49 protein-coding genes (2 of these 49 only partly in view) are annotated in these 56,283 nt (G+C 69.2%); 21 read left to right on the forward strand and 28 right to left on the reverse strand.

Features of this window, described 5'->3' with window-relative positions; genetic code table 11:
* From CAP38_RS05545 to CAP38_RS05575, 7 genes are all read right to left on the reverse strand, one after another.
* On the reverse strand, positions 1-800 hold the 5' portion of the coding sequence (locus CAP38_RS05545; RefSeq protein ID WP_086119917.1) for a TolC family outer membrane protein. Its footprint begins 556 nt before the window's first position; 800 of the gene's 1,356 nt are visible here — the first part of the coding sequence; its start codon is at positions 798-800; the stop codon falls past the left edge of the window.
* Between the two features lie 23 nt (positions 801-823).
* On the reverse strand, positions 824-1,174 hold the full coding sequence (locus CAP38_RS05550; RefSeq protein ID WP_086119918.1) for a rhodanese-like domain-containing protein: 351 nt from the start codon (positions 1,172-1,174) through the stop codon (positions 824-826).
* A gap of 11 nt (positions 1,175-1,185) precedes the next feature.
* Positions 1,186-1,887, reverse strand: a complete 702-nt coding sequence (locus tag CAP38_RS05555; RefSeq protein WP_086119919.1) for a protein-L-isoaspartate O-methyltransferase — start codon at positions 1,885-1,887, stop codon at positions 1,186-1,188.
* 42 nt (positions 1,888-1,929) lie between these two features.
* Positions 1,930-5,082, reverse strand: a complete 3,153-nt coding sequence (locus tag CAP38_RS05560) for an efflux RND transporter permease subunit (RefSeq protein ID WP_086119920.1) — start codon at positions 5,080-5,082, stop codon at positions 1,930-1,932.
* Positions 5,083-5,112: 30 nt separating this feature from the next.
* The gene (locus tag CAP38_RS05565; RefSeq protein WP_086119921.1) at positions 5,113-6,258 is read right to left on the reverse strand and encodes an efflux RND transporter periplasmic adaptor subunit; all 1,146 of its coding nucleotides are present in this window, start codon (positions 6,256-6,258) and stop codon (positions 5,113-5,115) included.
* Entirely contained in the window at positions 6,255-6,947 is a 693-nt protein-coding gene (locus CAP38_RS05570; RefSeq protein ID WP_086119922.1) for a TetR/AcrR family transcriptional regulator, read from the reverse strand. The genes CAP38_RS05565 and CAP38_RS05570 overlap by 4 nt, the downstream gene beginning before the upstream one ends.
* Before the next feature lie 110 nt (positions 6,948-7,057).
* Entirely contained in the window at positions 7,058-8,251 is a 1,194-nt protein-coding gene (locus CAP38_RS05575) for an acyl-CoA dehydrogenase (protein ID WP_086119923.1), read from the reverse strand.
* Between the two features lie 99 nt (positions 8,252-8,350).
* Between CAP38_RS05575 and CAP38_RS05580 the strand changes: the two genes are divergently transcribed.
* Positions 8,351-9,241: a LysR family transcriptional regulator gene (locus CAP38_RS05580; RefSeq protein ID WP_086119924.1), complete on the forward strand. Its 891-nt coding sequence runs from the start codon at positions 8,351-8,353 to the stop codon at positions 9,239-9,241.
* Positions 9,242-9,273: 32 nt separating this feature from the next.
* Positions 9,274-9,825 (forward strand): peptide-methionine (S)-S-oxide reductase MsrA, encoded by a 552-nt coding sequence (gene msrA / locus CAP38_RS05585; protein ID WP_086119925.1) that lies wholly within the window; start codon positions 9,274-9,276, stop codon positions 9,823-9,825.
* Here the strand turns inward: msrA and CAP38_RS05590 are convergent.
* Genes CAP38_RS05590 through aztA form a run of 4 tightly spaced genes read right to left on the reverse strand, consistent with a single transcriptional unit; the run spans position 9,806 to position 13,312 of the window.
* Positions 9,806-10,687: an EamA family transporter gene (locus CAP38_RS05590; RefSeq protein WP_086119926.1), complete on the reverse strand. Its 882-nt coding sequence runs from the start codon at positions 10,685-10,687 to the stop codon at positions 9,806-9,808. The two genes, msrA and CAP38_RS05590, sit on opposite strands and share 20 nt — an antisense overlap.
* Before the next feature lie 15 nt (positions 10,688-10,702).
* The gene (locus CAP38_RS05595) at positions 10,703-11,641 is read right to left on the reverse strand and encodes a metal ABC transporter solute-binding protein, Zn/Mn family (RefSeq protein WP_086119927.1); all 939 of its coding nucleotides are present in this window, start codon (positions 11,639-11,641) and stop codon (positions 10,703-10,705) included.
* Positions 11,642-11,663: 22 nt separating this feature from the next.
* Entirely contained in the window at positions 11,664-12,530 is an 867-nt protein-coding gene (locus CAP38_RS05600) for a metal ABC transporter permease (protein ID WP_086119928.1), read from the reverse strand.
* The gene (gene aztA, locus CAP38_RS05605) at positions 12,527-13,312 is read right to left on the reverse strand and encodes a zinc ABC transporter ATP-binding protein AztA (protein ID WP_256924300.1); all 786 of its coding nucleotides are present in this window, start codon (positions 13,310-13,312) and stop codon (positions 12,527-12,529) included. Before aztA ends, CAP38_RS05600 begins: the two co-directional genes overlap by 4 nt.
* Positions 13,313-13,414: 102 nt before the next feature.
* Here aztA and CAP38_RS05610 point away from each other — a divergent pair, with 102 nt between their 5' ends.
* Both CAP38_RS05610 and CAP38_RS05615 read left to right on the forward strand, forming a co-directional pair.
* The gene (locus CAP38_RS05610; protein WP_179188458.1) at positions 13,415-13,930 is read left to right on the forward strand and encodes a Fur family transcriptional regulator; all 516 of its coding nucleotides are present in this window, start codon (positions 13,415-13,417) and stop codon (positions 13,928-13,930) included.
* Between the two features lie 76 nt (positions 13,931-14,006).
* Positions 14,007-14,954 carry an AEC family transporter gene (locus CAP38_RS05615; protein ID WP_086119930.1) on the forward strand — a complete coding sequence of 316 codons (948 nt, stop codon included), beginning with the start codon at positions 14,007-14,009 and terminating at the stop codon, positions 14,952-14,954.
* Here the strand turns inward: CAP38_RS05615 and CAP38_RS05620 are convergent.
* Both CAP38_RS05620 and CAP38_RS05625 read right to left on the reverse strand, forming a co-directional pair.
* Positions 14,944-15,399 carry a TM2 domain-containing protein gene (locus CAP38_RS05620; RefSeq protein WP_086119931.1) on the reverse strand — a complete coding sequence of 152 codons (456 nt, stop codon included), beginning with the start codon at positions 15,397-15,399 and terminating at the stop codon, positions 14,944-14,946. The genes CAP38_RS05615 and CAP38_RS05620 overlap by 11 nt on opposite strands.
* Positions 15,399-15,929, reverse strand: a complete 531-nt coding sequence (locus CAP38_RS05625) for a GNAT family N-acetyltransferase (RefSeq protein ID WP_086119932.1) — start codon at positions 15,927-15,929, stop codon at positions 15,399-15,401. Before CAP38_RS05625 ends, CAP38_RS05620 begins: the two co-directional genes overlap by 1 nt.
* A 228-nt stretch (positions 15,930-16,157) precedes the next feature.
* Between CAP38_RS05625 and rpsP the strand changes: the two genes are divergently transcribed.
* The 6 genes from rpsP (at position 16,158) to CAP38_RS05655 (ending at position 19,996) form a co-directional block, all read left to right on the forward strand.
* Positions 16,158-16,415: a 30S ribosomal protein S16 gene (rpsP, locus tag CAP38_RS05630; protein ID WP_086119933.1), complete on the forward strand. Its 258-nt coding sequence runs from the start codon at positions 16,158-16,160 to the stop codon at positions 16,413-16,415.
* Between the two features lie 25 nt (positions 16,416-16,440).
* Positions 16,441-17,028 carry a ribosome maturation factor RimM gene (rimM, locus tag CAP38_RS05635; RefSeq protein WP_086119934.1) on the forward strand — a complete coding sequence of 196 codons (588 nt, stop codon included), beginning with the start codon at positions 16,441-16,443 and terminating at the stop codon, positions 17,026-17,028.
* Positions 17,029-17,044: 16 nt separating this feature from the next.
* Positions 17,045-17,821: a tRNA (guanosine(37)-N1)-methyltransferase TrmD gene (gene trmD, locus CAP38_RS05640; RefSeq protein ID WP_086119935.1), complete on the forward strand. Its 777-nt coding sequence runs from the start codon at positions 17,045-17,047 to the stop codon at positions 17,819-17,821.
* Positions 17,822-17,921: 100 nt separating this feature from the next.
* Complete coding sequence (gene rplS / locus CAP38_RS05645) at positions 17,922-18,278, forward strand: 50S ribosomal protein L19 (RefSeq protein ID WP_086121047.1); 357 nt, start codon at positions 17,922-17,924, stop codon at positions 18,276-18,278.
* 72 nt (positions 18,279-18,350) lie between these two features.
* Positions 18,351-19,031, forward strand: a complete 681-nt coding sequence (locus CAP38_RS05650) for a CoA pyrophosphatase (protein ID WP_086119936.1) — start codon at positions 18,351-18,353, stop codon at positions 19,029-19,031.
* 35 nt (positions 19,032-19,066) lie between these two features.
* Positions 19,067-19,996, forward strand: coding sequence for a CobD/CbiB family protein (locus CAP38_RS05655; protein WP_086119937.1), 930 nt, complete (start codon positions 19,067-19,069; stop codon positions 19,994-19,996).
* Positions 19,997-20,011: 15 nt separating this feature from the next.
* Here CAP38_RS05655 and rsgA read toward each other — a convergent pair whose 3' ends face one another.
* From rsgA to CAP38_RS05670, 3 genes are read right to left on the reverse strand one after another with little or no spacing between them, the layout of a single operon-like run.
* Positions 20,012-20,932, reverse strand: coding sequence for a ribosome small subunit-dependent GTPase A (rsgA, locus tag CAP38_RS05660; RefSeq protein WP_086119938.1), 921 nt, complete (start codon positions 20,930-20,932; stop codon positions 20,012-20,014).
* On the reverse strand, positions 20,932-21,249 hold the full coding sequence (locus CAP38_RS05665; RefSeq protein ID WP_086119939.1) for a 4a-hydroxytetrahydrobiopterin dehydratase: 318 nt from the start codon (positions 21,247-21,249) through the stop codon (positions 20,932-20,934). Before CAP38_RS05665 ends, rsgA begins: the two co-directional genes overlap by 1 nt.
* A 6-nt stretch (positions 21,250-21,255) precedes the next feature.
* Entirely contained in the window at positions 21,256-22,533 is a 1,278-nt protein-coding gene (locus CAP38_RS05670) for a M48 family metallopeptidase (protein WP_086119940.1), read from the reverse strand.
* Between the two features lie 65 nt (positions 22,534-22,598).
* On the opposite strand from CAP38_RS05670, the gene orn reads away from it, so the two are divergent.
* The 4 genes from orn (at position 22,599) to CAP38_RS05690 (ending at position 28,651) form a co-directional block, all read left to right on the forward strand.
* The gene (orn, locus tag CAP38_RS05675) at positions 22,599-23,198 is read left to right on the forward strand and encodes an oligoribonuclease (RefSeq protein WP_256924302.1); all 600 of its coding nucleotides are present in this window, start codon (positions 22,599-22,601) and stop codon (positions 23,196-23,198) included.
* A gap of 69 nt (positions 23,199-23,267) precedes the next feature.
* Positions 23,268-24,848 carry an inorganic phosphate transporter gene (locus tag CAP38_RS05680; RefSeq protein ID WP_086119942.1) on the forward strand — a complete coding sequence of 527 codons (1,581 nt, stop codon included), beginning with the start codon at positions 23,268-23,270 and terminating at the stop codon, positions 24,846-24,848.
* Between the two features lie 289 nt (positions 24,849-25,137).
* Complete coding sequence (locus CAP38_RS05685; RefSeq protein ID WP_086119943.1) at positions 25,138-27,006, forward strand: DEAD/DEAH box helicase; 1,869 nt, start codon at positions 25,138-25,140, stop codon at positions 27,004-27,006.
* 94 nt (positions 27,007-27,100) lie between these two features.
* Complete coding sequence (locus tag CAP38_RS05690) at positions 27,101-28,651, forward strand: FAD-binding domain-containing protein (RefSeq protein WP_086121048.1); 1,551 nt, start codon at positions 27,101-27,103, stop codon at positions 28,649-28,651.
* A 4-nt stretch (positions 28,652-28,655) separates the two neighbouring features.
* Here the strand turns inward: CAP38_RS05690 and mltB are convergent, their stop codons facing one another.
* The 4 genes from mltB to CAP38_RS05710 are packed head-to-tail and all read right to left on the reverse strand — an operon-like array spanning position 28,656 to position 33,689.
* Positions 28,656-29,756, reverse strand: coding sequence for a lytic murein transglycosylase B (gene mltB, locus CAP38_RS05695; RefSeq protein ID WP_086119944.1), 1,101 nt, complete (start codon positions 29,754-29,756; stop codon positions 28,656-28,658).
* Positions 29,753-31,783: a DUF3488 and transglutaminase-like domain-containing protein gene (locus tag CAP38_RS05700; RefSeq protein ID WP_086121049.1), complete on the reverse strand. Its 2,031-nt coding sequence runs from the start codon at positions 31,781-31,783 to the stop codon at positions 29,753-29,755. Before CAP38_RS05700 ends, mltB begins: the two co-directional genes overlap by 4 nt.
* A complete protein-coding gene (locus tag CAP38_RS05705) occupies positions 31,780-32,763 on the reverse strand; it encodes a DUF58 domain-containing protein (RefSeq protein ID WP_086119945.1) in 984 nt (327 codons plus the stop codon). Before CAP38_RS05705 ends, CAP38_RS05700 begins: the two co-directional genes overlap by 4 nt.
* A 5-nt stretch (positions 32,764-32,768) precedes the next feature.
* Positions 32,769-33,689 (reverse strand): MoxR family ATPase, encoded by a 921-nt coding sequence (locus CAP38_RS05710; RefSeq protein WP_086119946.1) that lies wholly within the window; start codon positions 33,687-33,689, stop codon positions 32,769-32,771.
* 46 nt (positions 33,690-33,735) lie between these two features.
* On the opposite strand from CAP38_RS05710, the gene CAP38_RS05715 reads away from it, so the two are divergent.
* The 3 genes from CAP38_RS05715 to CAP38_RS05725 are packed head-to-tail and all read left to right on the forward strand — an operon-like array spanning position 33,736 to position 36,837.
* Positions 33,736-34,689, forward strand: a complete 954-nt coding sequence (locus tag CAP38_RS05715) for a histone deacetylase family protein (RefSeq protein WP_086119947.1) — start codon at positions 33,736-33,738, stop codon at positions 34,687-34,689.
* A 16-nt stretch (positions 34,690-34,705) separates the two neighbouring features.
* Positions 34,706-35,491: an enoyl-CoA hydratase gene (locus CAP38_RS05720; protein ID WP_086119948.1), complete on the forward strand. Its 786-nt coding sequence runs from the start codon at positions 34,706-34,708 to the stop codon at positions 35,489-35,491.
* A gap of 17 nt (positions 35,492-35,508) precedes the next feature.
* Positions 35,509-36,837 carry a mechanosensitive ion channel family protein gene (locus tag CAP38_RS05725; protein WP_086119949.1) on the forward strand — a complete coding sequence of 443 codons (1,329 nt, stop codon included), beginning with the start codon at positions 35,509-35,511 and terminating at the stop codon, positions 36,835-36,837.
* Here CAP38_RS05725 and CAP38_RS05730 read toward each other — a convergent pair.
* The 3 genes from CAP38_RS05730 to CAP38_RS05740 form a co-directional block, all read right to left on the reverse strand.
* Complete coding sequence (locus tag CAP38_RS05730; protein WP_086119950.1) at positions 36,824-38,119, reverse strand: TRAP transporter large permease; 1,296 nt, start codon at positions 38,117-38,119, stop codon at positions 36,824-36,826. The two genes, CAP38_RS05725 and CAP38_RS05730, sit on opposite strands and share 14 nt — an antisense overlap.
* Positions 38,116-38,610: a TRAP transporter small permease gene (locus tag CAP38_RS05735; RefSeq protein ID WP_086119951.1), complete on the reverse strand. Its 495-nt coding sequence runs from the start codon at positions 38,608-38,610 to the stop codon at positions 38,116-38,118. Before CAP38_RS05735 ends, CAP38_RS05730 begins: the two co-directional genes overlap by 4 nt.
* 100 nt (positions 38,611-38,710) lie before the next feature.
* A complete protein-coding gene (locus CAP38_RS05740; protein ID WP_086119952.1) occupies positions 38,711-39,724 on the reverse strand; it encodes a TRAP transporter substrate-binding protein in 1,014 nt (337 codons plus the stop codon).
* A gap of 324 nt (positions 39,725-40,048) precedes the next feature.
* Here CAP38_RS05740 and CAP38_RS05745 point away from each other — a divergent pair, with 324 nt between their 5' ends.
* The 4 genes from CAP38_RS05745 to CAP38_RS05760 all read left to right on the forward strand — a co-directional run bounded on the left by CAP38_RS05745 (position 40,049) and on the right by CAP38_RS05760 (position 44,644).
* Entirely contained in the window at positions 40,049-40,798 is a 750-nt protein-coding gene (locus CAP38_RS05745) for an electron transfer flavoprotein subunit beta/FixA family protein (RefSeq protein WP_086119953.1), read from the forward strand.
* Positions 40,799-40,826: 28 nt separating this feature from the next.
* The gene (locus tag CAP38_RS05750; RefSeq protein ID WP_086119954.1) at positions 40,827-41,759 is read left to right on the forward strand and encodes an electron transfer flavoprotein subunit alpha/FixB family protein; all 933 of its coding nucleotides are present in this window, start codon (positions 40,827-40,829) and stop codon (positions 41,757-41,759) included.
* A 94-nt stretch (positions 41,760-41,853) separates the two neighbouring features.
* Positions 41,854-43,641, forward strand: coding sequence for an acyl-CoA dehydrogenase (locus CAP38_RS05755; RefSeq protein WP_086119955.1), 1,788 nt, complete (start codon positions 41,854-41,856; stop codon positions 43,639-43,641).
* Between the two features lie 22 nt (positions 43,642-43,663).
* Positions 43,664-44,644: a nitronate monooxygenase family protein gene (locus tag CAP38_RS05760; protein ID WP_086119956.1), complete on the forward strand. Its 981-nt coding sequence runs from the start codon at positions 43,664-43,666 to the stop codon at positions 44,642-44,644.
* A gap of 7 nt (positions 44,645-44,651) precedes the next feature.
* Here the strand turns inward: CAP38_RS05760 and CAP38_RS05765 are convergent, their stop codons facing one another.
* From CAP38_RS05765 to pgi, 5 genes are all read right to left on the reverse strand, one after another.
* The gene (locus CAP38_RS05765; protein ID WP_143435757.1) at positions 44,652-47,606 is read right to left on the reverse strand and encodes a hypothetical protein; all 2,955 of its coding nucleotides are present in this window, start codon (positions 47,604-47,606) and stop codon (positions 44,652-44,654) included.
* 123 nt (positions 47,607-47,729) lie between these two features.
* A complete protein-coding gene (locus CAP38_RS05775) occupies positions 47,730-50,528 on the reverse strand; it encodes a hypothetical protein (protein WP_179188467.1) in 2,799 nt (932 codons plus the stop codon).
* Positions 50,529-50,776: 248 nt separating this feature from the next.
* Positions 50,777-53,023, reverse strand: a complete 2,247-nt coding sequence (locus tag CAP38_RS05780; protein ID WP_086119960.1) for a hypothetical protein — start codon at positions 53,021-53,023, stop codon at positions 50,777-50,779.
* Between the two features lie 7 nt (positions 53,024-53,030).
* Positions 53,031-55,268, reverse strand: a complete 2,238-nt coding sequence (locus CAP38_RS05785; RefSeq protein ID WP_086119961.1) for a hypothetical protein — start codon at positions 55,266-55,268, stop codon at positions 53,031-53,033.
* Between the two features lie 267 nt (positions 55,269-55,535).
* Positions 55,536-56,283: the final stretch of a glucose-6-phosphate isomerase gene (pgi, locus tag CAP38_RS05790; protein ID WP_086119962.1), read on the reverse strand. It continues 851 nt past the right edge of the window; 748 of the gene's 1,599 nt are visible here — the last part of the coding sequence; its start codon lies off the right edge, out of view — the gene reads right to left on this strand; it ends in the stop codon at positions 55,536-55,538.

Below are 56,283 nucleotides of genomic sequence, written 5' to 3' on the forward strand. Positions count from 1 at the left end.
AGGTTGCGCCGGGCCTGCACGATGCTGGGGTGCTGTTCGCCGGCCATGTTCAGCCAGGCCTGCGGATCGGCCGGACTCAGTGGCGGCAGGTTCACCGGCAGCACCAGCGGGCGGGGCGCCGTGTTGCTGCGGCCCACCAGCTGGTCCAGGGCCAGTTTCTTGACGCGCAGGTCGTTCTCGGCCGCGATTTCCTGGGCCACCACCAGGTCGAAGCGGGCCTGGGCCTCGCGGGCGTCGGTGACGGTGGCGGTGCCCACCTCGAAGTTGCGCTGCGCGGCCGCCAGCTGCTCGGACACGGCGGTCTTCTGGGCCTGCACGAAGGTCAGCGTGTCCTGGGCCGCCAGCACGTCGAAGTAGGCCTGGGTGGTGCGCACCACCAGATCCTGCTCGGCCTGGGTCAGCCGGGCCTGGGCGATGTCGCGGGTGAGGGTGGCCTGCTCGTCGGTGAGCTTGGCCACCGGCCGGTACAGCGGCTGGCTGGCCGACAGGGTGGCTGTCCGGCTGCTGCTGGAGCCGTCCAGCAGGTTGTTGCTGCTGTCGCGGTTGTTCCAGCTGGCCCCGGCGCCCAGCCCCACCTGGGGCAGCAGGCCGGCCCGGGCCTGATCGGCCTGGGCCTGGCTGGCATCGAACTGGGCCCGCGCGGCCAGGTAGGTGGCGTCGAAGTCGCGCGCCGCCTGGTAAAGCTCCAGCAGGCTTTGTGCCTGCACCTGGGTGACGCCACCCAGGGCCAGCAGGCCGGCGGCGGCAATCTGCCGCAGCACGGAGCGCACGGGCAGGGACGGTACGGACAGCAGGTTCATGGTGTTCCTTGGCAGACGGTCGATCAATAGACGGGAACGGCCGGATCCAGTTCCTGGGACCAGCGATCGATGCCGCCGTGGATGTTGACCACCGACTCGAAGCCCTGGTTGTTCAGGAAATGCACCACCTGGGCGCTGCGCATGCCGTGGTGGCACAGGCAGGCCACCGGCCGCTGCGGGTCGAGCTCGGCCAGCCGGGCCGGGATCGTGCGCATCGGGATGTGCAGCAGCTCGAAGCCGTCGGGACGGACCGACGCGGTCTGCAGTTCCCAGGGTTCACGCACGTCCAGCACCAGCGGCAGGGGGCCGTCGGGCCGCTCCTGACGCACCTGTTCAAGCCATTGGGAAAGCTGGGCCGGGGTGATGGACTGCATGGCGGTCTGACTCAGAAACGGAAGCGCGAGGGCGCAGGGAAGTTCAGCAGGCGCGGGGCCACCGTGTCCCAGGGCTGGGCCGTCTGGAACGCGGCTTCGCCGGTGCGGGTGACGATGGTGGCCCGCATGACCGGTTCGTGACCGACGACGGCCGCCAGCCGCCCGCCCGGGGCCAGCAGCGACAGCAGGGCCGGCGGCACCTCGGCCACCGAGCCACCCAGCACGATGGCATCGAACGGTGCGCCCTGGCGGCACGCCGCGAAGTCCTGGGCGGCGGCATCGGCCTGCCGCACCTCGACCTGGGTCAGCCCCTGGCGGGCCAGGTTGGCGCGGGCCATGTCGGCCAGGGCGGGGTCGATCTCCAGGGTCACCACCTGGCGGGCCAGTCCGGCCATCAGGGCGGCCATGTAGCCGCTGCCGGTGCCGATCTCCAGCACGCGGTCGGTGGGCTTGAGCTGCAGGTCCTGCAGCAGGCGGGCCTGCACCTTGGGCGCCAGCATGCACGGGCCGTCCGTGCCCTGGGCCGTCAGGGGCAGTTCAAGGTCGGCGAAGGCCAGGGCCTTGTGGGCTTCGGGCACATAGTCTTCGCGGTGCACCCGGGCCAGCAGGTCGAGCACGCGGCCATCGAGCACCTCCCAGGGGCGGATCTGCTGCTCGATCATGTTGAAGCGGGCCTGTTCCGGGCTGAGGCCCAGTCCTGCGGGGGACGTCATCGAAGTACTCCTGTGGCGATGTTGAGCGGGGAACCCACGATTTTATCGGGGGGGTGTCCAGAGCCGGCGCAGCCAGCGGGCCAGGTCGTCGAGGTAGCAGTAGGCCACCGGCACCACCACCAGGGTCAGCACCGACGAGGTGATGACCCCGCCGATCACCGCCTGGCCCATGGGCGCGCGCTGTTCCGACCCTTCGGTCAGGGCAAAGGCCAGCGGCACCATGCCGAACACCATGGCCAGGGTGGTCATGAGGATGGGGCGCAGCCGCACGCGGGCAGCCAGCAGCAGGGCTTGTTCGCGTTCCATCGGGGGCTGGCCGTCCAGGCCTTCGCGGGCGCGGATGGCGAAGTCCACCAGCAGGATGGCGTTCTTGGTCACCAGGCCCATGAGCAGCACGATGCCGATGACCGAGAACATGCTCACGGTCGAGCCGAACATCAGCAGCGCCAGCACCACGCCGATCAGCGTCAGCGGCAGCGAGGTCATGAGCGCCAGCGGCTGCAGGAAGCTGTGGAACTGGCTGGCCAGGATCATGTAGATGAAGATGATGGCCAGCGCCAGCGCCGAGACTGCGTAGCCGAACGACTCCCGCATGTTCTTGGTGGAGCCGCCGAACTCGGTGCGGTAACCCGGCGGCAGCGCGATGCCGTCGAGCACTTTCTGGATCTCGGCCGTCACCTCGCCGGCCGAGCGGCCGTACACGTTGGCATTGATCGACACCTCGCGGTTGAGGTTGCGCCGGTTGATCTGGTTCGGGCCCGTGGCCTCCACCAGCTCGGCCACCTGGCCCAGCGGCACCACGCGGCTGCTGCCGTCGCTGGCGCTGGCCAGCACGAAGGGCAGCTGGCGCAGGTCGTCGGTGCGCTGGCGGTTCTCCGGGGCCAGACGGACGTTGACGTCGTAGCTCTCGCCGTTCTGGGCGCGCCAGTTGCCCACGGTGGTGCCGGCCACCCAGGTGCGCAGGCTGGCCGCCACCGACTGCGTGTTGAGCCCCAGGTCGGAGGCCACGTCGCGCTTGAGCACCACGTCCACCGTGGGCTTGTCGGGCTTGACGCTGGCGTCCAGATCGACCAGGCCGACGATGGGGCGGATGCGCTCCATCACGGTCTTCGTGAGCCGTTCGAGTTCGTCCAGATCGTCGCCCTGCAGCGAGAACTCGATCTGCTTGTTGCCGCCCACCGCATCCAGCAGGCCCACGTGGGTGACGGTGATGCCCGGCACGCTGCGCAGGCGTTCGCGCAGCACCGACGACATGGCGTCCACGCTGCGGCTGCGGTCCTTGCGGTCGACCAGCCGCACATAGATGCTGGCGTACATGGCGCCCAGCGAACTGCCGGTGTTGATGGTGGACAGCGTGTACTTCACCTCGGGGAACTCGCGCAGGATGGCTTCCACCTCGCGCGTCTTGGCCTCGGTGGCCTGCAGCGACGAGCCCACCGGCGTGTGGAAGCTGACCGAGGTTTCCGAGAAGTCGGCCTTGGGCACGAATTCGGTGCCCAGCAGCGGGATCACGAACAGGCTGGCCACCAGCGTGGCCACGGCCAGCGCCATGGTGGCCGCCTTGTGGCCCAGCGACCAGCGCAGCGCGGACTGGTAGGTGTCGGCCAGCTCGTCCTGGAAGCGGTCGAACCAGCCGGTGACGCGGCCCAGCGTGCGGTCATAGAGCGTGCGGCGGGCTGCAGGCGCGCCGCCGTGGTGTTCCACCGCCGGGTCGTGCCACACCGAGGACAGCATGGGGTCGAGCGTGAAGCTCACGAACATCGAGATCAGCACCGCCGCGACCATGGTGATGCCGAACTCGTGGAAGAACTTGCCGATGATGCCGCCCATGAAGCCGATGGGCAGGAACACCGCGACGATGGACAGCGTGGTGGCCAGCACCGCCAGCCCGATCTCCTGCGTGCCGTCCATGGCCGCGGCATAGGGTGTCTTGCCCATCTGCACATGGCGCACGATGTTCTCGCGCACCACGATGGCATCGTCGATCAGCAGACCCACCGACAGCGTGAGCGCCATCAGCGTGATCATGTTGATGGTGAACCCGAACAGGTTCATGAAGAAGAAGGTGCCGATCAGGGCGATGGGCAGCGTCAGCCCGGTGATGACGGTGGACCGCCAGGAGTTGAGGAACAGGAAGACGATGAGGACGGTGAGGATGGCGCCTTCGATCAGCGTCTGGCGCACGTTCTGCACCGACACCCGGATCGGCCGCGAGCCGTCGGCGATCGGCTCCAGGCGCACGCCCGGCGGCACCTCGGCCTTGAGAGCATCCAGGGCACCCTTGAGCCCGTCGACCACCGCAATCGTGTTCTCGTCCTGGGCCTTCTGCACCTGCAGCAGCAGGGTGCGCTGGCCGTTGTAGAGCGCCAGGCTCTCCACCTCCTGCACGCCGTCGGTCACGCGGGCCACCTGGCCCAGGCGCACCGGCTGGCCGTTGCGGCGGGCCACGATGATCTGTTCGAAATCGGCCGGGTTCTTCAGGCGCGAGAGCACCTGGGCCACCTGCTCCTGGCGGTCGGTCTTGAGCGTGCCCACCGGCAGGTCCTGGTTCTCGCTGCGCACGGCGGCGTTGACCTGTTCGGTGGTCACGCCCAGCGCTTCCATGGCGGACGGATTCAGGTCGATGTTGATGGCCCGGCGCGTGGCCCCCACCAGCGTCACCGAGCCCACGCCGCGCACGTTCTCCAGCCGCTTCTTGAGCACCTGCTCCGACCAGGTGGTGAGCTCCACCGCACTGGGCGAACGGCCGTTGACCGCCTCCGGGATCACCGCCACCGACCAGATGGAGCGGCTGGCCGGATCGAAGCGCAGCACGCGGGGCTCCTCCACCTCGTCGCGGAACACCGGGCGCAGGATGCCGATCTTCTCGCGCACGTCTTCGGCCGCCTTGCGACCGTCCACCGTGAGCTGGAATTCGATGATCACGACCGACAGGCCTTCGGTGCTGCGCGAGGTCAGGGTGTTGACACCGGCGATCGCATTGACCGATTCCTCGACCTTCTTGGTGACCTCGGACTCCACGATCTCGGGCGAGGCGCCCGGGTAGGCGGTGGTGACCACGACCACGGGGAAGTCGATGTTGGGGAACTGGTCGACCTGCAGCCGCTGGAAGGAGAAGGCGCCGAGCACCACGAAGGCCAGCATGACCATGGTGGCCAGTACCGGGTTGCGCAGCGAGACCTGGGTGAACCACATGGTGCTGTCGTGTTCCGTGCGTGTCGGGGGTCAGGGCTGCGGCAGGCGCACCGGGGTGCCGTCGCGGATCAGGCCGGCCGTGACCGACAGCACCGGCGTGCCGGGGGCCAGGTCGGGCGTGGCGCGCATCGGCTCGCGGTCCAGCAGGCCGGTGGCACCGTCGGCCAGCGGCAGGTGCACCACCGCGCCATCGCGGATGACCTGGATGTAGGGCTGGGGCTTGTCGTTGCGCACCGCGCTCTGCGGCACGGCGGCCACCTGCATCCGCCCGGTGACCACCTGACCCTGGGCAAACAGGCCCTGGCGCATGCCTTGCACCGCCGGTACCCGCAGGTACACCAGCACGCTGCGGCTGCCCGCCTGCACGCTGGGGTTGATGCGGGCCACCGTGGCCTTCACCGGCTCGACCAGCCCCTCGATGCGCAGCAGCGCGGTCTGACCGGCCTTCAGCGGAGCGGCCGCGCCCGGCGCCACGGTGGCCTCGACCTCGAAGGCGCTGAGGTCCACCACCTCCAGCACCCGCGCGTCCACGCCCACGCGTTCGCCGTCCTGCACCGGGCGGGCCGACACGAAGCCGGTCAGCGGCGAGCGCAGTCGGGTGTCCTGCAGCCCCTTGCGCGCAATGTCCAGCGCGGCCAGCGCCGCGCGGTGGTTGGCCTCGGCGGCGTCCAGGTTGGCGGTGGAGGTGTCCAGCGCGGTGGGCGAGATGAAGCCCTGCTTGACCAGCGCCTGGTTGTTGTCCTGGGTGCGGCGGGCAATGGCCACCTGGGCCTGCGCGGCCGTGGCCTGCTGTTCGGCCTGACGCACCCGGGCCTGGGCCTCGGTGCTGTCGATGCGGGCCACTTCCTGGCCGGCCTTCACGCGGTCGCCTTCACGCAGCGTCAGGCCCTGCACCTCGCCGGCCACGCGGGCCTTGATGGCGGCCGTCTCCACCGCCTTCAGGGTGCCCGACACCGGCACCGTGACCTCCAGATCGGCCTGCAGCACCGCGATCACGTCGCGCGGGCCGAGCTGGTAGGTGGGCACCGTCTGCAGGCTCTGCGCGGCCAGTGCCGCCGCCTTGGCCTGCGTGGCCCGGCGGTCCAGTGCGCGCACCACACCCCAGGCCACCGCCAGGATCAGCAACACCAGCAGGCCGAGCTGGATCTTGGCCGAACGGGACAGGGGGCGTTTCATGGGCGGGTCGATGGCGTGGGGCGGACCAGCATGCCGCGCAGCAGCAGGTCCACCTGGGTGTCGATGAAGCTCAGCGGGTCGATCGGGGCGGAGCTGGGGGTGCAGGCCGACATGGAGTGTTTCCACATCAGCAGGAAGATCATGGGTGCGATCAGTGAATAGACCGCGTAATCCAGGTGCAGGGCCCGGAATTCACCCCGGTCGATGCCACGCTGCAGGATGCGCCGGATCAGGTCATGCCCCGGGCGGATCACCTCCTGCTGGTAGAAGGCCGCGATCTCCGGGAACATGCCGGCCTCGCTCATCACCAGCTTGGTGATGCCCGAGGCCTGCGTCTGGCCGATGCGTTCCCACCAGCTGTTCATGCAGTAGCGCACCAGCTCGACGCTGTCGCCTTCGAAGCGTTCGAACTCCTCGTTCCATTCGGCAAAGCGGCCGGCGATCGTCTCGCGCACCACCGCCTTGAAGAGTTCTTCCTTGCTCGGGAAGTACAGGAACAGCGTGCCCTTGGACACACCCGCCCGAGCGGCCACCTCTTCCACCCGGGTGGCGGCAAAACCCTTCTCGACGAAGAGGGAGAGCGCTGCCTCCAGCAGTTCGCCCGGGCGTGCCTCCTTGCGCCGGGTTCGGCGCTGGCGGACGGGCGGTGTGTCGTCCGTGGTGGGGGAGGGGAGAGCGGGCGGTGCCATACGTCTAATGACCGGTGGGTCAGCAACTATAGCCCATCGGTCGACGACGGCGATGTCGCCACCCTGTCGCCCACGTAAAGCCCGGGTGAAGCCACCCGGGGGTTGAGGGATCAGCTGAATGCCTGAATCCCGGTGATGGCCCGGCCCAGGATCAGGGCATGGATGTCGTGGGTGCCTTCGTAGGTGTTGACCACCTCCAGGTTCACCAGGTGGCGGGCCACGCCGAACTCGTCGCTGATGCCGTTGCCGCCCATCATGTCCCGCGCGAGGCGGGCGATGTCCAGGGCCTTGCCGCAGCTGTTGCGCTTGAGGATGGAGGTCAGCTCCACCGGGGCCTGGCCCTCGTCCTTGAGCCGGCCCAGGCGCAGGCAGCCCTGCAGGCCCAGGCTGATCTCGGTGAGCATGTCGGCCAGCTTCTTCTGGATCAGCTGGTTGGCGGCCAGCGGGCGGCCGAACTGCTGGCGGTCCATCACGTACTGGCGGGCCCGGAAGTAGCAGTCCTCGGCTGCGCCCAGCGCGCCCCAGGCAATGCCGTAACGCGCGCTGTTGAGGCAGGTGAACGGGCCCTTGAGGCCGCGCACCTCGGGGAAGGCGTTTTCTTCCGGGCAGAACACGTTGTCCATCACGATCTCGCCGGTGATGGAGGCGCGCAGGCCCACCTTGGAATGGATGGCCGGGGCTGAGAGGCCCTTGAAGCCTTTTTCCAGGATGAAGCCGCGGATGGCGCCTTCGTCGTCCTTGGCCCAGACCACGAACACATCCGCGATCGGGCTGTTGCTGATCCACATCTTGCTGCCACTGAGGCTGTAGCCGCCGTCCACCTTGCGGGCCCGGGTGGTCATGCCGGCCGGGTCGGAGCCGTGGTTGGGCTCGGTCAGGCCGAAGCAGCCGATCCATTCACCCCGCGCCAGCTTGGGCAGGTACTTCTGCTTCTGGGCTTCGGTGCCGAATTCGAAGATGGGCACCATCACCAGCGAGCTCTGCACGCTCATCATGGAGCGGTAGCCGGAGTCCACCCGCTCCACCTCGCGGGCCACCAGGCCGTAGCAGACATAGTTCAGGCCGGCGCCGCCGTAGGCCTCGGGGATGGTCACGCCCAGCAGGCCCAGCTCGCCCATCTCGCGGAAGATGGCCGGGTCGGTGATCTCCTTGCGGAAGGCCTCGGTCACGCGCGGCGCCAGGCGCTCCTGGCAGTAGGCGTGGGCGGCCTCGCGCACCTGGCGCTCGTCGTCGGTGAGCTGCAGGTCGAGCTGGAACGGGTCTTCCCAGCTGAAGCTGGCCTTGGCCTTGGTGGGTGCGAGCATGTCGTGTCTCCGGGGGGTATGTGATGGGTGTGATTGTCCGGCCAGCATGCATGCCTGTCTAATATCGATGGTGTATTCATCCATACAGAAGGCATATCGATGGAATTCCGCCACCTGCGCTATTTCCTGGTGCTGGCCGAGGAGCTGCATTTCGGCCGGGCGGCCCAGCGCCTGTCCATTACCCAGCCGCCGCTGTCGCTCAACATCCAGCAGCTCGAGGCCTCGGTGGGCACGGCGCTGTTCCAGCGCAACAGCCGGGGCGTGCAGCTCACCGCAGCCGGGCAGGCCTTCGTGCCGGCGGCCCGGGCCCTGATCGACCAGGCCGGGCAGGCGGTGCAGGAGGCGCGCGATGTGGCCAACGGTCTGCTGGGGCATCTGCAGATCGGTTTTGCCGGCACGCTGCTGCACCTGGGGCTGCCGGCGCTGCTGCAGCGCTTCGAGGCCGACCACCCGCGCCTGCGGCTGGTGCTTCACGAGCTGAGTTCGGCCGAGCAGCTGGTGGACCTGGGCCATGAGCGGCTGGACGTGGGCTTCGTGCACACGCCGCGCGTGCCGCCGGGATTCTCGAGCGTGCTGGTGTCGCGCCAGCCTTTCGTGGCCTGCCTGCCGGCAGCGCATCCGCTGGCCCGCCGCAGGAAGATCCACCTGGCCGATCTGGCCCCCGAGCCGTTTGCCCTGGTCTCGCGCACCGTCTCGCCCGACTACCGCGAGCGTCTGCTGGGGCTGTGCACCGACCACGGCTTCGCGCCGGCCATCCGCTACGAGTTGCGCCACTGGCTGAGCGTGGCGGCGGTGGTGTCGCAGGGTCTGGCGGTGGCGCTGGTGCCCGCCGCCCTGCGCCAGAGCGGCCTGGCCGGTGCGGCCTTCGTGCCGCTGGACCGGCCCACGCCCCACTACGAAACCCGCTGCCTGTGGAAGACCGGGCGCGAGCCGGTGGCCCTGACGGCATTCCTGGACCACGTCAGGGCCATGGCCCAGCCGCTAGAGTGACGGGCTGATCCCCACCACACACGGAGCCTTCCATGAGCGACACCCCTTCTGCCGGCCGCGAGGTCATCGTCCTGGGCGGCGGCTGTTTCTGGTGCACCGAGGCGGTGTTCGTGCAGGTGCGCGGCATCAACGATGTGGAGTCCGGCTACAGCAACGGCCATGTGCAGCGGCCCAGCTACGAGCAGGTCTGCACCGGCAACACGGGGCACAACGAGGTGGTGCGGCTGGAGTTCGATCCGGCGGTCATCACCCTGCGCGACATCCTGGCCATCTTCTTCCTGATCCACGACCCCACCACGCTCAACCGCCAGGGCAACGATGTGGGCACCCAGTACCGCAGCGGCATCTACGCCACCAGTGAAGCCCAGCGCGCCGAGGCCCAGGCCTTCGTGGACGCGCTGACGCAGGAACAGGTCTATCCGCGTCCCATCGTCACCGAGGTGCTGCCGCTGGCCAACTACTGGCCGGCCGAGGACTACCACCAGGATTTCTTCGAGCGCAACCCCTACCAGGGTTACTGCATGGCGGTGGCCGCACCCAAGGTGGCCAAGTTCCGCCAGACCTTCAGCCGTTTCGTGAAGTGAAGGCCAGCAGGCGGGGCCACAGCACGCTCACCGCCAGGCCGGCCAGCACCAGCCCGCAGGCCAGCAGCTTCCACCCCGGCAGGCCCTCGCCGAGCGCCAGCGCCGAGGCGCCCATGCCGAAGATCGGCACCAGCAGGGCCATGGGCGTGACGGTGGCGGCCGGGTGCCGAGCCAGCAGCCAGTTCCAGGCGCCGTAGCCGAACAGGGTGTTGCCCAGGGCCTGCCACAGCACGCTGGCCCACACGCCGGGACCGGCCTGTTGCAGCGCATGGCCGATGGCCTGCGGCCCCTCCACCGCCAGCGAGATGGCCAGCAGCGGCGGCACCGCAAAGGCGCTGCTCCACACCATGAAGTGCAGCATGTTCACCGGCCCGAGCGACTTCACCACCAGGTTGGCGCAGGCCCAGAAGAAGGCCGCTCCCAGCACCAGGCCCACGCCGGCGGCCGTGACGCTGGCGTCCAGGTGCGAGCCGATGATGGACAAGCCGCCCACCGCCAGCAGCAGGCCGGCGATCTGCCAGGGCCGGATCCGCTCGCGCAGCAGCCACATCGACAGCCCGATGGTGAAGAACACCTGGGTCTGCACCACCAGCGACGACAGACCGGGCGCAATGCGGCCGTCGATGGCCAGGAACAGCAGGCCGAACTGACCCACGCCCAGCAGCACCCCGAACGCCGCCAGCTTGGACCACGGCGCGGTCGGGCGCGGCACGAACAGCAGCCAGGGCAGGGCCGAGAGCGCAAAACGCAGCGTGGCGAACAGGAAGGGCGGCAGGCCGTCCAGGCCCCAGCGGATCACCACGAAATTGGTGCCCCAGACCGCCACCACGGACAGGGCCAGCAGGAGATGGGTCAGCGGCATGCCGGCAGCATGGCCTCAGTCGCCGCGGGCGGCTGTCACCAGGGCGCGGGTGTTGTGGCGCATGAGATCGATGTAGGTGGCGGCCGGGCCGCCGGCGGGCGAGAGCGAATCCGAGAACAGCGCGCCGGAGGGCTTGACGCCGGTCTCGCGGGCGATCTGCTCCATCAGGCGCGGGTCGGCGATGCTTTCCACGAACAGGGCCTTGACCTTCTCCTGCCGGATCTGCCGCACCAGGCGGGCCACACCCTGGGCCGAGGCCTCGCTCTCGGTGCTCACGCCCTGGGCGGCCAGGAAACGCACACCATAGTCGCGGGCGTAGTAGCCAAAAGCGTCGTGCGAGGTGATGACCTTGCGCCGGTCGGCCGGCACACCGCTCCAGGCCTGACGGATCTCCTGATCGAGTGCCTTGAGCTGGCCGGCGTAGTTCCGGGCATTGGCCTGGTAGGTGTCGCAGCCCGCAGGATCGGCCTTGCACAGGCCGTCGGCCACCCGGCCGACCATCACCAGGGTCTGGGTGACGCTCTGCCAGGCATGCGGGTCGACGCCCCCGTGGTCGTGGGCGTGGCCGTGGTGGTGGCCTTTGGCCTCCTTGCGTCCGCCCTCGCGCAGGACTTCGATCCCCTGCGACACCACCACCTGGGGGCCGCGGTACGCGGTGGACTTGAGGAGCCGGCTCAGCCAGCCCTCGAAGCCCATGCCGATGGAGAACACGGCCTGTGCCTGCCCGACCAGGCGGGCATGGGTCGGCGTGGGCTGGAACACGTGCGCGTCCGCACCCGGTCCGACCAGCACGTCCACCGCCACCCGGTCGCCGCCGACCGCCCGCACCCAGTCGCCCAGGATGCTGAAACTCGCCACCACCCGCACCGGCGGGCTGGCGGGGGTCTGTGCCTGGGCCAGCAGCGGCAGGCAGAGCAGGGCGGCGAGCAGGGGGCGGCGGATCAGGGTCGTCATGGCAGGAGAACGCAGTGGGAGTTCAGGCACGGAGGTGCGAATGCCCGGGCCGGCTGTGGCGCAGCAGGCCTTCGGGCGCGGCGAGCATCGACAGGGCGTAGACCAGTCCCAGGCAGAGCACGATCACCGGGCTGGTGGGCCAGTCGGCATGGAAGGAGATCAGCAGGCCGGCCAGGCTGGCGCCCAGGGCCAGCACCACCGACAGGCCCATGAGCGGCAGGATGCGGGTCACCCACAGGCGCGCCGCGGCGGCGGGCAGCACCATCAGCCCCACCGCCAGCAGCGTGCCCAGGGCATGGAAGCCGGCCACCAGGTTCAGCACCACCAGCACCAGGAAGCCGTGGTGGGCGATGGCGCTCCAGGGGCTCATGCCGCGCAGGAAGCCGGGGTCCAGGCTTTCGATCACCAGCGGTCGGAACAGCAGGCGCAGGCCGATCAGCGAGGTCAGGGTGATGCCGCCCAGCAGCAGCAGCGCATCGTTGTCCAGCGCCAGCACGGTGCCGAACAGCACATGCAGCAGGTCCACGCTGTTGCCCTTGACCGAGACGATCAGCACCCCGCTGGCCAGCGACAGCAGGTAGAAGGCCGCCAGGCTGCTGTCTTCGCGCAGCACCGTGTGGCGCGCCACCAGGCCGGAGCCCACGGCCACCAGCAGGCCGGCGGCAATGCCGCCCAGCGTCATGGCGGTGAGCGACAGGCCGCTGACCAGGTAGCCCACGGCGGCACCGGGCAGGATGGCGTGGGCCATGGCATCGCCGGTCAGGCTCATGCGCCGCAGCAGCAGGAACACCCCCACCGGGGCGGCCCCCAGGGCCAGCGCCAGACAGCCCAGCAGCGCATGGCGCATGAAGGCGAACTCGGCAAAGGGCGACCACAGCAGATCGATCATGGGTGCGCTCCGTGGGGCGCGTGCCCTTCATGGCCTGTGTGCGGGTCGTGCACCTCGCACACCTCGGCCTTTTCTTCGAACGGTTCCTGCAGCCGCTGGGCTTCGTCCCAGTGGGCATCGGTCAGCACGTCGGCGGTGGCGCCGAAGCGCGCGCGGTGGCGGGCCAGCAGCAGCGTGAGGGGAAAGTGGCGGCGCACCTGCTCCAGGTCGTGCAGCACCGCGATCACGGTGCGGCCTTCGCCGTGCCAGCGGTGCAGCAGGGCCAGCAGCTCGTCGGTGGTGCGGGGGTCCACGGCGGTGAAGGGCTCGTCCAGCAGTACCACCCGCGCGTCCTGGGCCACCAGCCGGGCGAACAGGGCGCGCTGCCACTGGCCGCCGGAGAGCGTGCCGATCGGCCGCGATTCGAAACCCGTCAGGCCCACGGCCCCGATGGCGTGCTGCACCGCCTCGCGGTCGGCCGCCGACGGCTTGCGCCACGGCCCCAGACGGTGCCAGCGGCCCAGCATCACGAACTCGGCCACGCTCAGGGGAAAGCTGCGGTCGATGCTGCTGGCCTGCGGCAGCCAGGCCACCGCGTCGGCGGGCGGTGCGTGCAGGTGGCCGCCCAGTGGCGCCAGCCGGCCGGCCAGGGCCTTGAGCAGGGTGGATTTGCCGGCCCCGTTGGGCCCGACCACGGCCACCAGATCGCCTGCGTGCACCGACAGGTTGAGGTGGTGCACCGCCGGGTGGCGGTCGTGACCCAGGGTCAGGTCATGGAGGTCGATGAGGGCGGAGTGGGCCACGGCGGCTTTATGATCTTGCAACCGAGTTGCGATCCGGCGATCATATCGCAACCCGATTGCAATAATCACCCGGCGGGATCCGTCCCGCCCGCAGGAGCCCGAGTGACCCGTTCCGCGTCCCGCGACCCCCATGCCGCCACCGAGCCCTTGGCCGTGCCGCCCGACATCCAGGCCCGTCTGACGCAGGCCGGTTTGCGTCGCACCCTGGCCACGCGGGCCGTGATCGGCCTGTTCCTGGCGCGCCCGGAGCAGGGCCTGACCCATGCCCAGGTGCTCCAGGCCCTGCAGGCCCGCGGGCCTGCGGTCAACCGGGTCACGCTCTACCGGCTGCTGGACCGGCTGGCCGCCATCGGCGTGCTGGAACGCCACACCGATGGCGACCGCACCTGGCGCTTCACGCTGGCCGACGGCCCGGCCGACGCCGCCGTGCCGCGATTCGAATGCGACGCCTGCCACCAGCAGTTCCGCCTGCCCGACGCCGCCGAACCCACCCGCGCGGTGGTGGAGCAGCTGCAGCACACCCTGGCCCGGCTCGGCCACCAGGGCGGGCGCATCGATCTCGCCGTGCACGGCACCTGTGCAACCTGCGCCGGCGAACCGGGGCCGGACGCCCACTGAGCCCTGCCCGCCCCGGGGTGGCGCCCAGGCGACCCGGGCGGGCGGAGCCGGCGCGGGCCGGCGCTAGGATCGGCGGGTGAACTTCGCCGAGCACCCCGTCATCGCGTCCCTGACGCCCGTCTTCCTCCTCATCGCCGCCGGTTTCCTGGCCGGCCGTCGCGACTGGATCCGCGAGAGCGCGGTCAAGGACCTCTCCAACCTGGTCTTCCTGCTGCTCATTCCCTCGCTGCTGTTCCGCACCATGAGCAGCGTGCGCTTCGAGTCGCTCGACCTGCGCCCGATTGCGGCCTACTTTCCGGCCGCACTGCTGCTGCTGTTCGGGTCGATTGCCTGGCGCGGCTTCAACCGGGCCAGCGTGGTGCGGGCGCTGGCCGGCACCTTCTCCAACATGGTGATGATCGGCATCACCCTGATCGGTCTGGCCTACGGACAGGCCGGCCTGGTCACGCTGCTGACCCTGGTGTCGGTGCACGCCCTGATCCTGCTGACCCTGGGCTCGGTGGTGCTGGAGCTGGCGGTGGCGCGCGAGGCGCGGGCCGGCGGGCAGCGCGCCCCCCATGTGCTGGAGACCGCGTGGTCGGCCTTCAAGGGGGCGCTGATCCACCCCATTCCGCTGCCCATCCTGTGCGGGCTGCTCTACGCCCAGACCGGCTGGGGGCTGCCGGCGGTGGTCGACAAGCCCTTGCAGCTGCTGGGCAGCGCCTTCGGCCCGATCTCGCTGGTGCTGGTGGGCGTGACGCTGGCCCGCACGCCGCTGGGCGGGCACCTGCGCGATGCGCTGTGGATCGCCGCCTCCAAGAACCTGCTGCTGCCGGTGCTGGTGGCGGCATCGTGCTGGATGGCCGGCATCGACGGCCTGCAGTTCACCGTGATGGTGGTGGCTGCAGCACTCCCGGTGGGCGCCAACGTGTTCCTGTTCGCCCAGCGCTACGAGGTGGACCAGGAGCTCACCACCGCCAGCATGGGGCTGTCCACCATCCTGGCCATGGTCACGCTGAGTGCGGTCATGGCCCTCACTGGCTGATCTTGCGGGCTTCCTCGATCTGGTACTCGAAGTAGTGCTGGATGCCGAATGCGAGGCTTCCCATGAAGGACACCGTGCCCACCATGAGGGCGGCGATCAGGGCGCCGATGGTGACCCAGCTGGTGCCGCCGGCAGGCGCATCGGCGGCATGGTCCGGATTGAACTGGCGGTTCCATTTCTCGCGGTCCATCAGCGCGTAGATGATGCCGGCCAGGCAGGCGGTGGCCATCGACAGGCCCAGCAGCGGAATGAGCACCCACGAGAGCTTGTCGTCCTGCCCGTAGGCCAGCACCCGCTCCACCCCCCACCAGCCCAGCGCCGTTGGCACCGGGTGCAGCCAGCCCACCCAGTCGCCCAGACCCTTGAGGTAGAAGCGGTGCAGGCCCAGGGTGCCGCCAAGCACGGCCAGCACCACGGTGATCGTCTTGTTGCGGGGCGCGGCCATCAGTCTTCCTTCGGCGGGGTGGTGTCGCCGCTGCCCAGGCTGCGCTGCATCAGCACGATGTCCAGCCAGCGCCCGAACTTCCAGCCGCACGAGCGAATGGTGCCCGCATGCTCGAAACCCATGGCGGTGTGCAGACCCACCGACCCGGCGTTGTCCGAGTCGCCGATGACGGCCATCACACGCCGCACGCCAGCGCGCTCCAGCGCGGCCAGCAGTTCGGTCATGAGCAGCCGGCCCAGGCCCTGGCCGGCCGCATCGTGGGCCATGTAGATCGAGTCCTCCACCGAGAACCGGTAGGCTGGCCGGGGCTTGAACCAGTTGCCGTAGGCAAAGCCGCGCACGGTGCCGGCGTCGTCCTCGACCACCAGCCAGGGCAGGCCCTTGCCCAGCACGTCGGCGCGTCGGGCGGTCATGTCGGCTTCGGTGGGCGGGGTGGTCTCGAAGGTGCCGGTGCCATGCAGCACATGGTGGGCATAGATGGCGGTGATGGCCGGGATGTCGGCGTCGCGGCTGGGGCGGATCAGGGGCATGGGGCGGGGAGTGTGGTGCCGTTCCCTGGGCGGGAGGGCGGGCTATAATCGCGGGTTTTGTGGTGTTCCGCTGACCGGGTGGTCAGTCGTGTCTGGAGCGCTGCAATGATTGGATCGCTGTGTCGGGTGCCTGGGAAGGCATGCGGGCTGTGATCCGAAAGCGGTTCGAAAGATCCGCTGGCACGTTGCGATGTTCGCGGCGTTGCCGAACCACCCGAAGGATAAATCATGGTCGTGATCCGACTCTCCCGTGGCGGCGCCAAGGCCCGTCCGTTCTACAACATCGTGGTGGCCGACAAGCGCGCTCGTCGCGACGGCCGTTTCATCGAGCGCATCGGTTTCTACAACCCGCTGGCCCGTGGTGGTGAAGAGCCGCTGCGCATCGCCCAGGACCGCCTGACCCACTGGATCGGCGTCGGTGCCACCCCGTCCGACACCGTGGCCCGCCTGATCAAGCAGGCCGCCGCTGCCACCCCGGCAGCCTGATCGGCCGCCGCAGACCCGTCCCGTCATGACGACGGCATTTCAGGCGTCGGCCCTGCCGGCCGACGCAGTGGAACTCGGGCGGGTCGGCGAGGCCTGGGGCATCAAGGGCTGGGTCCGCATCCAGCCCCACAGCGCCGACACCGAAGCGCTGTTCGCCTCCAAAGACTGGTACCTCCAGCCGCCCGAGCCCCGGTTCGCGCGCGGCTTTTCGGCGTTCCAGGGCGCCGTCTCGGTGCGCGTGGCCGAGATCAAGACCCACGCCGACGGCATCGTCGCCCGGCTCGACGGCATGGACGACCGCAATGCCGCCGAGGCCCTCAAGGGCGTGCGCATCAGCCTGCCCCGCAGCGCCTTCCCGGCCACGCCCGAGGGCGAGTACTACTGGGTCGACCTGATCGGCCTGCAGGTGGTGAACCGCGAAGGCGTCGACCTGGGCGTGGTGCGCGATCTCATGCCCACCGGACCCACCTCGGTGCTGGTGCTCGAATACCCGCTGGTGCAGGACGGCGTCGAGACCGTGGGCGAACGCCTCATCCCCTTCGTGTCCGCCTACATCGACGAGGTGGACCGCGCGTCCCGCCGCATCAAGGCCGACTGGGGCACCGACTACTGAAGCCCGGGCCGGCCCCATGCGCTTCGACGTCATCACCCTGTTCCCCGAACTGTTCGAGCCGTTCCTGCAGCACGGCATCACCCGGCGGGCCTTCGAGTCGCGCCAGGTCGACGTGCGGCTGTGGAACCCGCGCGACCATGCCGACGGCAACTACCGCCGGGTGGACGACCGCCCCTTCGGCGGCGGGCCGGGCATGGTCATGATGGCCGAGCCGCTGTGGCGCTGCCTGCAGGCCATCCGGGCCGACCGCGCCGAGCCCGACAACGCCCGCAGCCCGGTCATCCTGTTTTCTCCCATCGGCGAGCGGCTGGACCATGCGGCGGTGGAACGCTGGGCCGAGAGCCCCGGCGCCATCCTGGTGTGTGGCCGCTACGAAGGCATCGACCAGCGCTTCATCGACACCTGCGTCGACCGTCAGATCAGTCTGGGCGATTTCGTGCTCTCGGGCGGCGAGCTGCCGGCCATGGCCCTGATCGATGCGGTGGCCCGCCTGCAGCCCGGCGTGCTCAATGACGAAGGCAGCCACCAGCAGGACAGCTTCAATGCGGCGCTCGACGGGCTGCTGGATTGCCCGCACCACACCCGTCCCGAGGTCTGGGACGGTCCGCAGGGGCCGTCGGGCGTGCCTGAGGTGCTGCTGGGGGGCAACCATGCCCACATCGCCCGCTACCGCCGCGAGCAGAGCCTGCAGCTCACCGCCCGCCTGCGCCCCGACCTGATCGATCTGGCCCGGCAGGCCGGGCGTCTCAGCCGGGCCGACGAATCCTTCCTGCGGTCGCAGGGCTTGCTATAATTCCGGGTTATTCGATCCTCTGACCGGCCGCTGTGGCCGAGCTCCGCGCCGGATCCGCAGCCTTTAGTGCAGCGCGGTCATGATCGTGAAAGTGGAAACCATGAACCTCATCCAAATCCTCGAGCAGGAAGAAATCGCCCGCCTGGGCAAGACCATTCCCGAGTTCGCCCCCGGCGACACCGTGATCGTCAGCGTCAACGTGATCGAAGGCACCCGCAAGCGCGTGCAGGCCTACGAAGGCGTGGTGGTGGCCCGTCGCAACCGCGGCCTGAACTCCAGCTTCATCGTGCGCAAGATCTCCAACGGCGAAGGCGTGGAGCGCACCTTCCCGCTGTACAGCCCGCTGATCGCCAAGATCGAAGTCAAGCGCCGTGGCGATGTGCGCCGCGCCAAGCTGTACTACCTGCGTGACCGCAGCGGCAAGTCGGCCCGCATCAAGGAGAAGCTGGGCGCCTGATCGGCCGCCCGGTCCCACGCCCGAGAAAGCCGCTCCCCGGAGCGGCTTTTTTGTGCCCGTCCGCCCGCCACCATGTCCCAGCGACTTCCACCCTTCGACCCCCGCACCGTGCCGGTGGTGGCCACCGGTCTGCACGATCCGCAGCCCCGGGCCTCGGTGCTCACCCCCGACGGTCTGCGTCGGCTGTTCCAACAACCGCCGGTCTGGACGCCCGAGCTGCGCCAGGAGCCGCGCTTCACCGACCGGGCCCCGGCCGAGGCCTCGGTGCTGCTGCCGCTGGTGGTGCGCGACCGGATCAGCCTGCTGCTGACCCAGCGCACCGCCCACCTGAGCACGCATTCCGGACAGATAGCGCTACCGGGTGGGCGCATCGACCCTGAAGACGCCGATGCGGTGGCCGCCGCGCTGCGCGAGGCCGACGAGGAGATCGGTCTGGCGGCCCACCACGTGGAGGTGCTGGGCACCCTGCCGGCCTATGTCACCGGCACGGCCTTCACCGTCACGCCGGTGGTGGCGCTGGTGCAGCCTGGCTTCGAGTTGCGGCCCAATCCCCATGAAGTGGCCGACGTGTTCGAGGTGCCGCTGGCCTTCCTGATGGACCCGCGCCACCACCGCCGCCATGCTTTCGAATTCGAGGGTCAGCGTCGCGAGTGGTATTCGATGCCCTTCGACGACGGCGGCCGGGAGCGCTTCATCTGGGGCGCCACCGCCGGCATGCTGCGCAACTTCTACCGCCTGCTCACCGCCGTCTGAGCCGGGGGCATGCGAGCCCCCACTATCATCGCGGGATGGGATTCCTTGCCATTCTTCTCGCCCTGCTGATCGAGCAGGCCCGACCTCTGGCCTACGACAACCCGGTGCATGCCGGTCTGCGTTCCTGGGCCCGCACCGTGCGCCGCAACCTCGACGCCGGCGAAACCCCCCAGGGCTGGGTGGCCTGGTTGCTGGCGGTGGCCTTGCCCACCACGGTGGCGGCGGGCGTGCACCTGCTGCTCATGCAGTTCAGTGTCCTGCTGGCCTTTGTGTGGCTGGTGGCGGTGCTCTACGTGACCCTGGGATTCCGGCAGTTCAGCCACCACTTCAGCGAGATCCGGCGTGCGCTGGAAGAGGGTGATGACGAGGCCGCCCGGCGCAAGCTGGCCACCTGGCTGCGGGTGGAGCCCACCAGCCTGCCCCGGGCCGAGCTGCTGCGGCAGGTGATCGAGCATTCGGTGCTGGCGGCCCACCGGCACGTGTTCGGTGTGCTGATCTGCTTCCTGGCGTTCTGGGTGGTGGGCCTGGGGCCCGCCGGCGCCGTGCTGTACCGGCTGGCCGAGTACCTGTCGCGCAACTGGCGCGAGCGGCTGGACGGCACCCCGAGTCCGGCCCTGCAGCAGGCGGCGGCCCGCGCCTGGCGCTGGATCGATCACTGGCCGGCCCGGTTCACCGGCATCGGGTTCGCCATCGTCGGCAACTTCGAAGAGGCGGTGGCCAGCTGGCGCGGCGACGCCGACCGCTTCGCCGTGGGCAGCGACGGCGTGGTGCTGGCCGCCACCTCGGGTGCCATCAATGTGCGCCTGATGCCCCTGCCCGAGGGGTCGGCTCCGCCCGAAGAGGGCGATCCCGCTGCCCGCCCCGACCCCCAGCTGGCCCATCTGGGCAGCGTGGTCGGTCTGGTGTGGCGCTCGGTGGTGCTGTGGATGCTGCTGCTGGCGCTGCTGACCCTGGCCCGCATCTGAGCCCTGCCGAGGGCCTCAGTAGCGCTGCGGCGCCGAGAGTTCTTCGAAGAACTGGCCGTAGAGGCGGTAACGGTGCTCGCCGATCGCCAGGGCATCGGTCGACGGGTCGGCGCCCACATGAGCGCGCACGCCGCAGCCCGGCTCGTGCAGGTGGGTGCAGTTGTAGAAACGGCAATCGCCCAGCGTGGCGCGCAGGTCGGGCATGAGCGAGGCCAGCCGCGTGGCTTCGATGTGGTGCAGACCGAACTCCTGAAAGCCCGGTGAGTCGATCAGCGCGGTCTGTCGGTCGTCATCGACCCAGTACCAGGTGGTGCTGGTGGTGGTGTGCTTGCCGGAGTTCAGGGCCTTGGAGATCTCGCCGGTCTGCGCGCCGGCCTGCGGCACCAGCCGGTTGACCAGCGTGCTCTTGCCCACCCCGGACGGCCCCAGCACCAGCGTGCAGCGGCCCTGCAGGCGATGCTGCAGTTCGTCCAGTCCGTGTTCGGCGCCGGCCTGCAGGCACAGGGGCAGCACGTTGCAGCCCATGCGGCGGTAGGGCGCCAGCCGCTGCCAGGCGCGTTCGAAGGCTTCGGTCAGATCGGACTTGTTGAGCACCACCAGGGCCTCGATGCCTTCGGCTTCGGCGGCGATCAGTGCACGCGCCAGCTGCGTTTCGGAGAACTCGGGCTCGGCGGCCACCAGCACCAGCACCTGGTCGAGGTTGGCGGCGAACGACTTGGTGCGAAGCTCGTCCTGGCGGTAGAACAGGTTGCGCCGCTCCACCACCTGCTCGATGCTGCCTTCGTCGCCGCTGACCTGCCAGCGCACCCGGTCACCCACCACCACGGCGTTCTTCTTGCCCCGGGGGTGGCAGATGCGGCGGGTGCCGTCATCGCTCTCCACCAGACAGTGACGGCCGTGGGCGGCCACCACCAGACCGGTCGGCAGATCGCCCATCAGGCGTTCAGCGCGTCGACCGCGGCGGCACAGAAGAAGTCGCTGACCGAAATGCCGTTCACGTCGTGCGTGTTGAAGCGCAGCGAGCAGCGGTTGTAGCCCAGCGCGATGTCGGGGTGGTGGTCCTCGCGGTGGGCAATCCAGGCCACCGCATTCACGAAGGCCATGGTCTCGTGGAAGTTGGCGAACTTCCAGTGCTTCTCGAGCGCGCCGTCGATGAGTTTCCAGCCGTTGGCGGATTCGCCGTTGAGCTGGGTGAGCTGGGTGACGATCTCGGTCGGGCCGAGCGCCTTGCGGTTCTGGTGGATGGGGTTCATGCGGGTTCAGGCAGCGGCCGGTGCGGCGGTCTGCAGGCGGGCCAGACGCTCGCTGGCCGGGGGGTGGGAGTAATAGAAGCGGGCGAACAGCGGGTCGGGCGTGAGCGTGCTGGCGTTGTCCTTGTAGAGCTTGAGCAGGGCGCTGGCCAGGTCGTCGCCGCTGGTGTGCGAGACGGCATAGGCATCCGCCTCGAACTCGTGCTTGCGCGAGAGCTGCGCCAGCAGCGGCGACAGGAAGTAGCTCAGCAGGGGCGCGGCCAGCATGAACAGGATGAGGGCCAGGGCATCGTTGGGCGTGTCCATGGAGGGCTGCACGCCCAGGCCGCTGTAGAACCAGGCCTGGGCCGAGAGCCAGCCCAGCAGGGCGAAACCGGCCAGACTGATGCCGAACATGACCACCATGCGCTGCAGGATGTGGCGGCACTTGTAGTGCCCCAGCTCGTGCGCCAGCACGGCGTCGATCTCGCCGGGGGCCAGGCGCTGCAGCAGGGTGTCGAAGAACACCACCCGCTTGGCCGCGCCAAAGCCGGTGAAGTAGGCGTTGGCATGGGCGCTGCGCCGGCTGCCGTCCATGACGAACAGGCCCTTGGTGGCGAAACCGCAGCGCTGCATGAGCTGGCTCACACGGGCCTTGAGGGTCTCGTCGGCCAGCGGCTCGAACTTGTTGAACAGCGGTGCGATCAGCGTGGGGTAGAGCACCAGGGCCAGCAGGTTGAAGCCCATCCAGACGCCCCAGGCCCAGATCCACCAGGTCGGGCCGGCGGCGCCCATGAGCCACAGCACGACCGCGGCGATCGGCAGGCCGACGAGCGCGCCCACCACCGATCCCTTGATCAGGTCGGCCAGCCAGAGCGCCGGGGTGGTCTTGTTGAAGCCGAAGCGTTCCTCGACCCGGAAGGTGGCGTACCAGGACAGGGGCAGGCCGATGAGGCCGCCGATGACGGCGAAACTGCCCAGCAGCGCCAGCTGTTGCAGCAGGCCCCCGCCCATGAGATCGAGCAGTTGTCCGTTGAGCCAGTCCAGCCCGCCGAGCAGGGTCCAGCCGATGAGCACGGCGGCCTCGAACGAGGCATTGAGCAGGGCCAGACGCGTCTTGGCCACGGTGTAGCCGGCTGCCTTGCGGTGGGCCTCGGGCGTGATGGTGTGGGCAAAGGCCGGCGGCACCGCATCGCGGTGGCGCACCACATGGCGGATCTGGCGGCTGCCCAACACGGTGCGGGTGAGCAACCCGGCCAGCAACAGGGCGCAGAAAACGGCGGTGAAGGCAAGCGAGGCAGTGTCCATGGGCGCGAGTCTAGCGAACCGGCCCCGGCCACGGGCCGGCCAGGGCCATGAGCGACAATGGCCGGATGACTTCCGACACCTCCACCCCCGAGGCGCCCGGCGCCGACACCCCCGTGGCCGGACTGGCCAAGAGCGACCAGAACCTGGTCTGGCTGGACTGCGAGATGAGCGGGCTGGACCCCGAAAAGGAGCGGCTGCTGGAGATCGCGGTGGTCATCACCGGCCCGCAGCTCACCCCCCGCATCGAAGGCCCGGTGCTGGTCATCCACCAGAGCGACGCGCTGCTGGGCGCCATGGACGCCTGGAACAAGGGCACGCACGGCAGGAGCGGCCTGATCGACAAGGTCAAGGCCAGCACGCTGACCGAGGCCCAGGCCGAACAGCAGCTGATCGACTTCATCGCCCGCTACGTGCCGCGCAACGCCTCGCCCCTGTGCGGCAACACGATCAGCCAGGACCGGCGCTTCCTGGTGAAGTACATGCCGAAGCTGGAAGCCTTCTTCCACTACCGCAACCTGGATGTGAGCACCCTCAAGGAGCTGGCCAAGCGCTGGCGGCCCGAGGTCTACGAGGGTTTCAAGAAGCACCAGAAGCACACCGCGCTGGCCGACGTGCACGAGTCCATCGACGAACTGGAGCACTACCGGACCCACTTCCTGCGCTGAGTCGGCGGCGGGAACGGCAGGTCGAAAATGTCAGAATCGTGACATTCACGAAACCTGCACAACGCGCCCATGCCCAGAAAAAACAAGTTTCTCGCCCGCCACCAGGAGCTGCTGCAGCTCTCCGGCGCCATTGCCTTCCTCGTCCTCACCGGGGTGTATGCCTCGCTCACCGGCGCGTCGGGCGCCGGCCTGAGCACCTCGGCGGTGTGGCTGCTGATCGTGGCGGCCGCGGTGGGCGCCTACATGGCCATGAACATCGGCGCCAACGATGTGGCCAACAACATGGGGCCGGCCGTGGGTTCGGGGGCCATGACCATGGGCTGGGCCATCTTCGTGGCCGCCGTGTTCGAGGCGCTGGGCGCCATCGTGGCCGGCGGTGACGTGGTGGGCACCATCAAGGGCGGCATCATCGATCCGGCCGAGATCACCGATCCGGCGCTGTTCGCCTGGGTCATGTTCGCCGCCCTGCTGGCGGGTGCGCTCTGGCTGAACCTGGCCACCGCGCTGGGGGCGCCGGTGTCCACCACGCACTCCATCATCGGTGCGGTCATGGGCGCCGGCATTGCGGCAGGTGGCTGGGGGCTGGTCAACTGGGGGACCATTTCGTCCATCGTGGTGAGCTGGATCATCTCGCCGCTGTCGGGGGGACTGATCGCCGCGGCCTTCCTGTACCTGATCAAGCGCAGCGTCACCTACAAGTCCGACAAGACCGAAGCCGCCGCCCGCGTGGTGCCGCTGCTGATCGGCGCCATGGCCTGGTCGTACGGCTCGTACATGCTGCTCAAAGGTCTGGGCCAGCTGGTGAAGGTGGGTTTCCTCACCGGCATCGTGGGGGGGCTGCTGATCGGCATCGTCACCTGGGCGCTGGTGCGCCGGCCCATCGCCCGCATGGCGCAGCACCAGGACAACAGCAAGGACGGCGTGAACCGACTGTTCACCTGGCCCCTGATCTGTTCGGCCGCGCTGCTGAGCTTTGCCCACGGCGCCAACGACGTGGCCAACGCCATCGGCCCGCTGGCCGCCATCTACGAGGCGGTGAAGGCCGGCGCCATTGCCACCAAGGCCGGCACGCCGCTGTGGATCATGGTGCTGGGAGCGCTGGGCCTGTCGGTGGGCCTGGCCCTGTACGGGGCCCGTCTGATCCGCACCGTGGGCAAGGAGATCACCGAGCTGGACAACATCCGTGCCTTCTCGATCGCCATGGCCGCCACGCTGACCGTCATCGTCGCCTCGCAGCTGGGCATGCCGGTGTCGACCACCCACATCTCGATCGGCGCGGTGTTCGGCGTGGGCTTCCTGCGCGAACTGCTCAAGGTCAACTACGCCAAGATGGAAGCCACCGTGCGGGCCGGGCACCAGGGGGCCGACCGCAACGAGGTCGAGGGCTATCTGCAGCGCTTCGAGGCGGCGGAAGTGCACGAGAAGAAGCGCATGCTGGCCGAGATGAAGCGCCGCGCCAAGCTGCGCGAGGCCAGCGAGGGCGCGCTGTTTGCCAAGAACGAGCGCAAGGCCTTCAAGAAGGCCTACAAGCAGGAAATCGTGAAGCGCTCGGCGGTGATGCGCATCGTGGCGGCCTGGATCGTCACCGTGCCGGCCACGGCCGTGCTCGCGGCGGTGCTGTTCCACATCGTGCGCGCGGTGCTGGCCTGACCGGGAAGAAATATTCAGGGTTTTCCCGGAAACGTGCGACAATCACAGGCTGCCCTGGATTCACCGGGCAGATTTGTGCATTGGCCTCATACACCCGGCCCCCGACCACGAACTCCGCTGCCCCTGGCAGCCGGCAGCTTCGAACCGGGGCCATCGCCAGCAGCGTCACCCTGACGCACCGGCGCGGACCGTTTGTGGTTGATGTTGTGTAACCACGAACGGATCCGGCGCCGGGACGCATTGCTCCCTGGCCCGATCTGATCATTGGCGCTTCTGCGCCGGAACAGACATGAGCGACTCTTTTGAAGAACGCGGCGACGCCGCGCACGACAGCCTGAACACCCTCGTCGACGCCGTTGACACGGCCGAGACCGCTGCGGTCGAAGCCGGTCCGGTGGACGCCAGCGCGTTTGCCGCGCTGGGCCTGGCCCCTGAACTGGTGGCCGCCGTGGCCGATCTGGGCTACACCCAGCCCACCGCCGTGCAGGCCCGCGTCATGCCCAAGGCCCTGCTGGCCGACGGCGAGACCCGCTACGCCGACCTGATGGTCTCCAGCCAGACCGGCAGCGGCAAGACGGCGGCCTTCCTGCTGCCGGTGCTGCACACCCTGCTGCAGCAGCGCGCCGAAACCGCCGCCCGCGAGCGCGCCGAGCGCGACCGCCTGGCCGCCGAGGCCCTGGCCCGTGGCGAAGCCCCGCCCAAGGCACCCAAGCGCAAGGACCCGACCAACCCGCGCCACTTCAAGGCCGCCACCCCCGGCGCCCTGGTGCTGTGCCCGACCCGCGAACTGGCCCAGCAGGTGGCACACGACGCCATCGATCTGGTGCGCCACTGCCGCGGTCTGCGCATCGCCAACGTGGTGGGCGGCATGCCGTACCAGCTGCAGATCGCCAAGCTGCAGAACGCCGATCTGGTGGTGGCCACGCCGGGCCGCCTGCTCGACCTGCAGCGTTCGCAGCAGCTCAAGCTCGACCAGGTGCAGTTCCTGGTGGTGGACGAGGCCGACCGCATGCTCGATCTGGGCTTTGCCGACGACCTGGCCGAGGTCAACCTGCTGACCGCCCAGCGCCGCCAGACCATGATGTTCAGCGCCACGTTTGCGCCGCGCATCCAGCAGCTGGCCATGCGCGTGATGCACGACAACGGCTCGCAGGTGCAGAAGATCCAGATCGACAGCCCGCAGGAGCAGCACGCCAACATCAAGCAGGTGCTGTTCTGGGCCGACACCGCCGACCACAAGCGCAAGATGCTGGACCACTGGCTGCGCGATGCCACCATCAACCAGGCCATCGTGTTTGCCAGCACCCAGATCGAGTGCGACGGCCTGGCCAACGACCTGCAGCAGGCTGGCTTCTCGGCCGTGGCGCTGCACGGTGCCCTCAGCCAGGGCATCCGCAACCGCCGCCTGATGGCGCTGCGCAGCGGCCAGGTGCAGATCCTGGTGGCCACCGATGTGGCCGCGCGCGGCATCGACGTGCCCACCATCACCCACGTCTTCAACTTCGGCCTGCCGATGAAGGCCGAGGACTACACCCACCGCATCGGCCGCACCGGCCGAGCCGGCCGTGACGGCCTGGCGGTCACCTTTGCCGAGATGCGCGACCGTCGCCGCATCGCCGACATCGAGGCCTACACCCGCCAGCGCTTCACCGCCGAGGTCATTCCCGGCCTGGAGCCGCGCATGCGCGCCCCGCAACCGGAATTCGGCCGTGGCCGTCCCGGCGGCGGCGACCGCTTCGGCGGCCGCAACGACCGCGGTGGTGACCGCCGCAGCGGCCCGCCCTCGCGCGGCCCGCGCTTCGAGAACCGCGACAGCGCACCGCGCTTCGATCCGCGTGGTGACTCGCGGGGCGCTCCGCGTGGCGACTTCCGCGCCGACACCCGGGGTGACGCACCCATGGTCGACCGCAGCCGCGACGGTCGTTTCGACCCGCGCTTCCAGGGTCGTGAGGCCCCGGCCTTCGAGGGACGCGGCGCACCGCGCGGCGACTTCCGCGACCAGCGCCCCGCAGCCCCGCGTGGTTTCGACGACCGCGCCCCGGCCCGCGCCGGCAAGCCCGGTGGCTTCGGTGACCGTGGCGGCGAGCGCAACTACGCCGACCGCAGCGGCTTCAACGACCGGGGCAGCCGCCCGGCACCGCGCCGCACCCCGCGCTGATCGGCCCTGCCGAAGCGTGCACTGACCCTCCCGGTCAGTCGGACAAGCCGGACCCCGTGTCCGGCTTTTTTTCGCCCTCTCCACAATGCCGCCCATGTCGTACCGGGTGGTGTGGTTCAAGCGCGATCTGCGGGTGCAGGACCATGCCCCGCTGCTGGAGGCCGCCCGCCAGGGCCCGGTGCTGTGCCTCTACATCCTGGAGCCCGCTCTGTGGCGCCAGCCCGATGCGGCGCGCCAGCACCTGGGCTTCCTGCAGGAGAGCCTCAAGGACCTGGCCGCCGACCTGCGCGCCCTCGGGGGTCGACTGCATTGGGCGGTGGGCGATGCGGTGGACGTGCTAGACCGGCTGCACCACCACGCCCCGTTTGCCGAACTGCTGTCGCACCAGGAAACCGGCAATGCCGCCAGCTTCGAGCGCGACCGGCGTGTGCTGCGCTGGTGCCGCGACCAGGGCGTGCCGTGGCGCGAGTTCCGCGGCTTCGGGGTGGTGCGCGGCCTCAAGCAGCGCCGCCACTGGGTCGGGCAGTGGGAAGGCCTGATGGCCGAGCCGCAGGCCCTCACGCCACGGCTGGAGCCGGCCCATGTGCCGCCCGAGGCCTGGGACCCGACACCCTGGCCCAGCGCCGACGACCTGGGCCTGCCGACCCACGAGCCGCCGCAGCGCCAGCGCGGCGGGCGCCGCCAGGGCGAAGCCGTACTGACCGATTTCCTGCAGCAGCGCAGCGCCCGTTACCGGGGCGGCATCTCGTCGCCCCTGACCGCGCCCGACGCCTGCTCGCGCCTGTCGGCCCACCTGGCCTTCGGCACCCTGGGCCTGCGCGAGGTGGTGCAGGCCACCCGGGCCCGCATGCACGACGCCGAGCTGGCCGGCACCCGCCAGCACGCCGGGCTGGCCGCGTTCCTGAGCCGGCTGCACTGGCACTGCCACTTCATCCAGAAGCTGGAATCCGAGCCGGCCATCGAGCACCACAACATGCACCGGGGCTACAACGGCCTGCGCGAGGCCGAGCACAACCCGGCGCACCTGCAGGCCCTGATGGAAGGCCGCACCGGCTGGCCCATGGTGGACGCCTGCGTGGCCATGCTGCGCGAGACCGGCTGGCTGAACTTCCGCATGCGGTCCATGCTGGTGTCGGTGGCGGCTTATCCGTTGTGGCTGCACTGGCGGCCGGTGGGCGAATGGCTGGCGCGCGAATTCCTCGACTACGAGCCCGGCATCCACTGGAGCCAGATGCAGATGCAGAGCGGCACCACCGGCATCAACACCACGCGGGTCTACAACCCGGTCAAGCAGGCGCAGGACCACGACCCGCACGGCCGCTTCGTGCGGCACTGGCTGCCCGCGCTGCAGCGGGTGCCGGACACCTGGCTGTTCCAGCCCTGGCTGATGCCGCCCGACCTGCAGCAGCGCCTGGGGCTGACCCCGGGGGTGGACCTGGTGACGCCGGTGGTCGATCTGGAGCCGGCCACCCGCCGGGCCAAGGACCGGGTGCATGCCCTGCGCGCGCGGCGCGAGGTGCAGGCCGGCCAGGCCGACATCGTGCGGCGGCACGGCTCGAAGCAGCGCCGGGCCGAGCAGCTGGCCGGGCCGCGCCAGCGGCGCGCCGCCGAGGTGGCGGCACAGCAGATCGGCTTCGACTTCTGAGCGCTCAGCGCGGCGCGTTGCGGGCTGCCTCCACCCGGGCCTGCACCGCCTCGCCCAGCTCGATCACGGCCAGCGCGTAGTAGCTGCTCCAGTTGTAGCGGGTGACCACATAGAAGTTCTCGGTGCCCGCCACATAGGTGGACGGGGCACCGGCGTTCTGCAGCTCCACCAGCGCCAGCGGACCGGTGTGGGCGGCAGCGGCGCCCTCCAGCCCGGCCCCCAGCGACTGCATGCGCGTGGCGCTGAAGGTGGGCAGGATGTCCGGGGCGAGCAGGGTGTCCAGATCGGTCCGTCCGGCCTCCACCCGCACCGGGTAGTGGGTGGGCATGCCGCTCTGCCAGCCGAACACCTGGAAGTAATGGGCCACCGAGCCGATCACGTCGGCCGGGCTGTTGAACAGGTCGATCTGGCCGTCCTCGTCGAAGTCGATCGCGTACTTGGCCCAGCTGCTGGGCATGAACTGCGGCCAGCCCATGGCACCGGCGTAGCTGCCGAGCAGGCTCAGGGGGTCGCGCCCGCTGCGGTTCATGAGGCTCAGGAACTGCTCCAGCTCGCCGCGGAAGAACTCGGTGCGCGCGGCCGCGCGCGGGTGCACCGAGGGGAAATCGAAGGCCAGCGTGACCAGCGCGTCCATCACCCGGAAGTTGCCGGTGTGCCGGCCATAGAGCGATTCCACGCCCAGCACGCCCACGATCAGGCTGGCCGGCACGCCGAAGCGGGCTTCGGCGCGGGTCAGGGTGGCGGCGTGCTCTTCCCAGAAGCGCTGGCCGGCGTTCAGGCGGATGGGCTCGATGAAGCGCGCGCGGTAGGCCGCCCAGTTCTTGGGCTGGGTGGCGGGTGGCGGGGTGATGGCGCGGATGATGGCCGGCACCCGTTGCGCGGCGCCGATCTGGGCCCGTACCCAGGCCGGGTCCAGGTCGCGCCGGCTCGCCAGATCGTCGGCAAAGGCCATGGCCGCCGGGCTCTGGCTGTAGCTGAAGGGGGCCGGCGCCGGACGCGGCTCGGCCTTGCGGGGCGGGGCTGCGTGGACCGGAGAGAGGACGAGGGTGGCCAGCAGGGCCGACAGGATCAGGGCAGGGCGAAAGGTCAGGGAACGCAGGGTCATGGTCGGTTCGGGGCGGGCCAGGCCAGCTGGCGGTAGGCCCGCGACAGGTCGCGCAGCGGGGTCGCTGCCCCCGGACTGTACCGCTGCGCCTCCAGCCGCAGCAGCCAGGCAGCCACCGGCTCGCCGGCCTCGCCCCAATGCGCCCGCACCGCAGCGGCCAGGGTGCGGGGCGGGGCCTGGGGCGGCACGCTCAGGCCCGCCTTGACCAGCTGCCGGCGGGCCCGCTCCAGCAGGCGCAGCCAGGGCTCGTGCTGCTGGCGTTCCCACAGCGTCCAGGCGGCGCCCAGCAGGCTGGCCAGGGCCAGCAGACCGGCCATGACCTTGGCCAGATCGGTCCAGCTCGGCGACTCGAAGCCCAGCGATCGCAGCAGATCGAGCTGGCGGCCCTGGGTGTAGTTCAGCACCCACTGGTTCCAGCGGTTGTTCACCGCCTCCCAGGTCTGGCGCATGCGGTTGACCAGCGCGTCGCTGAAGGTGTTACGCAGCACGCCGGTCAGGGCGCCGGCCACGCCGGTCTGCGGTGCGGCCAGCCGGTCGAACGAGCCGATGCGGCCCGGCATGACGGCGCCGGTGGGGTCGACCCGCACCCAGCCCTGGCCCTGCAGCCAGACCTCGGTCCAGGCATGGGCGTCGCGCTGGCGCACGGTCCAGAAGCCGTCGACCGCATTGACCTCGCCGCCCTGGTAGCCGGTGACGATGCGTGCCGGGATGTCCATGCCGCGCATCAGGATGGCAAAGCTGCTGGCGATGTGTTCGCAGAAGCCGCTCTTGCGGTCGAACCAGAACTCGTCGGCGGTGTCGCGGCCGTAGACGCCCGGGTCGAGCGTGTAGCTGTAGCCCCCGGTGCGCAGCAGGTCGAGCGCGGCCTGCACCAGGCGCGGGGCGTTCTCCGGCCCGGGGCCGTACTGGCGGCGCAGCTGCTGGGCCAGCTGCAGGGTGCGCGGGTTGTAGCTGGGGGGCAGGGTCAGGAAGTCCTGCAGCCCCAGCACCAGCTGCTGCGGGCCATGGCGGAATTCGGGGTAGGCCTGGGCGGTGAAGCGCACCAGCGATCCCATGGGCCGCTGGGTGAGCCACTGCAGCTCGTCGTTCATGCGCACCCGGGTGCCGGGCACCTCGGGCGGCGTGGCCGTGCCTTCCAGCACGAACAGCCAGGGCCGGTCGTGCGGCTCCATGGTCACTTCGTAGCCCAGTGGCTCACCGGCCACCTGCAGATCGGCGCTGAGGCGGTTGCCCAGCCCGAAGTCCGATTCCAGCGGGCGCCATTCGCGGCCGTCGAAGGTGGAGAGCACCGGTCCCCGGAAATAGATGCGGTCCTGGGGCGGCGTGGGCCCGTTGAAGCGCACCCGCAGCGCGATGCTCTCGTCCAGTGCCAGGCGGGCGATCTGGCCCACCCGCATCTGGCCCGACAGACCGCTGCGACCGGTTTCCGGGTCGCCGGGCGTTCCCCACAGCGGCGCCAGGCGGGGGAACAGCAGGAACAGCACCAGCATGATGGGGGCCCCCATCAATGCCATGGAGCCGGCGATGCGCGCCGAGCGGGCCAGGCTCGGCCGGCCCACCGGCATGTGGGCGTTGACCAGCGCGGTCAGCAGACCCAGCAGCGCGATCAGGATGCCCGCTGCGGTGACCAGCGACTGCGAATAGAAGAAGTGGGTGAGCAGGGTGAAGAAGCCCAGGAAGAACACCACGAAGGCGTCGCGCCGGGCCCGCAGTTCCAGCGTCTTGAGCGCCAGCAGCACCACGATCAGCGTCACGCCCGCATCCCGCCCGACGAGGGTGCGGAAGGTGAAGAAGGTGGCACCCAGGGTGACGACCAGCAGCACCGCCCGCCAGATCCAGCCCGGCAGGGGCGCGCCGCGCACTGTGAGCACCGCCCGCCACACCAGCACGCCGGCGGTGATGCCGCTGCACCACCACGGAATGTGGGCGCTCTGCAGCAGCACCACCCAGGCGATCACGGCCAGCAGGAACAGCGTGTCGCGCGCTTCGCGCGGCAGGGCAGACAGGGTGTCGATGAGGCGGTTCAGCACAGTGCGAGTGCCTCCAGGCAGCGGTTGCGGTGGGCCAGCCCCTGGTCGGGGGCGATCTCCCGCCCGGGCAGGCGCAGCCCGTACGACAGGCCGAGCCGGTCGGCCATCAGCACCCAGGCGGTCAGGCGCTGCAGCCGGCCTTCCAGCCCGGCACCGCCGCAGCGCGAGTGGTCCAGCCAGAGCTGCACCCGCTCGCTGGAGAGGGTGTCGCGGCTGACCAGATCGTCGCGGCCGCTGGCAAAGGCCTGGGCGGCCCGTTTCCAGACCACCGCCTTGACCGGATCGCCCCGGCGGTAAGCGCGCACGCCGTCGAACTCGCCGGTGCTCTGGGCACGGGCCGCGCCGTGGCCGCCGGCCAGCGGCTCGCCCGGGGGCAGGGCCGGCGCATGGTCTTCCGGCGCCGGATACACCAGCACCTCGGATGCGGTGCGCCACACCGTCCAGACCCGGAAGGTGCCCAGCGGGAACAGCGTCTGCGCGGTCAGCGCCGGCAGCCGGTGCAGGCCCCGGCCCGGTGCCTGCCAGGCCACGCGCACCGTGCTGCTGCCCTGCGCGGGCACGTCGGTCCAGGCCAGCGAGGCCGGCGAGCCGTCATCGTGCAGCACGCCCAGGCCGATGCCCAGGCGCTCGCCGCGTTTTTCGCTCACCAGCCGGATGTCGAGCCGCACCGCCTCGTGCGCGTGCACCGGAACCGGGGTATCCAGATGCAGGGTGAGACCACGCAGGTTGCCGTGGCACACATGCATGCCCACCACCGCGCAGCCGGCGAGCAGGAAGGTCAGCAGGTAGCCCAGGTTGAGCTGGTAGTTGATGCTCGCCACCAGCAGCACCAGCAGGGTGATGGCCAGCATCCATCCCGGCCGGGTGGGCAGGATGTAGACATTGCGCTGGGTGAGCACCAGCGTGTCGGACGCCTTGAGGCGCTGGAACAGCCAGGCCTGCAGCCGGCGGCGCAGAAAGCCGAGCGGCGTCTTCATGCGGCTCAGGGCAGGGGGACGGCGTCCAGCATGGCGCGCACCTGCTCGACCGCACCGCGGCCCGCATCCCTCACCGGCACCAGCCGGTGGGCGGTGGTCTGCGGAAGCACGGCAGCAATGTCGTCGGGGGCCACATAGTCGCGGCCCTGCAGGAAGGCCTCGGCCTTGGCGGCCCGCACCACGGCCAGTGCCGCGCGGGGCGACAGGCCCTGCGCGAACCAGCGGCCGCTGCGGGTGGCGTTCACCAGGTCCTGCAGGTAGTCCAGCACCGGTTCGGCGGTGTGGATGCGGGCCACGGTCTGCTGAAGCCGGGTGAGGTCGGCCGGGGTCAGGGCCGCGCTCAGGCGTTCCAGCATCTCGCGCCGGTCTTCGCCGCGCAGCAGGGCGCGTTCGGCCTGGCGGTCGGGGTAGCCCAGCGAGAGCCGCATGTGGAAGCGGTCCAGCTGCGACTCCGGCAGGGCGTAGGTACCGAGCTGGTCGTGCGGGTTCTGGGTGGCGATCACGAAGAAGGGCTGGGGCAGGTCGCGCGTGTCGCCCTCGACCGTGACCTGCTTTTCCTCCATGGCCTCGAGCAGGGCGCTCTGGGTCTTGGGGCTGGCGCGGTTGATCTCGTCGGCCAGCAGCACCTGGGCGAACACCGGCCCGGGGTGGAACACGAAGCCTTCGCGGCCGCGCTCGTACACCGAGACGCCGATCAGGTCGGTGGGCATCAGGTCGGCGGTGAACTGCACGCGCGAGAACTGCAGGCCGAACGACCGTGCCAGCGCGTGGGCCAGGGTGGTCTTGCCCACGCCGGGCACGTCCTCGATGAGCAGGTGGCCCCCGGCCAGCAGACAGGCCACGCAGTCGTGGACCTGCCGTGATTTGCCCACGATCACCGTGTTAAGCTGGGTCAGAAGATGCTGGATGTGGGCGTCGGCTTGCATGGATCGGTGCGGGCTGGAATGCCGCGAACCTTACCGTAATTCCGCCATGAGACAGGCCACGGGCTATTTCACCCACAAGGATTGCTGGAGACACGAGATGGGCGCCGGCCACCCGGAATGCCCGGAGCGCCTGAGCGCCATCGAGGACCGGCTGCTGATCACCGGGCTGGACGTGGCGCTGGAGCGCCGCGAGGCCACCCCGGCCTCCATCGCCGACCTCGAACTCGCCCACGACCGCATGCACCTGGCCGCGCTGCGCGGCCTCTCGGACAACCTGCGCGACGAGGTGGCGGCCGGCGGCCCGTCCCACGCCCAGATCGACCCCGACACCTCCATCAACCTGCACAGCTGGGACGCCATCCTGATGGCCGCCGGCGCGGCCATCGACGCCACCGATGCGGTGATGGCCGGCGAGCTGGCCAACGCCTTCTGCGCGGTGCGCCCGCCCGGCCACCACGCCACCCGCGGCCAGGCCATGGGGTTCTGCTTCGTCAACAACGTGGCGGTGGCGGCGCGTTACGCGCTGGAACGCCATGGGCTGCAGCGCGTGGCCATCATCGATTTCGACGTGCACCACGGCAACGGCACCGAGGACATCGTCGCCGGCGACGACCGCATCCTCATGTGCAGCTTCTACCAGCACCCGTTCTACCCGGCCTGCGACCATTCCACGGCGGCCAACCTGGTCAACATTCCGGTGCCGGCGTACACCAAGGGCATGGACATCCGCGAGCTGATCGACGTGATGTGGCTGCCCAGGCTCGATGCCCACAGGCCCGAGCTGATCTTCATCAGCGCGGGCTTCGATGCCCACCGCGAGGACGACATGGCCCAGCTCGGGCTGGTGGAGCAGGACTATGCGTGGATGACCTCCCGCATCAAGGAAGTGGCCCAGCGCCACGCGCAAGGCCGCATCGTGAGCTGCCTGGAAGGCGGCTATGCCCTCAGCGCCCTGGCCCGCAGCGTGGAGGCCCATCTGCGCGTGCTGGCCGACGTCTGACATCCGGAGTGTTTCCATGACCGTACCGCAGGACCTGCTGCTGCACCACCGCGACGACCGCGGCGTGCACACCCTCACGCTGAACCATCCCAAGGCCTTCAATGTGCTGTCCGAGGCCATGCTCGCGGCCCTGCGCGACGGCGTCGCGCAGGTGGCGGCCGATCCTGCCGCCCGCGTGCTGGTGATCGCTGCCGAAGGCCGGGCCTTCTGCGCCGGCCACGACCTCAAGGAAATGAAGGCCCGCCCGGAGCAGGCCTACTACCAGGAGCTGTTCGCGCGCTGCTCGCGCCTGATGATGTCGCTGCGTGCGCTGGACGTGCCGGTGGTGGCCCGGGTGCAGGGCCTGGCCACGGCAGCCGGTTGCCAGCTGGTGGCGCAGTGCGATCTGGCGGTGGCGGCCGAGGGCGCGACCTTCGGCGTCAACGGCATCGATGTCGGTCTGTTCTGTGCCACCCCCGGTGTGGCGCTGTCGCGCAACCTGCTGCCCAAGCAGGCCATGGAGATGCTCATGACCGGCGACTTCATCGACGCGCAGCAGGCGCTCTCTCGCGGTCTGGTGAACCGCGTGGTGCCCGCCGGGGAACTTGACGCCGCGCTGGAGGCTCTGGTGAAGAAGCTGCTGGCCAAGCCGCGCGAGGCGCTGGCCCTGGGCAAGCAGCTGTTCTACCGCCAGCTCGAGACCGGCATGGATGCCGCGTACCAGCTCGCCGGCCACACCATGGCCTGCAACATGGCCCATCCGGTGGCCCAGGAGGGCGTGCAGGCCTTCATCGACAAACGCGTGCCGTCCTGGCGCGCCTGATCCGTTTTCCCGAACCCATGACCGTTGCCGCTTCCGCTCCCAAACCCATCGACGATCTCGGCCTCTGGGCCGCTTCCTTCCTCCAGCCCACCGTCCTGATCGAATTTGCCGCCCTGGCCCTGGCGGTGCTCCTGGCCTGGGGCCTGGCCTGGCTGGTGCGCCGCTCGGCAGCGGCGGGCCAGAACCACACCAGCGTCCTGTTCGGTCGCCGCCTGATCGATGGCGTGCTGTTCCCGGTGCTGCTGTTGCTGCTGGGTTACCTGGCCCGGGCCCTGCTGTCGCTGTGGGTGCCGCTGGCGGCCTTCAAGGTGATCATCCCGGTGCTGGTGTCGCTGGTGGTGATCCGGGTCGGGGTGAAGGTGCTGCAGGTGGCCTTCGCCCAGGCGCCCTGGGTGCGGGCGCTGGAGCGCACCATTTCTTGGGTGGCCTGGCTGGCCATGGTGCTGTGGGTGAGCGGCCTGCTGCCGGTGGTGCTGGCCGAGCTCGACCAGATCACCTGGAAGGTCGGCAGCAGCACGCTGAGCGTGCGCACCCTGATCGAAGGGGGCCTGACCGCCGGCGCCGTGCTCATCCTCATGCTGTGGGTGTCCTCGGCCATCGAGGCCCGGCTGCTGCGCCATGCCGCCGGCAGCGACCTGTCGCTGCGCAAGGCGGTGAGCAATGCCACCCGGGCGCTGCTGCTGTTCGTGGGCATGATCATTGCGCTGTCGGCCGTGGGCATCGACCTCACGGCCCTGTCGGTGCTGGGTGGCGCCATCGGCGTGGGTCTGGGTTTCGGCCTGCAGAAACTGGCGTCCAACTATGTGAGCGGCTTCGTGATCCTGGCCGAGCGCAGCATGCGCATCGGCGACATGGTGCGGGTCGACAACTTCGAGGGCCGCATCACCGACATCAATGCGCGCTACACCCTGATCCGCTCGGCCACCGGGCGCGAATCCATCGTGCCCAACGAGCTGCTCATCATCAACCGGGTGGAGAACCTGTCTCTGGCCGACGCCCGCGTGTGGCTGTCCACCGTGGTCTCGGTGGCCTACGACAGCGATGTGGATCTGGTCATCCGCCTGCTCACCGAGGCCGCTGCCGCGCAGGAGCGGGTGCTCAAGGACCCGGGTCCGTCGGCGGCCCTGTCGGCCTTTGGTGCCGACGGTCTGGAGTTCACCGTGGGCTACTGGATCGCCGATCCGGAAAACGGCCAGCTCAACATCCGCTCGGCCATCAACCTGGCCATCCTGGATGCGCTGCGCCGGCACGGCATCGAGATTCCCTACCCGCAGCGGGTGCTGCATGTGAAGGCGGGCGACGGTCCTGCCGCCGTCGCCGCGCCCAAGGCCATCACCGGCCCATGAAGCCCGGCAGCCACAGGGCGATGGCCGGGAAGGCCACCAGAATGCCCAGGCGGACCACGTCGGCCAGAACGAAAGGCCAGACACCCTTGAAGATGTCGGCCAGCTTGACCGAGGGCAGCAGCGAGTTGATGACGAACAGGTTCATGCCCACCGGCGGCGAGATCATGCCGATCTCCACCACGGTGACGATCAGCACGCCGAACCACACCGGGTCGAAGCCCAGGCCGACGATCACCGGGAAGAACACCGGGATGGTCAGCAGCACCATGGAGAGCTCCTCCATGACCAGGCCCAGCAGCACATAGATCACCATCATGGCCGCCACCACCATGATGGGGTGGGGGCTGAACTGCAGCAGCCAGTCGCGCAGGTCGCCCGGCATGCTGGTGAAGTTCACGAAGCTGGTGAAGATCATGGCGCCGATCAGGATGGTGAACAGCATGGCCGTGGTGCGGGTGCTCTCCATCAGGATGTCCAGCAGGCTGCGCCAGGTCAGCGAACCCCGGGCCAGCGCGAACAGGAAGGCACCGGCCGCGCCCACACCGGCGCCTTCGGTGGCGGTGAACACGCCGCCGTAGATGCCGCCGATGACGAGGGCGAACAGCACGCCCACGCCCCAGATGCCACGCACCGCGCGCAGGCGGCCGGCCCAGTCGGTGCGCTCGGCCGGCGGGCCGGCCAGCGGATCGCGCCAGGTCACCACCACCACCGCCAGGCACAGGCAGACGATGGCCACCAGGCCGGGCAGGATGCCGGCGATGAACAGCTTGCCGATGTCGGTCTCGGTGATGATCCCGTAGATCACCATGATGGTGGACGGCGGAATCAGGATGCCCAGCGTGCCGCCGGAGGCGATGGCCCCGGTGGCCAGCGTGTCGCGGTAGCCGTGGCGCTTCATCTCGGGGTAGGCCACGCGGGTCATGGTGGCGGCGGTGGCAATCGACGAGCCGCAGATGGCGCCGAAGCCGCCGGAGGCGATGATGCTGGCCATGGCCAGCCCGCCGCGCCGGTGCCCCACGAAGGCGTTGGCGGCGGCGTACAGCTCGCGCGCCATGCCGGCGCGGGCCACGAAGTTGCCCATCAGCACGAACAGCGGAATGACCGACAGCACGTACTGGAAGCCGGTCTCGAAGATCACCTGGCTGGTGCTGGCAAAGGCCGGCGTCCAGCCCCGCATCAGGCCCAGCCCGACCAGCCCCACCAGCGCCATCGACAGGGCCAGCGGCACCCGCAGGAAGGCCAGGATGAAGACCCCCAGAAAACCCAGTGCGGCTTCGATCATGTCGGCTCTCCGCTGCGCCTGACGTCCGGGGCCTGCACGAACACGAACAGCAGGTGCACCAGCGCCGTGACCGCCAGCAGGCCCGCCATCAGCCAGGCCACCGGTGCGATCGACCACTGCAGGTAGACCGTGGTGTCGCCGTATTCGGCGAACCGCTGTGCGCGCGTGTGCAGCAGCCAGCCCAGCAGCGCGAAGGTGGCGGCGCAGATCAGGTGCACCACGCGGGCCTGCACTGCCTTGATGCGATCACCCAGGAAGGCATCGAGCGAGTCGAACACCACATGTTCGTTGCGCCAGGACACCAGCGGCATGGCCCCGAAGATGACCACCACCATCAGGATCTCGGTCAGCTCCAGACCGCCCGGCACCGACTGGCTGAAGAAGCGCCGGCCCGAGACGTCCACCACCGTGAGCCACATGATGGCGAACAGGGCCGCAGCGGCCAGCAGGCCGGTGGTCCAGCGCAGCAGTCTTTCCAACGAGGCGAGCATGTTCTTGTGCTTCCGGATGCAATGAGGCCGGCGTGCAGCGTGCGGGCTGCGGCGCCGGCCTGAAGTGAACCCGCCGCAGCGGGTCAGCCGAGGACGACGGTCACTTGACCTTCTTGATCTCGGCGCGGAACTCGTTGAGCACGTCGCGCGGGTTCTTCAGGCCCTTGACCTGTGCGCGGGCGGCCCAGGTGGTCTCCAGGTAGTCCTGCTTGTCCATCACCGCCTTCACGAAGGCCTTGTCGGCCATCACGCGCTGCACTCCCTGGGCCTTCTGGTTGTCGCGGCTGGCCGCGTCCATGCGGTCCCAGCCTTCGCCGAACAGGCGGGCGGCGTGCTCGCCGGAGAGCTTGTCGATGACCGCCTTGTCCTGCGGGCTCAGCTTGTTGTACTTGTCCTGGTTCATCATGAAGACGAAGCTGGTGTTGTACAGGCCGCCGGGGAAGGTGGTGGCGTGCTTGATCATGGAGAGCTTGAACGAGGTGATGGACTCGTCCGGGAAGAAGGTGCCGTCCATCACGCCGGTGGACAGCAGCTCGAAGGACTCGGGCGCGGCCTTGAGCGTGGTGTTCCAGCCCATGGCCTTGGAGAGCTCGTTGATGTTGCCGCCACCGATGCGGAACTTCAGCGACGCCGCCTCGGCGGCCGAGGTCACCGGCTTCTTGGCATTGAAGATGATGCCCGGGCCGTGCGTGAACACCGCCAGCGCCTTCACGCCCCGGTGCTCGCCCAGCGGTGCGAAGTACTTGTTGTAGATGCGCTGGTACGCGACCGAAGTGGACACCGCGCTGTCGCCCAGGAACGGGAATTCGGCCACCTGGGTGAAGATGAACCGGCCCGGGGTGTAGCCGTCCACCGTGTAGGAGATGTCGGCCAGGCCATCGCGTACCGCATCGAAGGTGCCGGGTGCGGCCACCACGCCCTTGGGCAGGATGTTGCACTTCATGCGGCCGGCGCTTTCCTTCTCGACCTGGTCGCACCAGGTCTTCTGGGCCACGCTGGCGGCATGGGTCGGCGGCAGCCAGCTCGAGACGGTGAACACCGTCTGGGCGCTCACCGAGGTGGTGGCAAACAACGCGGCCGCAGCTGCGACCGTGGCGAACAGGCGAATCTTCATGGGCTTGTCTCCGAGGGTGTGGGTGCCTCTGTGGGCTACGGAGCACTGTACGGGAGCCCACCGCTGCACAGGCTCCAGACTTACCCGAATTCACCGACCGAAAGGTCGGTGAATGTTGCCCGGGCGACGCTTGTCGCAGCACGGCGGGGGGAGATTGCGTACCGGCAGGAGTACCCGCCTATAATCCTGAAAAAGCACGACCGTTCGTTTTTGTCGCCCGAGCTGTCCGGATACCGCCCGGGGCAGACATACAATCCGAATTGACGTGCACGTCAATTCGGACCGGCCAGCACGACAACCATCCCCAACCTGGAGCCCAGCAACATGAAGGTCATCGTTCCCGTCAAACGTGTGGTGGATTACAACGTCAAGGTGCGCGTCAAGAGCGACGGCACTGGCGTCGACATCGCCAACGTCAAGATGAGCATGAACCCCTTCGACGAGATCGCCGTCGAAGAGGCCGTGCGCCTCAAGGAGAAGGGCGTGGTGACCGAAGTCATCGCCGTCTCGTGCGGTGTGGCCCAGTGCCAGGAAACCCTGCGTACCGCCATGGCCATCGGCGCCGACCGGGCCATCCTGGTGGAGACCGCCGAAGAGCTCCAGCCGCTGGCCGTGGCCAAGCTGCTCAAGGCCCTGGTCGACAAGGAACAGCCGCAGCTCGTCATCCTGGGCAAGCAGGCCATCGACGACGATTGCAACCAGACCGGCCAGATGCTCGCCGCGCTCGCCGGCCTGCCGCAGGCGACCTTCGCCAGCAAGGTGGAGGTGGTCGATGGCCGCGTGAACGTCACCCGCGAGGTCGACGGTGGCCTGGAAACCCTGAGCCTGAGCCTGCCGGCCGTGGTCACCACCGATCTGCGCCTGAACGAGCCGCGCTATGTCACGCTGCCCAACATCATGAAGGCCAAGAAGAAGCCGCTCGACACCCTCAAGCCCGAAGACCTGGGTGTGAACGTGGCCCCGCGCATCAAGACGCTCAAGGTCAGCGAGCCGCCCAAGCGCGGTGCCGGCATCAAGGTGGCCGATGTGGCCGTGCTGGTCGAGAAGCTGAAAAACGAGGCGAAAGTCGTCTGACCCCCGCGCCGCACACAGGAGAACATTCATGACCGCACTCGTCATTGCCGAACACGACAACGCCTCCATCAAGGGCGCGACCCTCAATACCGTGACCGCCGCTGCTGCCTGCGGGGGTGACGTGCACGTGCTGGTGGCCGGCCACAACGCTGGCGCCGCTGCCGCCGCTGCCGCGCAGATCGCCGGTGTGTCCAAGGTGATCCATGCCGACGCCCCAGGCTTCGAGCACGGCCTGGCCGAGAACGTGGCCTCGCAGGTGCTGGCGCTGGCCGCGGGCTACAGCCACATCCTGTTCCCCGCCACCGCCAGCGGCAAGAACGTGGCCCCGCGCGTGGCCGCCCTGCTCGACGTGGCCCAGGTGTCCGACATCACCAAGGTCATCAGCGCCGACACCTTCGAGCGCCCCATCTACGCCGGCAACGCCATTGCCACGGTGCAGAGCGCGGACGCCACCAAGGTGATCACCGTGCGCACCACCGGTTTTGACGCCGCCGCCGCCACCGGTGGTTCGGCTGCCGTGGACACCGTGGCCGCCGTGGCGGATGCCGGCAGCAGCCGCTTCCTGGGCAGCGAGATCGCCAAGAGCGACCGCCCCGAGCTCACCGCCGCCAAGATCATCGTCTCCGGTGGCCGTGCGCTGGGCAGCGCCGAGAAGTTCAACGAGGTCATGACCCCGCTGGCCGACAAGCTGGGTGCCGCCCTGGGCGCCAGCCGCGCCGCGGTGGACGCCGGCTATGCGCCGAACGACTGGCAGGTCGGCCAGACCGGCAAGATCGTGGCTCCCCAGCTGTACGTGGCCTGCGGCATCTCGGGTGCCATCCAGCACCTGGCCGGCATGAAGGACAGCAAGGTCATCGTGGCCATCAACAAGGACCCCGAAGCCCCGATCTTCAGCGTGGCCGACTACGGCCTGGAAGCCGACCTGTTCGAGGCCGTGCCCGAACTGATCGCCAAGCTCTGAGCGCATCGCACCCCCAAGGGCATCGTCGTGATGCCCTTTTTTTGCACCCGACACGGCCGCAGACACCGTGACCGAACCCATCAGGAGACCCGCAGTGAGTTACGTAGCCCCCATCAAGGACATGCTGTTCAACATCGAGCACCTGGCGCGCATCGACCAGGTGGCGGCCCTGCCGGGGTTCGAGGACGCCGGTCTGGAAACCGCGCAGGCGGTGCTGGAGGAGTGCGCCAAGCTCAACGAGGGTGTGATCGCCCCGCTGAACTGGGAGGGCGACAAGAACCCGTCCTTCGTGAAGGATGGTGTGGTCACCACCACCCCGGGCTTCAAGGAGGCCTACCGCCAGTACGCCGAGGGCGGCTGGCAGGGGCTGCAGCACCCGGTGGAGTTTGGTGGCCAGGGCCTGCCCAAGACCATCGGTGCGGCCTGTGGCGAGATGCTCAACAGCGCCAACATGAGCTTTGCACTGTGCCCTCTGCTCACCGACGGCGCCATCGAGGCCCTGCTGACCGCCGGCAGCGACGAGATGAAGGCCAAGTACCTGGGTCGCCTGGTCAGCGGTGAGTGGACCGGCACCATGAACCTGACCGAGCCGCAGGCCGGCTCCGATCTGGCCGCCGTGCGCACCCGCGCCGAGCCGCAGCCGGATGGCACCTACAAGATCTTCGGCACCAAGATCTACATCACCTATGGCGAGCACGACATGGCCGGCAACATCGTGCACCTGGTGCTGGCCCGCGTGGTGGGCGCGCCGGAAGGCGTGAAGGGCATCAGCCTGTTCGTGGTGCCCAAGTTCATGGTGAACGACGACGGTTCGCTGGGTGCGCGCAACGACGTGCACTGCGTCAGCGTGGAACACAAGATGGGCATCAAGGCCAGCCCCACTGCCGTGCTGCAGTACGGCGACCACGGCGGCGCCACCGGCTTCCTGGTGGGCCAGGAGAACCGCGGCCTGGAGTACATGTTCATCATGATGAACGCCGCCCGTTATGCCGTGGGCGTGCAGGGCATCGCCATCGGCGAGCGGGCCTACCAGAAGGCGGTGCAGTACGCCCGTGACCGGGTGCAGAGCCGCCCGGTGGACGGCAGCTTCACCACCGCCGCGCCCATCATCCACCACCCGGATGTCAAGCGCATGCTCATGACCATGCGCGCCACCACCGAGGGCTGCCGTGCCATGGCCAGCGTGGCCGCAGCGGCCTTCGATGCCGCCCACCACCACCCGGATGCCGCGGTGCGCCAGCAGAACGCCACCTTCTATGAATTCATGGTGCCGCTGGTCAAGGGCTACAGCACCGAGATGAGCCTGGAGACCACCAGCCTGGGCGTGCAGGTGCACGGCGGCATGGGCTTCATTGAAGAGACCGGCGCGGCCCAGTACTACCGCGACGCCAAGATCCTGACCATCTACGAAGGCACCACCGCCATCCAGGCCAACGACCTGGTGGGCCGCAAGACCGCGCGCGACGGCGGTGCCACCGCCAAGGCGATTGCCGCCCAGATCGCCGTCACCGAGGCCGAGCTGGCCGCCGGCAGCGCGCAGGCCCAGGCCGTGGCCAAGCGCCTGAAGGCCGCCCGCGAAGCCTTCATCGAGGTGGTGGACTTCATTGCCGCCAACACCCGCAGCAACCCCAACGCCGCCTTTGCCGGCAGCGTGCCGTACCTCATGCTGGCCGGCAACCTGATGGCGGGCTGGCAGATGGGCCGTGCCCTGCTGGTGGCAGAACGACTGTCGGCCCAGGGACAGGACGTGGCCTTCATGCAGGCCAAGATCACCACCGCCCGCTTCTACGCCGACCACATCCTCAGCCGCGCGCCGGGCATCCGCGATGCCATCGTCGAAGGCGCCGAGGCCGTGACCGCACTCACCGCCGACGCGTTCTGATCACACCCACCCAGGAGACACCATGACCGCACCCGCCCGCAGCCTGCCGCCGGTACTCAAGAACATCAAGTTCCCGGTGATCGGCTCGCCGCTGTTCATCATCAGCAACCCCAAGCTGGTCATTGCCCAGTGCAAGGCCGGTGTGGTGGGCTCCATGCCCGCGCTCAACGCCCGCCCGGCCTCCCAGCTCGACGAGTGGCTGCACGAGATCACCGAAGCCCTGGCCGAACACGACCGCGCGAATCCCGACAACCCGGCCGCGCCTTTTGCCATCAACCAGATCGTGCACAAGAGCAACGACCGGCTCGAACACGACCTGCAGGTGTGCGCCAAGTACAAGGTGCCCATCGTCATCACCAGCCTGGGCGCGCGCGAAGATGTGAACCAGGCGGTGCACAGCTGGGGCGGTGTGGTGCTGCACGACGTCATCAACAATGTGTTCGCGCACAAGGCCATCGAGAAGGGCGCGGACGGCCTGATTCCGGTGGCCGCCGGTGCGGGCGGTCACGCCAGCGTGAAGAGCCCGTTCGCCATGATCCAGGAGATCCGCGAATGGTTCGGCGGCCCGGTGGCGCTCTCGGGCTCCATCGCTTCGGGCGGCGCCATCCTGGCCGCGCAGGCCATGGGGGCGGACTTCGCCTACATCGGCTCGGCCTTCATCGCCACCCACGAGGCCCGCGCTGTGGACGGCTACAAGCAGATGATCACCGAGAGCAACTCGGACGACATCGTCTACAGCAACTTCTACACCGGCGTGCACGGCAACTACCTCAAGGGCAGCATCCGCAATGCCGGCATGGACCCGGACAACCTGCCCCAGAGCGACCCCAGCAAGATGAACTTCAGCACCGGCGAAGGCGCGAATGCCGCCAAGGCCTGGCGCGACATCTGGGGCTGCGGCCAGGGCATCGGCGCCATCCGCGAGGTGGTGCCCGCCGCCGACCTGGTGGCCCGCTTCAAACGGGAATACGCGGAAGCGAAGGCGCGGATCTGCGGCGGGTGAGGGCGGGTCAGACCTGAGCCGACCCGAGCTTGGCCTGCTTCGCTCGCGCGAGGATCTGCTGCCGGATGGCGTAGTCGTCGAAGACGGCCATGCTGGGTTGCTTGGACTCTTGATTCTTGATCTCCATGCTGATCAAGGCGTCTTCCCACTCGAAGAGGTGGACCGCCAGGGGGGCGGCATGCCGGTTGTCGGAGGTCCTCTCGGTGAACGACCAGTCGCTGTACGCAGCTTTCTTGGCGGCCTTCAATGCCTCCTCGTCTTTGGCGGTCTTCCATGCCTCATCGAATGTTTTCCGCGCCGCCTTGATGACTGCGAGTCCCATGGCGTCCCCGACCTGGTCTGAACCCCAACCACCATCGTCAACTGGCTGTGGATGGGCCTGCAGCAGCTGTGTGCGGCGTTCGGACAGGGCATTGATTTCGTCCGGGCTGATGAGTCCGGCCAGTTCGCCTTTGAAGGTGTTCCAGCGGCCTTCATCCTGAAGGGCCTTCAGCATGGAGGACCGAATCACCTTCGGCGGCTGGGCGCCGTAGTTCTGTCTCACGCCGAACGATGCATCGTGGTCCCAGGATGCACCCTTGCTGTAATTGCCGCCGTGGTTGTCCGGGTCGTTGCCCACAAAATGCAAGGTGTGGTGGTCGGCATGGCGCTGGCGCACAGCGGGGTCATCGGCATCAACCCGGTTCATGAAGACCCGCCCCGGCAAGGCGCCGTCCGATTCCTTGGGCTGAAACCGAAGGCTCTGGCGATCTTCGGCCCAGCGGACCGAGTCGAATCCGTAACTCCAGCCCAGCGCGTTGAGGTCGTCGGCAGACATTGAATTCACGGCGCGCTTGAGGTCTTTCTTGTCCAGCTTCAGTATGGCGTCGCCCGTCGCTGTCAGCACCTCACTGCCCAGGTTGGGGTTGTAGTCCGACACCTCGCAATACACGCCATCGACGATGGCCACCTTGACCGGTGCCACCAGCCCCGGTTGGCCCAGGAACGCCGCCAGCTTGCGCATGGCCAGATCCCGCCCATAGAGGTTGGGCAGCTGTTCAAGCGGGGGCATCGCTTCCGTGCAAGCCTTTTCCCATGGCTTGAAAACCTGTTGTTTGCTGTCCCATACCTCCAAGTTCAGCCGCCATTCCAGGGTACTGCTGCCTTTGAGCAGGGCTTCATGGAATGCAGCGGTCAGCGAGGCCTGGGCCTGCTGCTTCTGTTTGGCGTCCATCGGTTTGCCGGTCTTCTGCACAAAAGCAGTTTCCACAGTCTGGGTCAACTGATCAAAATGGAAGACGATGCCGCCGCCCATGTGGGCGGAGGGGGCCACCAGAGGGCAGCTGTTGAGCTGTTTCGTGACCAGCTGCTGTTCGGTTCCGTCTGCGAGCGTGAGGGTCACCAGCTTGACCGGGCTGCCGGACTGTCCGCCCGCCAGTGTCCGGGTCTCCATCCGCCGGGCTTTAGCAAACCTTCGGGTCAGTTCGCTGTCTGGCTTCAGCTGTTGATGGATCGGCACCCCCGCCAGCACCATCGGTTTCAAGTGCTGCGCCGGCAGATCACAGTCCAGCGCTTGCCCGGCAATGCCGGCCAAGACCTTGCGGTCCATGTCCGGCAACTCAGCCCGATAAGCCTGCAAGCGTTCGGCCAACCCACCGAGCGATTTGCCATTCTTCAACAAGCGGAGAACGGTTGGTCCCACACCGTCGACAGCGGCCAGTTGTTCGGGCTTCATCTGCTCTTCGAAGGCCTGTCGAGCCAAGAGGAAGAACTGGGTTCCGGTTGTCTCGGACGGCAGCGCCAGCCTGTATTCCACGAGGCGCCTGAATTGGTTGGACCGCTGCTGCTCCGACATGTCTTCAACAGCCAACGGCTTGCCGGGTGTCAAGGCCTGCAGATGGTGGACATGCAGGCCGTTGCGCAGCCCGGTGGCCAGGATCCCTACCTTGTGTCCCTCTCTGGACAGTGTCTTGAGCTCCTCCAGCGAGTACTGTTTGCTTTGAATGAGATAAGCGAAGTCGGGCATTTCTGCGGGCTCCATCCGCTCCTCGAAGGCTTGTCGAGCCAGGAGGAAGAACTGGGTTCCGGTTGTCTCGGACGGCAGCGCCAGCCTGTATTCCACGAGGCGCCTGAATCGGTTGGACCGCTGTTGCTCCGAAATGTCTTTTACGCCCAGCGCTTCGCTGGGTGTCACTGCCTCCAGATGGTCGACATGCAGGCCGTTGCGCAGACCAGTGGCCAGGGTCTCTGCCGTGTGCCCTTCGCTGAACAGTGTCTTGAGGTTCTTCAGCGGGTACTGATCGCTGTGCATCACCTCCAGCAGATCGGAGAGATGGATCGAACCGCGCTGCAGACAGAAATCGGCCAGTGCTGCCTCCTCGGTATGGCTCACCAATCGGTTCAGCAGAAGGAGGTCTTTCCGCAGGTGGTCATTCCAGTCCTTTTGCCAGGCTTTGTAGTTGTTGCGACCGGGTCCCCGGTCCGGGAGGTGGGCCTGTTGGGCGAGACTTTGGGCCTTATGCACCAAGGCCTCGAGGTCTTTCCGGTTCTTGATGTCAGTGGTCTGGCACAGACGTGAGTAGGCCACCGCCGCTGACAGCTCCTCGGGTAGTTTCTGGTTGTATCCGGCAAACGCCCGGTAATGCCGTGTTCGGCAGGCATGCAGATGTGCCAGTGTCTCTGACCCAGGCTCGGGTGTGGCTACGGCCTCCTCACCTCGTACGCGGGACTTTCCCGTCACCGGGTCGGTGCTTGGAGCCCGGTTGCTGGGTTGGGGAGCAGCAACGCCAGCAGCTGCACTGACCTTTGTTACCCGAGCCCAACTGACGGCGGGCTTCCGAACCACTACTTGTCTGGCGCGCGCACTGCCCAGCAACGGTCGGTCGGGTTTGCCCGCTGAAGCAGCGTTGGGGGCTTTTTTTTCGGAATGGGCATTGGCGGTGGGGATGGGGTTGAAGGGAGCGGGGGTCTGCACGCGGCTCATGGCGAATCCTTGTCGGGGGAATGCAGATTGGTCACCAATCCATCACCAATCCGCGAACCGTCCGTCTGGCGTGCCGCCGTGGCCGGAACAACCGGGCCACGGTCCGAGTGCAGGGGCTGTGGGTCAGCCCGGCACCAGTTGCTGCTGCAGCACCGCCAGGCTGTCGGGCAGGTGGGCTGAAGGGTCCCGGCCCGACAGCAGGCACATCAGCAGGGGCAGGGGCATCGGGTTGTCGGCGGGCAGCGCGGCGGCCATGGCCGGCAGCTGGAGCAAGGCCTCCCGCTCGCGATGGCTGACGTCCTGCAGCGTGTCGTGGATGTGCGCCTTGACGCCATCGGGGGTCGACGTGTGGTCGTACAGGGCCAGCAAGGCGGTGTCGAGCGCAGTCAGCGCCTTCAGGGCTGCGGCAGTAACGGTCGGTATGGACTGGTCCGCCACCGACAGGCCGTGCAAGGACCGCAAGGCCTGGTCAAGGTCCGATGCCGCCATTTCGACCGCTGCCCACGGCGTGTCCGGCCCGGACGAATCCATCGACCCGCCGTCGGGCCGGTGCCGGGCGATGAAGGCACGGACCTGCGATGCCAGGCCATCCGCCGGCGGTCGGTATGGGGTGGGTGCATCGGACTGCGCGGGGGCGGCTGTCATGGCAGCCCGGGCCATCAGCGCGATCTCGGACAGGGGGTACACCGCCTGGAGCGATGACGGGTCCTTGAGTTGCAGCGCCACTGCCTGTTGCTGCAGCAGCTGCCGGGCCAGCAGCAGCCACGCGGTGTGCTGGTGTTTCGGCGGCATGGTCGCGTTGAGGTGGATGAGGTCGCTCGGGGTGGCGCCGGCCTTCCACGCCAACTGCCATCCGGGTTCGGCCCAGTCCATCACATCAGCCAGGGCCATCAGCTCGGCCGGCGTGCCGTTTCTGCGCTGCAGCTCGCCCGGTGTCATGGCCTCGATCTGTTGTGCCAGGGCCTCGGCCTTCAGCAGGCTGACCTGGTTGGCCTTGATGGTCTGGCGGGCCTGGGTCAGCCAGCCGGGCAGCGCGGCGTTGGGGGATGCATCGAGGGCTTGTTTGGCCAGCTTGTCGAGCTGCGCCACCAGCTTGATGTTCCCGTTGCACAGCGTCTGCAGCGTTTGGACGTTCTCCAGCGGGCCGATCAGCCAATGCTCGTAGGACTTCAGGTTGCTGGTCAGCAGTTGCCGGCTTTCGGCTTCCGCACCGGCAGGCCATTCCCGGTCCATGGCGGTTTCGGACACGGGCCGTGCCGGCGCTTCCACATGCCGCAGCCGCAGCTGCAGCGCCTGTTGCTGTCGGCGCGCTGCGGAGCGGTTCTCGGGGCGCAGATGGTCGGCGGACCAGCCCTCCAGCTCGCGTGCCAGACCAGCCCGTGCCCGCTGAAGGCGGCCCCAGTGCAGGGCCCTGGAGGCCCACGGTGCGTCCACCGGAGCCTTCTCCAGCGTGTCCAGACGCTGCGCCGCCAGGCCCAGGGGACTTTGGGGCTCCGGCTGGAGCCGTTCCAGACGTTCCAACCAGGTGCGGTGCCGCGGTGCGCGGGGGGACAGGGCGAACGCCGTGCGTGCCGTGTCCAGGCGGGTGATCCTGCGTTGGGGTGGCCGTGCTTCCAGGTCCACCGGATCCGCCAGATCCATGGTGTTCCAACGCTGCCTGAAGGCTCCCTGCTCGAGGGGGGTGAGGCCGCTCAGGACGGGTTCCAGCGCATTCAGGGTCAAGGACCGCAGTCGGCTCTTCAAGGTGTCGGGCGGCGTTCCGGGCTGGTTGAAGTTGACGAACTGCACCGGCTGCTCCTCCAGATCAACGGAGTCGTCGACCAGCGAAGGCAGGCCCAGCAGAACATTCGTCCCCTGGTCCGTGTCCTGCCTGAACTGTCCGGTATCTGGCCACCGGACATGCCCCAGCCATTCCAGCCAGGATTGCTCCACCGCCTGCTGCCGGGCCCAGGGCGTCTCCGTCCGGCGGCCGAATCGCAGCATCCAGGTGTCCGGGGGCAGGGGCCCCATCAACACCCCGTACACCGGCTGACCATCGATGGTCAGCACATGGGCATGCAGGGGCAGCATGCGATGGCCCAGACCCAGCAGTCCGGCCAGGCCCTGCACGAACAAGCCGCGGCGCAGCGCTTGCGCCTCGGGGCTGCCGCAGCGGCAGGCCTTGAACCGGTAACGCGCCACGGTCGACCGTTGCAGGGGGTCCTGCAGCTCGACCCAGCCGTCCGGAGAGTGTTTCTTCCGGGGTTGCAGGTGGCGCAGGTTCCGGGCCGTGGCGTCCGGTGCTGGCGGGGGCGGTGTGGCGTCCGGGTTCCAGCCGGCCTTCTCCAGGGCGGACAGCTCGTCGGGCTTGAATCCCAGGCCGGTTCCCCAGGCCGCCCAGTCGACATCGTGGTCCCGGGCCTGGCCATGGAGGGCGATATCGGACAGCGATGGGGTGGGCCGTCCGTTGGCCTGGTAGGCCGCACGAACCCGGCGCACATCCCCGATGGTGAGGCCAGCCCGGTGCAGGCGGATGATCTCGGCGGCCGACAGGCCCTCGCGCAGCCCGAGCAGCAGGAGATCGGCCGACAGCACCGGGGCGGCCAGGCAGTCGAGCAGCTCGGCCAGCGTCCACTTCAGCAGGGCCCGGGCCATGTCGGGGCCGTGATCCGGATCCTTGCGCATGGCGATGTCCAGCGCCTGGAGGCGGGAGGGCAGGGCCTTCAACCCCTCGGCCTGCCGTGCCAGTTGCTGGGCCACACCCTCGTTGGACGATCGCTCCGCTTCAGCCTGGCAGACCGACAGGTTGGGCCCCAGGGTGTACATGGCATAGGTGTGCTTGGGCACGGGCAAGGCGGCCAGCTCGACAAGGCGGTCCGCTTCCCGGATGTGGCTCAAGGGCCGTTCCAGCTTCTCCAGCAACAGATCCAGGGAGGGCGGCATGGTGAGGCCCATGAACACCGGGGGCTCGGACGGCGTGGTCTCGCGGGGGGTGACGGACCCGCTGGATGACCTTCGGGGTGGCGGCGAGATCGGCGACGGATCGGTGCGGGGCGAGCGCGTGTTCCGTTGGGGTTCCGGAGCGCGCAGGCCTCGCAAAGGCAGGAAGGAGGGGATGTCGGTGGAGGATCTCATGGGGAACGGGACAGTGATGAGGCCCGGTGAGTGGGGCCATCCGCCCCCCACAGTCCTCACGAATGCATGATCCCCTGCGATGCCGAGCCGTCCCTGTTCCGTGACTGCCGTTCGCGCTCCTGCCGCACCGCCGAGCGGATGGCCGCTTCATCCAGCACCGCCGGGAACCACCGCTGTTCCGGATGGCGTCGGGCCACGGTCTGTCCCACCGCCAGCGCCCGCATCAGGCTGTCGGATTCGATGTCCCGCAGCCGCGTGGTGTCGGCGCGGCCGTTCGGGGGATGGAGCACATCGTCCGCAATGGCCTGCGCCTGCGCCGGCAGATCGTCCAGGCCCAGCGCGGTGGTGGTCTCGGCCGACAGCCAGTCCGCTTCGCTGTCGAGCCAGCCGTGCGGCTGCAGTGCCCGCACCTGTTCCTGGAGGTGGTGCAGCCGCGATTCCAGGGCCCGCCACTCGGGCAGGCGGATCAGGCCGGTGGCGCCGCAGGCCCGCATCTCTTGGGGTGTGAGCTTGAGCAATCCCCTGGCCAGATCGGCCGGAATCACCGTTGGCATCCGGGTGCCGTGCAGCACCGACCAGGCGGGGCGAACGCGGGGACCGGGGGGCTGGTGGCGCTGGTTGTTGCAGGCGTCTTCGGGGTGCATGAGGCAGCGCCCGAAGGCCAGGTCGTTGTCGAACAGCACCAGGCGCTGCCGGTCCGGCCGATCGGGGTCGGCGGCAAAGGCCACGTTGCCCGCGTTCCAGTCCACCTGACCGGTGAGCAGGTGGAACCAGACCGCCACCACCATCTGGCGGCGCACCTCCGGGCGGGTCACATCCAGGGGCCGGATCAGGGGCAGATGGACTGAGCTGCCGCCCAGCTGCGCCTCGCTCACCTCCGCCCGCAGCCCGCTGGTGGTGAGCGTCAGCCGGGTCAGGCCCTGCCAGCGGGCGATGTCGGCCAGCAGCCGGGGGGCATCGGCCCAGGTGCAGAGCCATTGCAGGTCGTCCGGCGGCAGCGACAGGTCGTGCGGGCTCTGGATCAGCAGTTTCTGCAGGCCGGGCACGTATTCGTTGAGCGAGCCGTACAGGCCGTCGATCACCGCCGTGTACGAGGCCGTCACCAGGAGGTGGCGCCCCAGCCCGAGCAGTGCACCCAGGCGGTGGGTGAGCACCTGCCGACCGGTGAGGTTGGGGCCGGGTCGGTGCCAGTCGGTGGCCCGGCGGGTGGGTATGCCGACATCGGTCATGGCGTCGGCTTCTGCGTCCGGGTGTTCCGGCCGCCAGGTGTAGGTCCAGGTCTTGGCCCCGTCGGTCCAGCCATGCAAGTGCACCTGGTTCACCATGCCTTTGCCGACCTGCTGGGTGGTCACCGGCTTGAGCGATGCCAGGTGCGCGCGCAGCACCGGATCGGGTGCGGTCTGGGGATGGATCGGCACACCGGCCTGGAACAGGGCCCGGGTGTCGGTGGCACTCAGGCCGCAACGCAGCCCCTGCTCGATGACCTCCAGCGGCATCCGTGGCGTGTCCAGCAGGATCTGCACCTCGTTGAGCGGCAGGGCGAGGTCGGGGTTGCCGATCCGCTGCGCAAGCTGCCGGCGCAGGGCGTCCATGTCCGACGCGGTGGCCGGCGTGGGGGCGCAGACAATGTCGGCAGGGCGCTGCCCGTCCTCGAGCCGGGCCCTGACCGTGGACGGGTCCTGCGCCGGGGCCTGCATCATCAGCAGCACCTGGGCCACTGTCGGTGGCTCGCGGTCCCAGCGGCCGTCGGCGGGGCGGACCGATGCGATGTAGTCCGGCATGCCGCCGGCCTGTTGCAGCAGGCCGGTCACGCCGGCGATGGCCGCCTGCAGGTCGGGCAGGGCATCGCTGAACCCCGGCACCGCGTCGGTGCGCGACAGTGCGTCCTCCAGCCGGGCCTTCACGAAGTTCAGCACCTTGTTCACCTTGTTCACGGCGTCGGGTGAGCCGATGGTGAGTTGCTGGCACAGACGCACCCATGTGCCGCCGACCTCCTGTGCCTGTTCGAGGGCGGTGAGGAGCTCGGCCGCCGGCAGGTTCCACTGCAAGCGGGTGATGCCGGCCTGACGGGCACACCGCAGGGCATGCACGTGCAGCATCCCCACCAGCTCGTGCAGGGGGCGAACCGGCGGCTGCTCGGGTTCCGGCACCTCGACCCTTTCCAGCAGCAAGCGCTCGGGTGGGTGCTTGCGGGCATTCAGACGGGTGGGATGGCGGTGGAGGTCGGGGGTCTGCCAGGCCCGCTGAGGGCTGGGGGACGGTATGGACGGTGCGGTGAAGCAGGGGGCGCTGGAAGGGATCATGGGGTGTTCAGAACGGCTTGGCGATCCGCTGCAGGATCGGGTTCACGCTGGCCTGGGCCAGGTCGAGGCGGGTCTGTGCGTCGGCAAAGCCGGAGCCCCATTCCATGACCCAGGCCGGCCACCGGGCCGCATGCGCTGCCAGGATGTCGTGGCCTTCCCAGCCCAGCAGCAGTCCGTGCACCGCGTAGTCCAGGTCGGGACCGCCGGCAGCGGTCAGGCTCAGCAGGTCGCCCGCGTGCGGGTGGCGCGCCAGCCCGGGCGGCAGGCGCAGTCCCACCGCCTGGGCGTGTGCCTTCAGGGCGGCGAGCTGCGTATGGCGCCCGGCCAGACGGGTCTGCAGCGCCCGCAGCATGTCGCACGCCTGCGTTTCGGAGGGATCGAGCGCACGCCACAGGGTGTTCAGCTCGGCGTGCAGCAGGGCCAGTGCGGTCAGGGCATTCTGGCGCCGCTCCTCCAGCAGGGCGGCGTCCCTCAGGTCGGTCGTGGCCAGGGTGGCGTCCGCGCGGTCGAATGCCCGGGCGGTCTGCACCGCGCGGCCCATGCGGCCGCCATCCAGCCACAGCAGGCTGGTGTGCAGCAGCAGTTCCTGCGCGAAGCTGACCGTGGGGCTGTCGCGTTCGGCTGGACCCATCCGGGTGCCGAGGCGCGTTGGCGTCGGCGCGTTGACCTGACTGTCACGGACCTGCTGCATCGCCTCGGCCAGCTGCGCCCGGCCGGTGCCGGGGCGCAGGGCCTGGACCGTGGTGTGGTGCTGCCGGGCACCCGCCTGCAGCAGGGCCTGGCCGAGCAGGGGCCAGCTGGGTGAAAGCCCACGAAGGTGGGCATCGCGGATCTCCTGACCGGTGGCGCCGCAGTGCAGGGCCGGCGCCACCGTGTCGGCACGGGCGCCGCAGGCCGCCAGGTACATCAGCCGCCGTGGCGACCAGCCATCGACGGGTGACGGAGCACCGCGCATGACCAGCGCGCTGTGCAGCGACAGGGCCTGGTCGATCAGCGGGCTCTCGGACTTGACCTGCTGGCGCAGGCGGATCAGGTGGTCGGGCAGGGCGCTGCCGTGTTCCGCTGCAGTGGCCTGCGCCTTGTCGAGGAACCTGACCAGCTCCTTGTTGAGGGCACGGGTCTCGTGCAGCCCCCTGGCCGCCCCTTGCAGCGGCTGGTCCAGCGCCCGCTCATAGAGCCGCAGCGCGCTGCGGACCGGATAGTCCTCGGGACGGGACAGCGGCTCCACATCCTGGGCCGTCCTGCGCGGCGGCACGCCCTTCGGGTCGCGGGATTCATGGCACCGGGCCAACCCTTGTTCCAGGGGAATGCGCAGCGCAAGGCTGTCGTGGCGGCTGCACTCGCGGGCCTGCAGCGCGCCGAGCTGGCCGGTTCGCACACCCTCCAGCCGCTGCCAGGTCCGATCGGTGCCGAGGTCGCGCCGGATCTCGGGGCTGGTCCAGTCCGTCGTGGCCTCCCGCACCGCGACCCGGTTGCCGAGGTCGTCCCGGGCCATGTCCAGCCGCCGGACGAACGCCGCTGCGGCCTGCGGACCCAGCGCCCGGGCGGCATCGCGTGCCCACCGATCGCGGTCGATCTGCTCGAGGCGGTCCAACAGGGCCCGGTCGATCACATCGGGCAGGACCGGCTCCGGGCCGGCCTGCTTCGACGGTGCCACCGGCCCATCCAGGGGCAGCCTCGGGCACAGCCGATGCCCGCTGTCCTGGGGCATCCAGACCAGCTCTGCCGGCGCCAGTGGCCGACCGATGAGGAAGCCCAGCCAGTCCAGGGCCACGCACTGGCCGATGTGTTCGTGCAGCAGCGGGTTCAGACCGGCATCGACGGCGGGCAGCGCATCGGGATCGAACGGGATCAGCATGCCGTAGGTCAGGCCCTGGCCGGTGTGTTCAAACGCGGCGAGGACCGCCGGCGCGGCCCCGGGCATCCCCAGGGTCCGGGCCAGCGCCATCAGGAAAAGCCCCTGCCGCAGCCGTTGCAGGTCCCGTTCGTTGTGGATCGGCATGAACCAGAGGTGCTGTGTCCCGCCGTGTGCGCTGCGCCGGTTCACTTCGGTCATGCCCAGCGGGGCGGGCATGCCGCTGCCCGGCGCGGAGGGCAGGGCCTGCCATGTGCGGGCCGCATGGTCCGGCAGGGGCCAGTCGTCGATGCGGTCTTCGGTGAAGCCGGCCTGTCGGAGCGCGTCGAGTTCGGCGGGGCTCAGCCCCTTCGGGCGGGCCCACTCGGGCAGCGGACCCCGGAGGCCCACGGGAATCTGGCTGACCCGGGTCGGGTCGAAGGTGTGGCGTTGCGGGGCCGAACGTGTGGGCCGGGCCGGCCTCGGTTCGGTCGGGTGTGTCGGGGCGGAGGTCCGGTACCGGTCAGGAGGCCGTCGGGCGCTGCCGGTGGGTGTGTCGGGTGTGGATGTACCTTGCATGGCGGGTCGGGGTCGGGGTCGAAGAACCCGGCTGGGTGGAGCCGATGTGGGCTTCCACTCCTCACCAATTCATGATCCGCCGCGGGGCCCGACTGCCGGCTACCGCCCCTGTTCCATCGCCTTGGCCAGGGTCTTGCCCAGTTCCACACCCCACTGGTCGTAGGCATTGATGTTCCACAGCGCCGCCTGGCAGAACACCCGGTGCTCGAACAGCGCGGCCAGTGCGCCCAGGCTGGACGGATCGAGCTGCTCCAGCCAGAAGATGTGGCTGGGCGTGTTGCCGTGAAACTGGCGGTGCGGTGCCAGGGCCTGTGCCTCGGCCTCGGGCATGCCCTGCCGGCGCAGCATGGCCAGGGTGTCCTCCAGGCTGCGTCCCCGGGCCATGGCCTCGGCCTGGGCCAGCAGGTTGCGGTTGACCAGGGCCAGATGGTCGGCGGCCAGCGGCAGCGGGGTGTCGTCGGTGCGCACACCGATGAAGTCCACCGCCACCTTGTGACGGCCCTGGTGGATCAGCTGGTAGAAGGCGTGCTGGCCGTCCATGCCCAGACCACCCCAGATCACGGGACCGGTGTCCACCGTGACCGGCACGCCGTCGAGGTGGGTGTGCTTGCCGTTGCTCTCCATGTCCATCTGCTGCACATAGGGCGTGAAGCGGCCCAGGCGCGCGGTGTAGGCGGCCAGCATCAGGCTGGGCATGGCCAGGAAGTTGCGGTTCCACACACCGTGCAGGGCCAGCCGCATGGGCAGGTTGCGCGCCGGCGGGGCCTGCAGGAAGTGCTGGTCCATGGCACGGGCGCCGGCCAGCAGCTGCAGGAAGGCGTCGCGCCCGATGGCCACCGCCAGCGGC

The organism is Hydrogenophaga sp. IBVHS2 (assembly GCF_002127215.1).
Classification (GTDB): Bacteria; Pseudomonadota; Gammaproteobacteria; order Burkholderiales; family Burkholderiaceae_C; genus Hydrogenophaga.

What these genes read in the sequence shown, in the direction of transcription:
- CAP38_RS05550 (WP_086119918.1), bottom strand. Translation starts at nt 1,174, where the DNA reads ATGCAGTCCATCACCCCGGCCCAGCTTTCCCAATGGCTTGAACAGGTG.
- CAP38_RS05555 (WP_086119919.1), bottom strand. Translation starts at nt 1,887, where the DNA reads ATGACGTCCCCCGCAGGACTGGGCCTCAGCCCGGAACAGGCCCGCTTC.
- CAP38_RS05560 (WP_086119920.1), bottom strand. Translation starts at nt 5,082, where the DNA reads ATGTGGTTCACCCAGGTCTCGCTGCGCAACCCGGTACTGGCCACCATG.
- CAP38_RS05565 (WP_086119921.1), bottom strand. Translation starts at nt 6,258, where the DNA reads ATGAAACGCCCCCTGTCCCGTTCGGCCAAGATCCAGCTCGGCCTGCTG.
- CAP38_RS05570 (WP_086119922.1), bottom strand. Translation starts at nt 6,947, where the DNA reads ATGGCACCGCCCGCTCTCCCCTCCCCCACCACGGACGACACACCGCCC.
- CAP38_RS05575 (WP_086119923.1), bottom strand. Translation starts at nt 8,251, where the DNA reads ATGCTCGCACCCACCAAGGCCAAGGCCAGCTTCAGCTGGGAAGACCCG.
- CAP38_RS05580 (WP_086119924.1), top strand. Translation starts at nt 8,351, where the DNA reads ATGGAATTCCGCCACCTGCGCTATTTCCTGGTGCTGGCCGAGGAGCTG.
- msrA (WP_086119925.1), top strand. Translation starts at nt 9,274, where the DNA reads ATGAGCGACACCCCTTCTGCCGGCCGCGAGGTCATCGTCCTGGGCGGC.
- CAP38_RS05590 (WP_086119926.1), bottom strand. Translation starts at nt 10,687, where the DNA reads ATGCCGCTGACCCATCTCCTGCTGGCCCTGTCCGTGGTGGCGGTCTGG.
- CAP38_RS05595 (WP_086119927.1), bottom strand. Translation starts at nt 11,641, where the DNA reads ATGACGACCCTGATCCGCCGCCCCCTGCTCGCCGCCCTGCTCTGCCTG.
- CAP38_RS05600 (WP_086119928.1), bottom strand. Translation starts at nt 12,530, where the DNA reads ATGATCGATCTGCTGTGGTCGCCCTTTGCCGAGTTCGCCTTCATGCGC.
- CAP38_RS05620 (WP_086119931.1), bottom strand. Translation starts at nt 15,399, where the DNA reads ATGGCCGCGCCCCGCAACAAGACGATCACCGTGGTGCTGGCCGTGCTT.
- CAP38_RS05625 (WP_086119932.1), bottom strand. Translation starts at nt 15,929, where the DNA reads ATGCCCCTGATCCGCCCCAGCCGCGACGCCGACATCCCGGCCATCACC.
- rpsP (WP_086119933.1), top strand. Translation starts at nt 16,158, where the DNA reads ATGGTCGTGATCCGACTCTCCCGTGGCGGCGCCAAGGCCCGTCCGTTC.
- rimM (WP_086119934.1), top strand. Translation starts at nt 16,441, where the DNA reads ATGACGACGGCATTTCAGGCGTCGGCCCTGCCGGCCGACGCAGTGGAA.
- trmD (WP_086119935.1), top strand. Translation starts at nt 17,045, where the DNA reads ATGCGCTTCGACGTCATCACCCTGTTCCCCGAACTGTTCGAGCCGTTC.
- rplS (WP_086121047.1), top strand. Translation starts at nt 17,922, where the DNA reads ATGAACCTCATCCAAATCCTCGAGCAGGAAGAAATCGCCCGCCTGGGC.
- CAP38_RS05650 (WP_086119936.1), top strand. Translation starts at nt 18,351, where the DNA reads ATGTCCCAGCGACTTCCACCCTTCGACCCCCGCACCGTGCCGGTGGTG.
- CAP38_RS05655 (WP_086119937.1), top strand. Translation starts at nt 19,067, where the DNA reads ATGGGATTCCTTGCCATTCTTCTCGCCCTGCTGATCGAGCAGGCCCGA.
- rsgA (WP_086119938.1), bottom strand. Translation starts at nt 20,932, where the DNA reads ATGGGCGATCTGCCGACCGGTCTGGTGGTGGCCGCCCACGGCCGTCAC.
- CAP38_RS05665 (WP_086119939.1), bottom strand. Translation starts at nt 21,249, where the DNA reads ATGAACCCCATCCACCAGAACCGCAAGGCGCTCGGCCCGACCGAGATC.
- CAP38_RS05670 (WP_086119940.1), bottom strand. Translation starts at nt 22,533, where the DNA reads ATGGACACTGCCTCGCTTGCCTTCACCGCCGTTTTCTGCGCCCTGTTG.
- orn (WP_256924302.1), top strand. Translation starts at nt 22,599, where the DNA reads ATGACTTCCGACACCTCCACCCCCGAGGCGCCCGGCGCCGACACCCCC.
- CAP38_RS05680 (WP_086119942.1), top strand. Translation starts at nt 23,268, where the DNA reads ATGCCCAGAAAAAACAAGTTTCTCGCCCGCCACCAGGAGCTGCTGCAG.
- CAP38_RS05685 (WP_086119943.1), top strand. Translation starts at nt 25,138, where the DNA reads ATGAGCGACTCTTTTGAAGAACGCGGCGACGCCGCGCACGACAGCCTG.
- CAP38_RS05690 (WP_086121048.1), top strand. Translation starts at nt 27,101, where the DNA reads ATGTCGTACCGGGTGGTGTGGTTCAAGCGCGATCTGCGGGTGCAGGAC.
- mltB (WP_086119944.1), bottom strand. Translation starts at nt 29,756, where the DNA reads ATGACCCTGCGTTCCCTGACCTTTCGCCCTGCCCTGATCCTGTCGGCC.
- CAP38_RS05705 (WP_086119945.1), bottom strand. Translation starts at nt 32,763, where the DNA reads ATGAAGACGCCGCTCGGCTTTCTGCGCCGCCGGCTGCAGGCCTGGCTG.
- CAP38_RS05710 (WP_086119946.1), bottom strand. Translation starts at nt 33,689, where the DNA reads ATGCAAGCCGACGCCCACATCCAGCATCTTCTGACCCAGCTTAACACG.
- CAP38_RS05715 (WP_086119947.1), top strand. Translation starts at nt 33,736, where the DNA reads ATGAGACAGGCCACGGGCTATTTCACCCACAAGGATTGCTGGAGACAC.
- CAP38_RS05720 (WP_086119948.1), top strand. Translation starts at nt 34,706, where the DNA reads ATGACCGTACCGCAGGACCTGCTGCTGCACCACCGCGACGACCGCGGC.
- CAP38_RS05725 (WP_086119949.1), top strand. Translation starts at nt 35,509, where the DNA reads ATGACCGTTGCCGCTTCCGCTCCCAAACCCATCGACGATCTCGGCCTC.
- CAP38_RS05730 (WP_086119950.1), bottom strand. Translation starts at nt 38,119, where the DNA reads ATGATCGAAGCCGCACTGGGTTTTCTGGGGGTCTTCATCCTGGCCTTC.
- CAP38_RS05735 (WP_086119951.1), bottom strand. Translation starts at nt 38,610, where the DNA reads ATGCTCGCCTCGTTGGAAAGACTGCTGCGCTGGACCACCGGCCTGCTG.
- CAP38_RS05740 (WP_086119952.1), bottom strand. Translation starts at nt 39,724, where the DNA reads ATGAAGATTCGCCTGTTCGCCACGGTCGCAGCTGCGGCCGCGTTGTTT.
- CAP38_RS05745 (WP_086119953.1), top strand. Translation starts at nt 40,049, where the DNA reads ATGAAGGTCATCGTTCCCGTCAAACGTGTGGTGGATTACAACGTCAAG.
- CAP38_RS05750 (WP_086119954.1), top strand. Translation starts at nt 40,827, where the DNA reads ATGACCGCACTCGTCATTGCCGAACACGACAACGCCTCCATCAAGGGC.
- CAP38_RS05760 (WP_086119956.1), top strand. Translation starts at nt 43,664, where the DNA reads ATGACCGCACCCGCCCGCAGCCTGCCGCCGGTACTCAAGAACATCAAG.
- CAP38_RS05765 (WP_143435757.1), bottom strand. Translation starts at nt 47,606, where the DNA reads ATGAGCCGCGTGCAGACCCCCGCTCCCTTCAACCCCATCCCCACCGCC.
- CAP38_RS05775 (WP_179188467.1), bottom strand. Translation starts at nt 50,528, where the DNA reads ATGCCGCCCTCCCTGGATCTGTTGCTGGAGAAGCTGGAACGGCCCTTG.
- CAP38_RS05780 (WP_086119960.1), bottom strand. Translation starts at nt 53,023, where the DNA reads ATGATCCCTTCCAGCGCCCCCTGCTTCACCGCACCGTCCATACCGTCC.